This is a genomic window from Sphingomonas trueperi (assembly GCF_011927635.1).
Lineage (GTDB): Bacteria > Pseudomonadota > Alphaproteobacteria > Sphingomonadales > Sphingomonadaceae > Sphingomonas > Sphingomonas trueperi.
The window spans coordinates 1-55,515 of sequence record NZ_JAATJB010000011.1 but is presented as its reverse complement, the minus strand read 5'-3'; the positions used below and the strand labels follow the sequence as shown (position 1 = coordinate 55,515).

At 65.9% G+C, this 55,515-nt stretch carries 57 protein-coding genes and 3 pseudogenes (1 of these 60 only partly in view); 35 read left to right on the top strand and 25 right to left on the bottom strand.

Translation table 11 applies throughout. The features are described 5' to 3' along the window. The 6 genes from GGR89_RS15855 to GGR89_RS15830 all read right to left on the bottom strand — a co-directional run. Window positions 1-51: the beginning of a copper-binding protein gene (locus GGR89_RS15855; RefSeq protein WP_007406376.1), read on the bottom strand. It extends 354 nt beyond the left edge of the window; the window shows 51 of its 405 coding nt (coding positions 1-51); its start codon is at window positions 49-51; its stop codon lies off the left edge, out of view. Then, a complete protein-coding gene (locus tag GGR89_RS15850; RefSeq protein ID WP_007406408.1) occupies window positions 48-3,191 on the bottom strand; it encodes an efflux RND transporter permease subunit in 3,144 nt (1,047 codons plus the stop codon). The genes GGR89_RS15855 and GGR89_RS15850 overlap by 4 nt, the downstream gene beginning before the upstream one ends. After that, window positions 3,188-4,687, bottom strand: coding sequence for an efflux RND transporter periplasmic adaptor subunit (locus GGR89_RS15845; RefSeq protein ID WP_066764835.1), 1,500 nt, complete (start codon window positions 4,685-4,687; stop codon window positions 3,188-3,190). Before GGR89_RS15845 ends, GGR89_RS15850 begins: the two co-directional genes overlap by 4 nt. Then, window positions 4,684-5,946 carry a TolC family protein gene (locus GGR89_RS15840; protein WP_066520056.1) on the bottom strand — a complete coding sequence of 421 codons (1,263 nt, stop codon included), beginning with the start codon at window positions 5,944-5,946 and terminating at the stop codon, window positions 4,684-4,686. The genes GGR89_RS15845 and GGR89_RS15840 overlap by 4 nt, the downstream gene beginning before the upstream one ends. Window positions 5,947-6,009: 63 nt before the next feature. Next, window positions 6,010-6,267 (bottom strand): hypothetical protein, encoded by a 258-nt coding sequence (locus GGR89_RS15835; RefSeq protein WP_007683334.1) that lies wholly within the window; start codon window positions 6,265-6,267, stop codon window positions 6,010-6,012. A 76-nt stretch (window positions 6,268-6,343) separates the two neighbouring features. Then, on the bottom strand, window positions 6,344-6,706 hold the full coding sequence (locus tag GGR89_RS15830; protein WP_066764832.1) for a hypothetical protein: 363 nt from the start codon (window positions 6,704-6,706) through the stop codon (window positions 6,344-6,346). Between the two features lie 260 nt (window positions 6,707-6,966). Between GGR89_RS15830 and GGR89_RS15825 the strand changes: the two genes are divergently transcribed. The 9 genes from GGR89_RS15825 to GGR89_RS15785 all read left to right on the top strand — a co-directional run bounded on the left by GGR89_RS15825 (window position 6,967) and on the right by GGR89_RS15785 (window position 12,794). Next, window positions 6,967-7,305, top strand: coding sequence for a hypothetical protein (locus GGR89_RS15825; RefSeq protein WP_037447968.1), 339 nt, complete (start codon window positions 6,967-6,969; stop codon window positions 7,303-7,305). A 142-nt stretch (window positions 7,306-7,447) separates the two neighbouring features. After that, a complete protein-coding gene (locus GGR89_RS15820; protein WP_007406417.1) occupies window positions 7,448-7,927 on the top strand; it encodes a heavy metal-responsive transcriptional regulator in 480 nt (159 codons plus the stop codon). Next, window positions 7,924-8,145 (top strand): hypothetical protein, encoded by a 222-nt coding sequence (locus tag GGR89_RS15815; protein WP_007406426.1) that lies wholly within the window; start codon window positions 7,924-7,926, stop codon window positions 8,143-8,145. The genes GGR89_RS15820 and GGR89_RS15815 overlap by 4 nt, the downstream gene beginning before the upstream one ends. Before the next feature lie 59 nt (window positions 8,146-8,204). Next, window positions 8,205-8,525 carry a hypothetical protein gene (locus GGR89_RS15810; RefSeq protein ID WP_007406382.1) on the top strand — a complete coding sequence of 107 codons (321 nt, stop codon included), beginning with the start codon at window positions 8,205-8,207 and terminating at the stop codon, window positions 8,523-8,525. Window positions 8,526-8,548: 23 nt separating this feature from the next. Beyond that, on the top strand, window positions 8,549-10,459 hold the full coding sequence (locus GGR89_RS15805; protein ID WP_030089529.1) for a 2Fe-2S iron-sulfur cluster-binding protein: 1,911 nt from the start codon (window positions 8,549-8,551) through the stop codon (window positions 10,457-10,459). Next, entirely contained in the window at window positions 10,459-11,187 is a 729-nt protein-coding gene (locus GGR89_RS15800; RefSeq protein WP_125976814.1) for a hypothetical protein, read from the top strand. Before GGR89_RS15805 ends, GGR89_RS15800 begins: the two co-directional genes overlap by 1 nt. After that, complete coding sequence (locus GGR89_RS15795) at window positions 11,184-11,906, top strand: cytochrome c3 family protein (protein ID WP_044663288.1); 723 nt, start codon at window positions 11,184-11,186, stop codon at window positions 11,904-11,906. The genes GGR89_RS15800 and GGR89_RS15795 overlap by 4 nt, the downstream gene beginning before the upstream one ends. Then, entirely contained in the window at window positions 11,893-12,339 is a 447-nt protein-coding gene (locus GGR89_RS15790) for a DUF1622 domain-containing protein (protein ID WP_044663289.1), read from the top strand. The genes GGR89_RS15795 and GGR89_RS15790 overlap by 14 nt, the downstream gene beginning before the upstream one ends. Window positions 12,340-12,353: 14 nt before the next feature. Continuing rightward, a complete protein-coding gene (locus GGR89_RS15785) occupies window positions 12,354-12,794 on the top strand; it encodes a four-helix bundle copper-binding protein (protein WP_062788721.1) in 441 nt (146 codons plus the stop codon). Between the two features lie 146 nt (window positions 12,795-12,940). On the opposite strand, the pseudogene GGR89_RS15780 reads toward GGR89_RS15785, so the two are convergent. Together GGR89_RS15780 and GGR89_RS22065 are read right to left on the bottom strand one after the other, a co-directional pair. After that, window positions 12,941-13,441, bottom strand: a pseudogene (locus tag GGR89_RS15780) (HAD hydrolase family protein); the annotation flags it as partial. 462 nt (window positions 13,442-13,903) lie between these two features. Continuing rightward, window positions 13,904-14,125: a hypothetical protein gene (locus tag GGR89_RS22065; RefSeq protein WP_062121690.1), complete on the bottom strand. Its 222-nt coding sequence runs from the start codon at window positions 14,123-14,125 to the stop codon at window positions 13,904-13,906. Window positions 14,126-14,522: 397 nt separating this feature from the next. On the opposite strand from GGR89_RS22065, the gene GGR89_RS22060 reads away from it, so the two are divergent. The 7 genes from GGR89_RS22060 to GGR89_RS15740 all read left to right on the top strand — a co-directional run bounded on the left by GGR89_RS22060 (window position 14,523) and on the right by GGR89_RS15740 (window position 22,167). Next, entirely contained in the window at window positions 14,523-14,921 is a 399-nt protein-coding gene (locus GGR89_RS22060; protein WP_066764827.1) for a hypothetical protein, read from the top strand. 149 nt (window positions 14,922-15,070) lie between these two features. Further along, window positions 15,071-15,400 (top strand): hypothetical protein, encoded by a 330-nt coding sequence (locus GGR89_RS15765; RefSeq protein ID WP_066764822.1) that lies wholly within the window; start codon window positions 15,071-15,073, stop codon window positions 15,398-15,400. Between the two features lie 251 nt (window positions 15,401-15,651). Then, the gene (locus tag GGR89_RS15760) at window positions 15,652-17,172 is read left to right on the top strand and encodes an aldehyde dehydrogenase family protein (RefSeq protein ID WP_037486766.1); all 1,521 of its coding nucleotides are present in this window, start codon (window positions 15,652-15,654) and stop codon (window positions 17,170-17,172) included. 25 nt (window positions 17,173-17,197) lie between these two features. Beyond that, complete coding sequence (gene adhP, locus GGR89_RS15755; protein WP_037486763.1) at window positions 17,198-18,223, top strand: alcohol dehydrogenase AdhP; 1,026 nt, start codon at window positions 17,198-17,200, stop codon at window positions 18,221-18,223. Window positions 18,224-18,248: 25 nt separating this feature from the next. Further along, entirely contained in the window at window positions 18,249-19,955 is a 1,707-nt protein-coding gene (locus tag GGR89_RS15750; RefSeq protein ID WP_037486761.1) for a copper resistance system multicopper oxidase, read from the top strand. Continuing rightward, window positions 19,952-20,938, top strand: a complete 987-nt coding sequence (locus GGR89_RS15745) for a copper resistance protein B (protein WP_170172290.1) — start codon at window positions 19,952-19,954, stop codon at window positions 20,936-20,938. The genes GGR89_RS15750 and GGR89_RS15745 overlap by 4 nt, the downstream gene beginning before the upstream one ends. An 83-nt stretch (window positions 20,939-21,021) precedes the next feature. Further along, complete coding sequence (locus GGR89_RS15740; RefSeq protein ID WP_223308211.1) at window positions 21,022-22,167, top strand: MFS transporter; 1,146 nt, start codon at window positions 21,022-21,024, stop codon at window positions 22,165-22,167. A gap of 181 nt (window positions 22,168-22,348) precedes the next feature. On the opposite strand, the gene GGR89_RS15735 is transcribed toward GGR89_RS15740, so the two are convergent. The 9 genes from GGR89_RS15735 to GGR89_RS15695 form a co-directional block, all read right to left on the bottom strand. Further along, window positions 22,349-22,753 (bottom strand): response regulator, encoded by a 405-nt coding sequence (locus GGR89_RS15735; protein WP_037486787.1) that lies wholly within the window; start codon window positions 22,751-22,753, stop codon window positions 22,349-22,351. A gap of 83 nt (window positions 22,754-22,836) precedes the next feature. Next, a complete protein-coding gene (locus GGR89_RS15730) occupies window positions 22,837-23,457 on the bottom strand; it encodes a response regulator transcription factor (protein WP_037486757.1) in 621 nt (206 codons plus the stop codon). Next, window positions 23,447-24,982 (bottom strand): PAS domain-containing sensor histidine kinase, encoded by a 1,536-nt coding sequence (locus GGR89_RS15725; protein ID WP_125976812.1) that lies wholly within the window; start codon window positions 24,980-24,982, stop codon window positions 23,447-23,449. The genes GGR89_RS15730 and GGR89_RS15725 overlap by 11 nt, the downstream gene beginning before the upstream one ends. A 58-nt stretch (window positions 24,983-25,040) precedes the next feature. Then, a complete protein-coding gene (locus tag GGR89_RS15720; RefSeq protein ID WP_030541628.1) occupies window positions 25,041-25,514 on the bottom strand; it encodes a DUF305 domain-containing protein in 474 nt (157 codons plus the stop codon). Window positions 25,515-25,604: 90 nt separating this feature from the next. Beyond that, window positions 25,605-26,723, bottom strand: coding sequence for a copper resistance protein B (locus GGR89_RS15715; protein WP_030541627.1), 1,119 nt, complete (start codon window positions 26,721-26,723; stop codon window positions 25,605-25,607). Continuing rightward, window positions 26,723-28,648, bottom strand: a complete 1,926-nt coding sequence (locus GGR89_RS15710) for a copper resistance system multicopper oxidase (RefSeq protein WP_030541626.1) — start codon at window positions 28,646-28,648, stop codon at window positions 26,723-26,725. Before GGR89_RS15710 ends, GGR89_RS15715 begins: the two co-directional genes overlap by 1 nt. 67 nt (window positions 28,649-28,715) lie before the next feature. Beyond that, on the bottom strand, window positions 28,716-29,282 hold the full coding sequence (locus tag GGR89_RS15705) for an RNA polymerase sigma factor (protein WP_030541625.1): 567 nt from the start codon (window positions 29,280-29,282) through the stop codon (window positions 28,716-28,718). Further along, a complete protein-coding gene (locus GGR89_RS15700) occupies window positions 29,279-29,716 on the bottom strand; it encodes a periplasmic heavy metal sensor (RefSeq protein ID WP_025550099.1) in 438 nt (145 codons plus the stop codon). Before GGR89_RS15700 ends, GGR89_RS15705 begins: the two co-directional genes overlap by 4 nt. Then, complete coding sequence (locus GGR89_RS15695) at window positions 29,716-29,988, bottom strand: hypothetical protein (RefSeq protein WP_030541624.1); 273 nt, start codon at window positions 29,986-29,988, stop codon at window positions 29,716-29,718. Before GGR89_RS15695 ends, GGR89_RS15700 begins: the two co-directional genes overlap by 1 nt. A gap of 133 nt (window positions 29,989-30,121) precedes the next feature. Between GGR89_RS15695 and copC the strand changes: the two genes are divergently transcribed. From copC to fabI, 9 genes and pseudogenes are all read left to right on the top strand, one after another. Beyond that, window positions 30,122-30,499, top strand: a complete 378-nt coding sequence (gene copC, locus GGR89_RS15690) for a copper homeostasis periplasmic binding protein CopC (RefSeq protein ID WP_007406420.1) — start codon at window positions 30,122-30,124, stop codon at window positions 30,497-30,499. A gap of 4 nt (window positions 30,500-30,503) precedes the next feature. Further along, complete coding sequence (gene copD / locus GGR89_RS15685; RefSeq protein WP_007406374.1) at window positions 30,504-31,448, top strand: copper homeostasis membrane protein CopD; 945 nt, start codon at window positions 30,504-30,506, stop codon at window positions 31,446-31,448. 36 nt (window positions 31,449-31,484) lie between these two features. Then, window positions 31,485-32,171 carry a class I SAM-dependent methyltransferase gene (locus GGR89_RS15680; RefSeq protein ID WP_007406390.1) on the top strand — a complete coding sequence of 229 codons (687 nt, stop codon included), beginning with the start codon at window positions 31,485-31,487 and terminating at the stop codon, window positions 32,169-32,171. 107 nt (window positions 32,172-32,278) lie between these two features. Continuing rightward, window positions 32,279-34,636 (top strand): heavy metal translocating P-type ATPase, encoded by a 2,358-nt coding sequence (locus GGR89_RS15675; RefSeq protein ID WP_004206948.1) that lies wholly within the window; start codon window positions 32,279-32,281, stop codon window positions 34,634-34,636. Then, window positions 34,633-35,031: a Cu(I)-responsive transcriptional regulator gene (gene cueR, locus GGR89_RS15670; RefSeq protein ID WP_007406402.1), complete on the top strand. Its 399-nt coding sequence runs from the start codon at window positions 34,633-34,635 to the stop codon at window positions 35,029-35,031. Before GGR89_RS15675 ends, cueR begins: the two co-directional genes overlap by 4 nt. 403 nt (window positions 35,032-35,434) lie before the next feature. After that, window positions 35,435-37,156, top strand: a complete 1,722-nt coding sequence (locus GGR89_RS15665; protein WP_007406387.1) for a PHA/PHB synthase family protein — start codon at window positions 35,435-35,437, stop codon at window positions 37,154-37,156. Window positions 37,157-37,159: 3 nt separating this feature from the next. Beyond that, window positions 37,160-38,587 (top strand): bifunctional enoyl-CoA hydratase/phosphate acetyltransferase, encoded by a 1,428-nt coding sequence (locus tag GGR89_RS15660; protein WP_030541622.1) that lies wholly within the window; start codon window positions 37,160-37,162, stop codon window positions 38,585-38,587. Then, window positions 38,580-39,770: an acetate/propionate family kinase gene (locus GGR89_RS15655; RefSeq protein WP_007406370.1), complete on the top strand. Its 1,191-nt coding sequence runs from the start codon at window positions 38,580-38,582 to the stop codon at window positions 39,768-39,770. The genes GGR89_RS15660 and GGR89_RS15655 overlap by 8 nt, the downstream gene beginning before the upstream one ends. Then, a pseudogene (gene fabI / locus GGR89_RS15650) lies at window positions 39,767-40,540 on the top strand (enoyl-ACP reductase FabI). Before GGR89_RS15655 ends, fabI begins: the two are co-directional and overlap by 4 nt. Window positions 40,541-40,567: 27 nt before the next feature. Here the strand turns inward: fabI and GGR89_RS15645 are convergent. Next, the gene (locus GGR89_RS15645) at window positions 40,568-40,987 is read right to left on the bottom strand and encodes a hypothetical protein (RefSeq protein ID WP_030541621.1); all 420 of its coding nucleotides are present in this window, start codon (window positions 40,985-40,987) and stop codon (window positions 40,568-40,570) included. A 275-nt stretch (window positions 40,988-41,262) separates the two neighbouring features. Here GGR89_RS15645 and atpD point away from each other — a divergent pair, with 275 nt between their 5' ends. The 10 genes from atpD (at window position 41,263) to GGR89_RS15595 (ending at window position 49,500) form a co-directional block, all read left to right on the top strand. Next, window positions 41,263-42,675 carry a F0F1 ATP synthase subunit beta gene (atpD, locus tag GGR89_RS15640; RefSeq protein ID WP_046408695.1) on the top strand — a complete coding sequence of 471 codons (1,413 nt, stop codon included), beginning with the start codon at window positions 41,263-41,265 and terminating at the stop codon, window positions 42,673-42,675. Beyond that, window positions 42,672-43,082, top strand: a complete 411-nt coding sequence (locus GGR89_RS15635) for a F0F1 ATP synthase subunit epsilon (protein ID WP_030541620.1) — start codon at window positions 42,672-42,674, stop codon at window positions 43,080-43,082. Before atpD ends, GGR89_RS15635 begins: the two co-directional genes overlap by 4 nt. Then, window positions 43,079-43,354 (top strand): AtpZ/AtpI family protein, encoded by a 276-nt coding sequence (locus GGR89_RS15630; protein WP_030541619.1) that lies wholly within the window; start codon window positions 43,079-43,081, stop codon window positions 43,352-43,354. Before GGR89_RS15635 ends, GGR89_RS15630 begins: the two co-directional genes overlap by 4 nt. Beyond that, entirely contained in the window at window positions 43,351-43,617 is a 267-nt protein-coding gene (locus GGR89_RS15625) for an ATP synthase subunit I (protein ID WP_017501319.1), read from the top strand. The genes GGR89_RS15630 and GGR89_RS15625 overlap by 4 nt, the downstream gene beginning before the upstream one ends. Beyond that, window positions 43,614-44,315 (top strand): F0F1 ATP synthase subunit A, encoded by a 702-nt coding sequence (locus GGR89_RS15620; protein ID WP_030541618.1) that lies wholly within the window; start codon window positions 43,614-43,616, stop codon window positions 44,313-44,315. Before GGR89_RS15625 ends, GGR89_RS15620 begins: the two co-directional genes overlap by 4 nt. Further along, window positions 44,312-44,554 carry a F0F1 ATP synthase subunit C gene (locus tag GGR89_RS15615; protein WP_046408697.1) on the top strand — a complete coding sequence of 81 codons (243 nt, stop codon included), beginning with the start codon at window positions 44,312-44,314 and terminating at the stop codon, window positions 44,552-44,554. The genes GGR89_RS15620 and GGR89_RS15615 overlap by 4 nt, the downstream gene beginning before the upstream one ends. Window position 44,555: 1 nt before the next feature. Further along, entirely contained in the window at window positions 44,556-45,305 is a 750-nt protein-coding gene (locus GGR89_RS15610) for a F0F1 ATP synthase subunit B family protein (protein ID WP_030541616.1), read from the top strand. Continuing rightward, window positions 45,289-46,809: a F0F1 ATP synthase subunit alpha gene (locus GGR89_RS15605; protein ID WP_030541615.1), complete on the top strand. Its 1,521-nt coding sequence runs from the start codon at window positions 45,289-45,291 to the stop codon at window positions 46,807-46,809. Before GGR89_RS15610 ends, GGR89_RS15605 begins: the two co-directional genes overlap by 17 nt. After that, on the top strand, window positions 46,806-47,654 hold the full coding sequence (locus GGR89_RS15600; RefSeq protein ID WP_046408699.1) for a F0F1 ATP synthase subunit gamma: 849 nt from the start codon (window positions 46,806-46,808) through the stop codon (window positions 47,652-47,654). The genes GGR89_RS15605 and GGR89_RS15600 overlap by 4 nt, the downstream gene beginning before the upstream one ends. A 79-nt stretch (window positions 47,655-47,733) precedes the next feature. Beyond that, complete coding sequence (locus tag GGR89_RS15595) at window positions 47,734-49,500, top strand: oleate hydratase (RefSeq protein ID WP_030541613.1); 1,767 nt, start codon at window positions 47,734-47,736, stop codon at window positions 49,498-49,500. 143 nt (window positions 49,501-49,643) lie between these two features. Here GGR89_RS15595 and GGR89_RS15590 read toward each other — a convergent pair whose 3' ends face one another. From GGR89_RS15590 to GGR89_RS22055, 7 genes and pseudogenes are all read right to left on the bottom strand, one after another. Beyond that, complete coding sequence (locus tag GGR89_RS15590; protein ID WP_030541612.1) at window positions 49,644-50,264, bottom strand: response regulator transcription factor; 621 nt, start codon at window positions 50,262-50,264, stop codon at window positions 49,644-49,646. Between the two features lie 344 nt (window positions 50,265-50,608). Continuing rightward, the gene (locus tag GGR89_RS15585; protein ID WP_140159542.1) at window positions 50,609-50,884 is read right to left on the bottom strand and encodes a hypothetical protein; all 276 of its coding nucleotides are present in this window, start codon (window positions 50,882-50,884) and stop codon (window positions 50,609-50,611) included. After that, window positions 50,858-51,053 (bottom strand): annotated as a pseudogene (locus GGR89_RS22905) (hypothetical protein); the annotation flags it as partial. The pseudogene GGR89_RS22905 and the gene GGR89_RS15585, both read right to left, overlap by 27 nt. Window positions 51,054-51,222: 169 nt before the next feature. After that, window positions 51,223-52,107 (bottom strand): ribose-phosphate pyrophosphokinase, encoded by an 885-nt coding sequence (locus tag GGR89_RS15580; protein WP_030541611.1) that lies wholly within the window; start codon window positions 52,105-52,107, stop codon window positions 51,223-51,225. Beyond that, complete coding sequence (locus tag GGR89_RS15575; protein WP_030541610.1) at window positions 52,104-53,642, bottom strand: thymidine phosphorylase family protein; 1,539 nt, start codon at window positions 53,640-53,642, stop codon at window positions 52,104-52,106. Before GGR89_RS15575 ends, GGR89_RS15580 begins: the two co-directional genes overlap by 4 nt. Next, window positions 53,639-55,099, bottom strand: coding sequence for an MBL fold metallo-hydrolase RNA specificity domain-containing protein (locus tag GGR89_RS15570; RefSeq protein ID WP_021245239.1), 1,461 nt, complete (start codon window positions 55,097-55,099; stop codon window positions 53,639-53,641). Before GGR89_RS15570 ends, GGR89_RS15575 begins: the two co-directional genes overlap by 4 nt. Before the next feature lie 188 nt (window positions 55,100-55,287). Next, window positions 55,288-55,515 (bottom strand): hypothetical protein (locus tag GGR89_RS22055; RefSeq protein WP_209092297.1); only part of this gene is annotated, 228 nt, incomplete at its 5' end.

Below are 55,515 nucleotides of genomic sequence, written 5' to 3'. Positions count from 1 at the left end.
GAGGCCGAGGGCAATGGTCAGTCGTGCATGGTTCATCGTCTTCTCCTTCATGATGAAACGGGTTGAGGGATGGGATCGGTCTTGGGCCGGCGCAACAGCAGGTAGGCGGCGGGCAGGACGAACATTGAGAGCAAGGGCGCGGTCAGCATGCCGCCGATCATCGGCGCGGCAATCCGGCTCATGACCTCCGAACCCGCGCCTGATCCCAGCAGGATCGGCAGCAGGCCGGCCAGGATCACCGCCACCGTCATCGCCTTGGGACGGACGCGCAGCAGCGCGCCTTCGCGCACGGCGGCCTCGACCTCGGCAGCGTCCGGATGTGCGCCGCGCTCGGCCAGCGCGTTCTTGAGATAGATCAGCATCACCACCCCGAACTCGGCGGAGACGCCGGCGAGCGCGATGAACCCGACCCCGGTGGCGATCGACTGGTTGAACCCCAGCAGATAAAGCGTCCAGATGCCGCCGGTCAGCGCAAACGGCAGCGTCCCCATGATCAGCGCCGCCTCGTCGAAGCGGCCGAAGATGAGGTAGAGCAGCACGAAGATGATCAGCAGCGTCGCGGGCACGACCAGCTTCAAGCGGTCGACCGCGCGCTCGAGATATTCGAACTGGCCAGAGTAAGCGATGCTGACCCCAGGCGAGAGCCTGACCTGTTTCGCCACCGCACGCTGCAGATCGCCGACCACCGAGGCAAGATCGCGCCCGCGCACATCGACGTAGACCCAGGTCGAAGGCCGGGCATTCTCGGTCTTGAGCATCGGCGGTCCCTCGGCGATCGAGACGTTTGCCACGGTGCCCAAGGTGATCTGCTGGCCCGCGGGCGTCAGGATCGGTAGCGCCCGCAGCCTTTCGAGGCTGTCGCGCAATTCGCGCGGATAGCGCACGCTGATCGGATAGCGGGCGAGGCCCTCGACCGTCTCGCCGATCGTCTCGCCGCCGATCGCGCCGGAGACGATGGCCTGGACGTCGGCGATGTTGAGCCCGAACCGCGCGGCGGCGGCGCGGTCTATGTCGACATCGACATAGCGTCCGCCGGTCAGCCGCTCGGCGAGCGCCGAGCTGACGCCGGGCACGCTCCTGGCCACGGTCTCGACATCATGCGCGATGCGGTCGAGCTCGGCGAGGTCACTGCCCGACACCTTGACCCCGATCGGGCTCTTGATGCCCGTCGCGAGCATGTCGATGCGGTTGCGGATCGGCGGCACCCAGATATTGGCGAGACCCGGAAGCTTCACCCGGCGATCGAGCTCGTCGACAAGGCGTTCGGGCGTCATGCCCGACCGCCACTGGTCGCGGGGCTTGAATTGGATCGTCGTCTCGAACATTTCGAGCGGCGCGGGATCGGTCGCGGTCTCGGCGCGGCCGGCCTTGCCGAACACGCTTTCGACTTCGGGCACGGTCTTGATCAGGCGGTCGGTCTGCTGGAGCAGCTCACTCGCCTTGGCGGCCGAGAGGCCCGGCAGCGCCGAGGGCATGTAGAGCAGGTCGCCCTCGTCGAGATTGGGCATGAACTCGCCGCCGAGCCGGCTGAGCGGCCAGGCCGTGGTGGCGAACACCAGAGCCGCGATCAGCAGCACTGCCTTGGGCCGCTTCATCGTCCAGTCGATCGCGGGCCGGTAGATATTGGTGAGCCAGCGATTGACCGGATTGGCCTGCTCGGCCGGAATGCGGCCCCGGATCAGCCAGCCCATCAGGATCGGCACCAGGGTCACCGACAGGATCGCGGCCGCGCCCATCGCATAGGTCTTGGTGAAGGCGAGCGGCGCGAACAGCCGGCCTTCCTGCGCCTCCAGGGTGAAGACCGGAATGAACGACAGCGTGATGATCAGCAGGCTGAAGAACAGCGCCGGCCCGACCTCGGCCGCCGCCTCGGTGACGACGATCCAGCGCATCTCGCCATCGAGATGTCTGTCCGGGTGATCCTGCTCCCAGCGTTCGATCCTCTTGTGGGCGTTCTCGATCATGACGACCGCCGCATCCACCATCGCGCCGATGGCGATGGCGATGCCGCCCAGCGACATGATGTTGGCGTTCACCCCCTGGAACCGCATTACGACGAACGCGGCCAGCACACCGAGCGGCAAGGTCAGGATCGCGACCAGCGCCGAGCGGACGTGCCAGAGGAACAGGGCGCAGACCAATGCGACGACGATGAACTCCTCGACCAGCTTGCGGGTGAGGTTCTCGACCGCGCGATCGATCAGCTGCGAGCGGTCATAGACCGTGACCACCTCGACGCCCGGCGGCAGGCTTTTCCTGAGATCGGCGAGCTTGTCCTTGACCGCCGCGATGGTCTCACGGGCGTTCTTGCCTGACCGAAGAATAACGACGCCGCCGGCGACCTCGCCTTCGCCGTTCAGTTCGGCGATGCCGCGCCGCATCTCGGGGCCGACCTGGATCGTGGCGACATCGCCGAGCCGGACGGGCACGCCGCCCGCCGCAGTCTTGAGCGGGATTGCCCGGAAATCGTCGAGCGTTTTCAGATAGCCCGAGGCGCGGACCATATATTCGGCCTCGGCCATTTCCAGCACCGAGCCGCCGGCTTCCTGATTGGCTTGGCTGATCGCCTGCACTGCCTGGGCGTGGGTTACGCCGTAGGCCGCGAGCTTCACCGGATCGAGCAGCACCTGGTACTGCTTGACCATGCCGCCGATGCTGGCGACTTCGGCCACGCCGGTCACGGTCTTCAGCTCGTAGCGCAGGAACCAGTCCTGCAACCCGCGAAGCTGCGAGAGATCGTGCCGGCCGGTGCGGTCGACCAGCGCATATTCATAGACCCAGCCGACCCCGGTCGCGTCCGGCCCGAGCGCGCTGCGGGCGCTGGCCGGCAACCGACCCTGGACCTGGTTGAGATATTCGAGCACGCGGCTGCGCGCCCAGTAGAGATCGGTGCCGTCCTCGAAGATCACATAGACGAAGCTGTCGCCGAAGAAGGAATAGCCGCGCACCGTCTTGGCGCCGGGCACCGACAGCATGGTGGTGGTGAGCGGATAGGTGATCTGGTTCTCGACGATCTGCGGCGCCTGACCCGGATAGGAAGTGCGGATCACGACCTGCACGTCGGAAAGATCGGGCAGCGCGTCGATCGGGGTCGAGCGCACCGCCCACAGGCCCGCGCCGACCAGCGCGAGCATGCCGAGCACGACGAAGAAGCGGTTCCTCACCGACCAGCGGATGAGATGGGCGATCACTGGCCCGCCACCTTCGCCATATGCCGCAGCGTCGGTCCCGCCGGGGGCCGGTCGAACCCGAACCGGACCCGGTCACCCGCCTTGAAGCCGCGCGCGATGCCCGGATTGGCGAGCGCGAAGGTCATCGTCATCGCCGGCCAGTCGAGCGCGGGAACGGGCTCGTGGCTGAGCGTCACCGAATTGGCCGTGATCCGCTCGATCTTGCCCGTCGTCTCGTACAGCGTGGCTTTCGACGCCGGCGCGGCGATGGTCGCCGATGCCGCACCGCCGCCGATCGGCCGCGCCTCGATTCCCGACAGGCTCGCCTCGGAATCGATCAGGAACTGCCCCGAGACGACGACGTTCTCGCCGGGCGACAGGCCGGCAAGGATCTCGGTCTCGCCGCCTGCCTCGCGGCCGATGCGGACCTCGGCGGGATGATAGCGCCCGTCGCCTGCGGCCAGCATGACGAGCGTGCGCCTGCCCGTGCGGATCACCGCTTCGCTCGGCACCAGCAGCGCCGGCTTGGCATCGCCGCCAAGCGCGACGCTGGCGAACATGCCCGGCCGCAACCGGCCGTCCCGGTTGGGCAGCTCGATCCGCACGGTGAGCGTGCGGCTGTCGGCCTGCGTGGTCGGCAGGATCGCGATCACCCGGCCGGCGAAGCGCTCGCCGGGGAAGCCCGCCAGCGTGGTGCTGGCATTCTGGCCGACCCGGACATCGCCCGCGCGCGCTTCGGGCACCGCGGCATTGAGCCAGACGGTGCCGAGCCCGCTTACCTGGGCGAGCGTCTGGCCCATGGCGAGCGTCACGCCGGCACGGGCGTCGAGCGTCTGGATCGTGCCCGAGATCGGCGTCGTGATCGTCACCACGCCGTTCGGGCGTCCGCTCCGCTCGACGCTGGCGATGAGGCCGTCGGACATGCCCATCAGCCGCAGTCGCTGGCGCGCGGCCGCGGTGAGGTCGGGCTTGCCGAGCCGCCTGACGCTCAGATATTCGGTCTGCGCGCCGCCCCATTCGGGCAGGAGCAGGTCCGCGATCGGCGCGCCGGCGCGGACCACGTCCCCGGGCGCTCGCGCATAGACGCGGCTCACGAACCCGCCCGAACGCGCCTGGATGACGGCGACGTCGCGCTGGTTGAAGTCGATCGTGCCGGTGACTTCCAGCGTGCTCGCAAGGCTGCCCATGCGGGCCTCGGCCACGCGCAGGCCGAGGCTCTGGCGCGCGGAGGGATCGACCGTCACCCCGGGCGCCGCGCCGGCACTTTCGCCGTCGGCATATCTGGGCACAAGCTGCATATCCATGAACGGCGACTTGCCGGGCTTGTCGAACTTCTGGTTGGGAAACATCGGGTCGTACCAGTAGAGCACCTTGCCCGAGCCTGTGCCCGCCTCGCCGGACGCGGCGGCCTGCGGTTGCGGCGACCTGTGGCCCGCCCAATAGCCCGCGCCACCGGCGGCCAGCGCGACGACAAGGATCGATGCGCCCCAGCGCACTGTGTCCGACTTGAGCGTCATGGCCGCTCCTCCCCATAAGTGATGTTGATACGGACCGCGTCGCGCGCGACATCGGCCTCGCGGTTGAGCGTTTCGACCTCGGCCTCGGCGAGCGCCAGGGTCGAGAGCAGCGCGGTTCCCAGGTCGAGCTTGCCCGCGGCATAGCTGTCGCGGTCGAGTTCGGCGCGGCGCCTGGCGAGGGGCACCAGCGTCTCGCGGGCATTGCGCAACCGGGAGAGATGCATGGCATGGTCTGCGAGATCGGCGTCGAGTTGCGCCACCAGCTCGCGGCGGATCGCCTCGCGGTCGAACCGACCCCCTTGCACAAGGCTCTCGCTGGCAGCGATCCTGGGATTCTGGCGCTTGCCGGCGAACATTGGCAGGTCGATCGACACGCCGACCGAGGCCATGTCGCCGTACATGGGATCGCGCCGGCCATAGGTGACGCCGACCTTCCAGTCGGAGCGCTTGTCGGCGCGCGCGAGGCGCACGTCCGCTTCGGCGACTGCGATCCGCGCGTCCTGCGCGCGCACGGCGGGAAGCGCATCGATCCCGGCCCGCAGCCGGATCGGATCGACATCGAGTATCGGCGGGTCGCCCGTCGCCTGCGGGTCGGGGTCGCCGGTATAGCGCGCGAGCCGGGCCCGCGCCTGCGCCACCACCGCAGCCATCTCGGCGCGGCGATCGGCGATGGCGGCGCGGAGCTGGTCGGGCTCGAGCGCCTGGCTCGGGCGCGCGCTGCCCGACGCCAGGCGTGCGGTCACGGTCTTCTGCAGGTCGTCGAGGCTGGCATCGAGCAGGTCGAGCTGCCGGAGCCGGCGTTCTCCATAATAGAGATCGACCCAGGCGAGGGCGGTCTCGAGCCGCACGTTGCGGCCTTCGACCAGCTCGCCCGCCTCGGCGATACCGATATCGGCCGCGGCGCGCGCGGCGCGTGCATGGCGCTTGGCGAGATTGGGGAAGGTCTGGCTGAACCCGATCGTCGCCATAGTGAAATCGTCGCGCGTGAAGCTGCCGGCATTGGGGCCGCTCACCGGGAAGTTCTGCAGGCCCAGGTCGAGCGTCGGATCGGGCAGGCGATCGGCCGCGACCGCCGAAGAGCGGGCGCCGGCTGTCGCCGCCGCGCGCGCCTTGAGGCTTGGCGCGTTGGCGGCAGCGAGCCTCACTGCCTGCTCGTAGGTGAGCGGGCCGGCCGACACCGGCACGGCCCAGGCGCTCGCAAGCGTCGCACCGATAGAGAGCAACAGGCGTCGCACAGCGCGCCTCGGCATCATGATCATGGATATCATCCCCTCATGACAGAGGCGGCGCGCCAAGATGTGACGCGCCGCTCCGGAGCGGGTTTAGCCCTTGTCCGACCTGACTGCGCCGCGCATGCAGTCGGCGGCGCTTGCCTGCATCATCGCGCAATCGCAGCTGGCCATGTCCCGGCTGTCGGGCACCCATATGCGGACACGCGCAGGGCCAGTCGCCCGCGGACCATATTGCGGCGCCGACCGCCATTCCCAATGGCCTTGCGGCGTGCGGCTCGCGTCGGTTGCAAGCGCAGGCGCGGCGAGACTGAGGGCCGCCACAAGGGCGGCCGGAAGCAGTTTGATCATCACGAAAACCTTTGACTGAAAAGAAGGAAACCGGGCTGCGCGCATCGATCGATGCGCGCAGCCCGTGCTCGTTCAATCAGGCAAGGCTGGTGGGAGGATCCGGCTCGGGCACAACCGCCTTGCCGGTCAATATCGTATCGGTCGTCCAGAAGCTGGGCGCGTCGTAGAGACGCGCAGGCGCAACGCCGCCTGCCAGGTCCGCTGCGACCAGCGGGATCACGCACCCCATCGCGGCGATGCAATCGAGCGTCAGGCCCTTGCAGGGCTTTTCGCTGGGCGCAGGCTGCTGCTTGGCCATCATTGCCATGCAGTCTGCATCCATGCCCTTGGCCAGCGGCGCGCCTGCCGCCTGCGGCACGCTGTGCGCGGCCGCCATCTGGGCTCCGAAGAGACCGGACAGCGCTCCGATGACGAGCAGAAGGGCGAGCAGGCGTTTCACGAGCCTCGATATCTAGCGGGTTTCGCTGGCGCAGCCAACCAAAGTCTCGCGCCGCGCGGGTTTTGAAGTGCTGACGGCTGATTCCGTCAACTCCGCGTCAATAAAGATCTGGCCCGGGGAAGAAGATCGGCTGCGGCCTCTACGTATATCGAGGCTGGACCCGGGACCGTAGTCCCAAGCCTGAAGAGACGCTCTTCCCCCCGGCAGGTCCGGGCGGTGGCTTACCATCCAAGGAGGTGAATATGGTCAGAAAAACTCTCATGGTCGGGCTTGCCGGCATTTCGATGCTTGCTGCCGTCCCCGCTATGGCCCAGGGCATCGGGCACAGCTTGTTCATGCGCGGCTCGATCGTCGACACGGGCAGCAACGGCACGGTCGTCTGCATCGGCAAGGCCGATGGCGCCGAGGTCGGCCAGAAGCTCGAGGTCTATCGCGTCGTGACCCATCCGGGTCCGCCCAAGGGCGTGGCGCCGACCTATCACCGCCAGCTCGTCGGCCATGTGACGATCGATCATATCTTCGATGATCACTTCGCGCATGTGTCCGTCGCCGACGGTACGCCTGCCAAGCACGACATCGTCGAGCTTCGCAAGAACTGACGCGCCGGTGGCCCGGCGGCACACGCTGCCCTGATGCGAGGCATCGGGGCAGCGGGTTGCCGGCGGCAACGGACCGTTCGGGATCGAGGCGAAACCGCTTGACCCTGGACCATGGTCCTACCGGCATGATCGAGCGGATGACATGGGCAATTTCAAGATCGGCGAACTGGCCGCGGCCGCAGGCGTGGGGCGGGATACGATCCGCTATTATGAGCGGATGGGCCTGCTGCGCGAGCCCGCGCGCACGGCAGCGGGCTACAGGCTCTACGACGCGACCGACCTCGAGCGCGTCAATTTCATCCGCTCGGCGCAGGAGCTTGGTTTCACACTCGAACAGGCCCGGCAGCTGCTGGCGCTCAGGGCGTCGGACACCGCGCATGCCCAGGCCGTGCTCGATATCACGCTTGCCAAGATCGCGGACGCCGAAGCCCGGCTCGAGCGCCTGTCGGATATCCGCGACATGCTGCGGATGCTCGCCGACGAATGCCCGGGCGAAGTGCCGGTCTCCGATTGCCCGATCCTCGCCTTCCTGACGGCGCGGCGGAAAGACCAGCAGCATAACAAGAAACATCAGGCAGCGCAGGACGAACGATCACCACGAGCGAAAGGGGTTTTGTCATGAAGAAAATGCGTTTGATCGCCGTCCTCACGCCGGCGCTGCTTCTAGGCGCCTGTGTGACCACGCGGCCGACCTCGGCGCAGGTCGAGAGTTGCCGGGCGATGGAGGGCAATATGGGTCTCCAGACGCCGCATGATCATGGCGAGATGAAGGGGCAGGGGCGCAACCCGATGAACCTCTCGCACGACCGGTGTCTCCGGATTCTGCGCAGCGCGCAATGAGCCGGTCCGGACGCCAGGGATGGCGCCCGGACACAGTTTTCAAGCCAAGGAGCAAAGCCATGATCGACCATGCGAAGAAAGCCCTTCCACTTGTCGGCGGAAGCCTGTTGCTGGCGCTCGCGCTTTCGGGCTGCGACCGCCAGGCCGACCAGACGGTGCCGCCCGCGGCGAACAGCGTCGCCGCCACCCCGGTCCTGACCGACAGCGGCAACGCTGCAGACGCGGCGCCGATGGACGCGATGAGCAACCAGGCCGAGATGGAGCGGCATCACCGTCAGGCGATGGACCATGACGCGATGCGCGCCGGGGCCGGCAACCAGACCGCGCCGGCACCCGATCCCGCGCCGGGCAATGCGGCGATGCCGATGAAGGATATGTAGGCTCGCACACTAAGGGGATGAGGATGTCCAGGCGGATCAGCCTTCGACGCTTGAGCCTCGGCTGCGCAATCGCTCTCAGCCTGTCCGCGAGCGCGGGCGCGCAGGAGGGCGAGGATCATGCCGCGCATCATGGCGCAGGCATGCCGGCCGGCGGGGGCATGTCCGCACCGGCAGAGCCGGGGTCGTCGGACATGGCGAAGATGATGAACCCCATGATGGATCGCATGATCAATGGGGAAGGGGAGAATGAGCACGGCCACGAATCGCGCCGGACCGGCTTCATCTCGCAGCTGCTCGCCTTTCCCGCGCTTGACGAAGCGGCAAGGCAGCGGGTCGCTGCGCAGGCCGGCGAACGGGTAAGCACGGGTCTGGCGATGATCAACGCCGCCTCGGCCGACGGCGCGCGTGCGACCACGGTCTCGGCCCGGCTCGATGCGGCGCGGCGCCTGCGCGAGGGAACCGACCTGTTCCGCTCCGGCACCGCCGCGCAGGGCGCGATCGGGGGCTTGCAGCCGCCCCGGGAGGTCGGGCTTGCCTGGCTGCGCGATCAGCTCGACATCGACCAGGCCGCGCCCGGCCATGCCGATCACTGGTTCGGCATCTCGCCCTCGCACCTCCTTCTCATGCTGTTCCTGGGGCTGGTGAGCGCCACGCTTATCGCGCTGCAGATCTTCCGCCTGCGGCGGATCGGGGCGATCGCCGGCGGTGTCGCCACCGCCAAGGTTCCAGCAAAGCCGGAGCCGAAGGCTGCCCCTCCCGCTACCAGGGTTGCGCCCGCGCCTGCACCCGTTGCCGACAGCGCCGGGCTCGCGCCGAGCAATGCGGCCGCACCCGCTGGGGCGTCGCTGCGCAAGCCCAAAAGCTGGGCGGGGCAGCTGCGCGTGGTCCAGATCGTGCGAGAGACGCCGAGCGTGCTGACCTTCCGGCTCGCGGACCCGACCGCCGACCGGCTGCCGTTCGACTTCCTGCCGGGCCAGTTCCTGCAGGTCGAGGTAGAGCCCGAAGCGGGCAAGACCGCGCGCCGTTCCTACACGATCGCCTCTTCGCCGACCCAGCGGGCCTATGTCGAACTGACGGTCAAGCGCGAGGAGCAGGGCGTGGTCTCGCGATACCTGCACGACAAGGTCGTCGCCGACGATCTGCTGAAGGTCAGCGGACCGTTCGGCGCCTTCACCTTCACGGGAACGGATGCCCAGAGCATCGTGCTGATCGCGGGCGGGGTCGGCATCACCCCGATGATGTCGGTGCTGCGCTATCTCACCGACACCGCGTGGAAGGGTGATATCTTCTTCTTCTACGGCGCACGGTCGACCGAGGAATTCGTGTTCCGCGACGAGCTCGAGCGGCTCGAACGCCGTTTTCCCAACCTCCATGTCGTCGCCGCGATGCAGCGCGCGCCCGGCACCGTCTGGATGGGCCCCGAAGGGCCGATCACGCGCGAGATGATCCTGGCCGCGGTGCCGGAGATCGCGAGCCGGCGCATCCATATGTGCGGCCCGCCGGCGATGATGGGCGCGATGCGCGGCGTGCTGGCGGAACTCGGCGTCCCCGAAGCGCAGCTGCACACCGAGGCGTTCGGTCCGGCCTCGCTGCCGGCCGACCACGAGGATCTCGAGGTCAAGCCCGCGCCCCCGCCAGCGGATAAGCCGGCCCCGAGCGCCGAGGTGGCGCCGAGCACGGTGACCTTCTCCGTGTCGGGGGTGTCGGCGGCCTTGCCCGCGGACGAGACCGTGCTGGAGGCGGCCGAGGGCGCGGGCGTCGAGATCCCCTATGCATGCCGTGCGGGCACATGCGGCGCCTGCGTGGTCAAGCTGCTGCAGGGCGAAGTGACGATGGAGGTCGAATCCGGCCTTGCGCCCGCCGACAAGGCGCAAGGCTATGTGCTCGCGTGCCAGGCGAAGGGGACGGGCACGCCGCTCGTGGTCGAAGCCTGATGCGCGAACGCAGCGACATTGCCGTGGGCCTGCTGGTCGCGTTCCTGCTGCTGTTCCCGTTCGGCTATCTCGTGCATGTGTCGCCCCGCTTTCCGGGTAGCCTGGCCGGCGGGATCATCGGGATCGCAGCGCTCGTGCTGATGCTGCTGACGCTTCCTTATGTCGCGGCCAAGCACATCGCCTGGGTCGACAAGGCGCTCTCCCGGGTCGTCAGCAAGCCAACCCTGCTCGCCATCCACATCTATGCCGGCGTGCTGGCGCCGATCCTGGGTCTGGTCCACGCCGCGCACAAGCTCGAAAGCCCGGTCGGCCTGCTTCTGACCGTCCTCCTGCTGATGACGGTCATCACCGGCTTCATCGGCCGCTACCTGCTTGCCCAGCTTGGTCGGGCGCTGCGCGGACGCAGGTCAGAACTGGCCTCGCTTCGCGCCGCCTTCCTCGAGGAGCCGGCGGCGCCGACGCAGGCCGATACCGCAGCCCCGCCGCTGTCGGGCTGGAAGCGCTATCTGTTCGTCGCCGGGGATGCGTCCGCGGGCCAGCGCCCCCAGGACAAGACGGGGATCGCCGCAGCGCTGGCCGATACCGAATTCGCGATCCGTGCCGAAGAGGCAACCAACACCCTGTTCGCGCGGTGGCGGTTCCTGCACATCCTGCTGGGCTGTCTCATCTTCGCGCTGCTCGCGCTCCACGTCGGCGCGGCGATCTATTACGGGCTGCGCTGGCTATGAGCTGGCAGCGTCTTTCCTACGCCGTCTTCATCGCAGCCCTGCTGGTGATGGTCGCCGCGGTCGCGATCCGGATGCGATCGGACGCGCCGAGGGATGCCGGCCTGGTGGCGCAGCTCGTCTCGCCCGGCCCGCTCTCGAGCGCGCACCAGTCCTTTGCCGGCCAATGCACGGCCTGCCACACGCCGGGCAAGGGCGTCGAAACCCGGACCTGTCTCACCTGCCATGCGGGCACCGATTTCGGGACGAAGCAGTCGACTCAGTTCCACGCGAAAGCGACGCAGTGCACCTCCTGCCACGTCGAACATGAGGGAGAGCGCGGCATCATCCGCATGGATCACGCCGCCTTGCTCGACATGGCAAAGTGGCGGCAGCCTTCGGCGGGCATGTCGACAAACACTAGAAGCCTGACTCCCGAGACCGCGCTCAATTGCGCGAGCTGCCATGCGTTCCGCGATCCGCACCAGGCCCTGTTCGGCACCGACTGCGCGAGCTGCCACAAGACCGACAGCTGGAAGATCGTCAATTATCGCCATCCATCGGTCAATTCGACGCAGTGCGCCGAGTGCCACAAGGCGCCACCCAGTCACTTCATGGAGCATTTCAGCATGGTCTCGCAGCGCGCAGCCGGATCGAAAGCGCGCGTCGACCAATGCTATGCCTGTCACGCCACCGACAGCTTCAACAATATCCGCAAGCGAGGCTGGTATGATCACCATTGAGGCCGACTGGCTGAGCGCCTTCTTCCGGCTTGCGGTGATCGGCCTGGAACTGGCGGGCACGCTGACCATCCTCGTCGGCGCGGGGCTCGCAACCTTTCTGTTTGCGCGGCGGGCGAGGGCGGGCGACCGGACCGAGGCCTATAGCGCGTTCCGCTCGGCGCTCGGCCGCAGCATCCTGCTCGGTTTGGAATTTCTGGTCGCCGGCGACATCGTCAAGTCGCTGGTGATCAACCCGACGCTCGACGATCTCATCGTGCTGGCCGGGCTTGTGCTGGTGCGGACCTTCCTGAGCATCTCGCTTGGGGTCGAGATCAACGGCCACTGGCCTTGGGAGGAAACCCGGATGGCGCGGGAGAAGGCGCGTGCTGCGGCGTTGGATGGGTCGCCTATGACGGCTGAGGCCGCCGGACGCGGCGCAGCGCTCAAGGGATAGCAGATGGGAGGTGCATGATGATCGAGAGACGCGAATTGCTGATGGCCGGCGCCGGCCTTGCCGCCGCTGGAACGCTGGCTGGGCCGGCGGCGGCGCAGCAGCATCGAATGGAAGGGATGGCGATGTCGATGACGGACTGCATCGACGATTGCGTGGCTTCGCACCGCATGTGCCTGGAGACCGCCGCCTGGCTGACGAAGCAAGGCGGCGCGTCAGCCACGGCGTCGCTGATCGCCATGCTGAACGACTGTGCGGAACTGTGCCAGGCGACCGCCAACTCGATGCTGCGCGAATCCTCCCTCCATACCATCCTGTGTCGCGCCTGCGCTGACGGCTGCGAACGATGTGCGCGGGAATGCCTGAGCCACGTCGTGGGCGAGCGGATCAAGCGTTGCTCGGCTACCTGCAAGGATTGCGCCGCCAGCTGTCGGATGATGGCGGACATGGCCAGCTGAGTGTCCTAGAACGCGCCCAGGCGTAGTGGGGTCAAGCAGCTCCGGCACGATTGAAGCGATCCGTCGGCTCCACAATGTGGGACCGCTGCGAAGCTGGGTCGTACGGGCGCGAAAGCGGGACTGGTTAGGTATCGGCGGTAGCGCTTTTAGACTAGCCAGGCAGCGATCGCGCCAACCACCGACTTGGTTTCGGCAACGTCGCGGACTTGCACGGTATCCAGCCCGAGGTGCTTGGCCGGATAATCATTTCCGCCCGGGAAGATCGCGTCACCGAAGAAGATCATCTTGTCGAGTGCGACGCCGGTCTGCTCGGAAAGGCGCTTGAGGCCATAGGCCTTGTCTATCCCTTCGCGCGTGATGTCGATCGATGTCGCCCCGCCGATATTGATGCCAAAGCCTGGCAGCAACGGCTGGAGCAGGGCCTGCAATCTCTTGCGCTTGGCGTGATCGGGATCCCACGTGTCCTTGGCCTCGAGCGGCGCTTGCTGACCGAGCGCGGAGAATGTGATCTGGCTGCCGCGATCCTCGATCTGCTCGCCCCAGATGTTCTCGTTTGCATAGCCCGCCTGCTCGACCGTCTTGGTTAGTGCTTCGCGGATGCGCTGGCTTTCGTCGCCGGTGAACAGATCGGCATAGATACGCGTCCATACTTAAACCCCGAGGCCTCCGACAAACCCGGGGCGGTTCAAGTTGATCAATAATCAGCCAGGCGAGCGTTCAATCACTGCGGCACCGATCCGAGTGAGCGTCTATTCCGACAATTTAGCCTGGGCCAGTCCGAGTGGCTGGTTCGGCGGTGGGCCTTGCCACGATCGCGCCGAAGCAAAAGCGGCGTGCGATTTACGTTTCGCTGTTCGCCAACTGCAGCAGGCGGCGTCGCTTTGCAGTGCTCGGGCTAGGCGGAGGCTTTGATGGCCGCCGTCTTCGGCCATCCGCGCCCAGCTTTTGCTAGTAGCCGAACTAAAGCGGACATTGCAGGCTGACCGCCAGCTTCGCAAATTACGTATACTGCCACCTCCAGGCCGATACCATCTCAACGGCAAGCTCCCTGGGGAGCGAGAATCGACCGGGCATGTGTCCGGTCGAACTGAAACTCAGACTTGAAGGAATCATATTTGCGCAAGAAAGCAGCGATTATCGCTTCGCTCGCAGCCTTTGGCGTCCTTGCCGTCGGCGCCGGGCCAGTTCTCGCCGATGGGATGCCGCCGGGCATGCCCGACCTTGAACAGACGCTCAAGGCGAAGCCGGCGCCGGCTCGGTCCGACACGGCCCAGATGCAAGGAATGCGACACCGCGAAGTACGGATGCACGGTGAGATGATGCAGGACCATCGGATCGCTATGCGGGAGATGGGAACCCAGGACGGAGCCTCCCGCATGTTGCATAGGTCGCGGGGCGGTTGCTGACCCTGCATTAAGCCAGCTCCGACCACGAGGCTGGGCGGCCAACGACCGTGGCCTAGTTCAACCGCAGCTTTGGCCCGCCGTTCTCCCACGGCGGGCCAATTGGCTTTTGCACTTCGCTGCCGGCCGCCATCAAGCGGGATCATGAATTCGCTTGAACTTGGGCCATGGTCCACCCCGCACGATCCCGCTCATGCTTGTCGCGATCCAAAGCGGATTCGTAAGTTACGTATACAGACTGCGTCTCGCTAGCAGCATTGAAGCTTCGGAATTGCCGGGATCGGAACGTCGACCGGGCAACAGGACGAACACTCGGAGACCCTCAATGCGACAGACGACATTTCGCGCGGCGACCATCAGCCTCTTCGCGACGCTAACCTTCGCCGCCGGCACCGCTCTCGCCCAGTCGACGCCCGCGCCCGCGCAGACTGCGCCGGCCCATGCCCACCAGCAGGGCATGGATCATGGCGGGCAGCAGATGCACGATCAGATGATGAAGGATCATCAGGCCGGCGCGCAGAAGCAGCAGCGGCAACCGGCCCAGCAGGATCAACAGGGCATGTCGGGGATGGCCGGCATGTCCGGCGGGTCGCCTGCATCGAACGGCTCGGGCATGGCCGGTAAGGCGAAGAGTGGCTGCTGCAAGATGCCGATGAAGAAGGCCAAGCCGGCCGCGAAGAAGACCGCCAAGCCCATGGCCGACAAGCCGATGAGCGACATGTGAAGTTTCCAGCCCCGATAAAACACCCCCCGGGGCTGAGGGCCCGCCGCCGCCCCCGCGGCGGGCCAGTTCTTTGACGATGCCCAGCGTCGCCCCGTGCTCCCAACTTTCAAAGCCGGGACCGAGCAACTGACGTGAGAGAGGAAACAGTGATGCGAAAACATCTTGGCGTCGGTGCTGCTGTTGGCTTTCTGCTCTTTGGCAGCACGCCGCTCCTCGCACAGGGTATCGGCCATAGCTTGTTCATGCGCGGCAAGATCGTCCGTACGGATGCGGGCGGCACAGTGGCCTGCCTGGGCAAAGCCGATGGCGCGCACATCGGGCAGATACTCGAAGTCTATCACGCAACGCCGCGCCACCGCCGCCTTGTCGGTCATGTCGAAGTCGACCAGATTTTCGACGACCATTACGCTCATTTCCGCGTGAGGGACGGGACGCTTCAGAAAGGCGATTGGGTGAGCCTAAAGCGCTTCCGGGCGTAACGCCAGAATTGGAATGCCAAGCGCCGCCCTTCCCAAAAGAAGAATCAGCCGAGTAGCGTGTCTCGGCATAATTCCGATCATGCGTGCGCGAATAGGTTCGGGAGTCGATGAATACTCATCGGCTCCGTTGGCGTGTCTGACCCTCAAAGACCGCGACACCGATACCAAACTACCTTCTGCGGAACTTACTTATAGGCCGCCCGGGCAAAGAGATTACTCCGTCAGGCCATCGATAGAGATGGAGTCAGGTAATGTTCGAGAAGGCGATCGGGACCATCAATGCGGCGGCCTCCTTCCGACACCGCTATGATAATTTCATCGGTGGTCGATGGAACGCTCCTGCGAGCGGCGAGTATTTCGCCGACAAGAGCCCGATCAATGGTGCCCAGATCGCAGAGTTCGCGCTGTCGACGCCGGAAGATGTCGAGCGCGCGCTCGATGCGGCGCACGCCGCCAAGGATCAATGGGCAAGAATCGCCCCCGCCGAGCGCGCCAGGATTCTCAATCGCGTCGCCGACCGGCTCGAGGATAATCTGGAGCTGCTGGCGCTTGCCGAGACGATCGACAATGGCAAGCCGATCCGCGAGACGCGTGCTGCCGACGTTCCGCTTGCGATCGACCATTTCCGCTACTTCGCCGGCTGCATCCGGGCGGAGGAAGGCGGCATCTCGACGATCGATGCGGACACCATCGCCTATCATTTCCGCGAGCCGCTCGGCGTCGTCGGCCAGATCATCCCGTGGAACTTCCCGCTGCTGATGGCGGCGTGGAAGATCGCCCCGGCGCTGGCGGCGGGCAACTGCACCGTCATCAAACCCGCATCCCAGACGCCGCTCACCTTGCTGATGTTCGCCGAGCTCACCGCCGACATCCTGCCGCCCGGCGTGCTCAATGTCGTTACCGGCCCGGGACGGACCGTCGGCCAGGCGATCGCCGCCAATCCGCGCATCGCCAAGGTCTCGTTCACCGGCGAGACCGTCACCGGCAAGCAGATCATGCATGCGGCCGCCGACCATCTGATCCCCCAGACTATGGAGCTTGGCGGCAAGTCGCCGAACATCTTCATGGCGGACGTGCTCGACGACGACGATGCCTTCTTCGACAAGGCGCTCGAAGGCTTTACTTTGTTCGCGTTCAACAAGGGCGAGGTCTGCACCTGCCCGTCGCGTGCGCTGATCCATGAGTCGATCTTCGACCGCTTCATCGAGCGCGCCGTGGCGCGCGTCGCCGCGATCCGCCAGGGCGATCCGCTCGACCCCTCGGTCCAGGTCGGCGCGCAGGCGTCGGAGGACCAGCTCCACAAGATCCTGGGCTATATCGATATCGGCAAGGCCGAGGGCGCGCAGTGTCTGGTCGGTGGCGCCAGGGCGCTGCCGGGCGGTGCGCTCGACCAGGGCTATTTCGTGCAGCCGACGGTGTTCGTGGGTCAGAACCACATGCGCATCTTCCAGGAGGAGATCTTCGGTCCCGTCCTGTCGGTCACCACCTTCAAGACGGTCGAGGAGGCGATCGCACTTGCCAACGACACCGCCTACGGTCTTGGCGCGGGCGTCTGGACCCGGAGCGGCAACACCGCCTACCGGCTCGGCCGCGCGATCGAGGCCGGGCGGGTCTGGACCAACTGCTATCATCAGTACCCCGCCCATGCCGCCTTCGGCGGATACAAGGCGTCGGGCTTCGGGCGTGAAAATCACCGGATGATGCTCGACCATTATCAGCAGACCAAGAACCTGCTCGTCTCCTATGACGAGCACGCGCTCGGCCTGTTCTGACCCCTCGCTCAAAGGAGAAACGGACATGGCGAAAACCATGAAGGCGGCGGTCGTCCGCGAATTCGGCAAGCCCCTGGTCATCGAGGAGGCGCCGATCCCGGCGGTCGGCCCCGGGCAGATCCTGGTCAAGATTGCGGCAACCGGCGTGTGCCATACCGACCTGCACGCGGCAGAAGGAGACTGGCCGGTCAAGCCCAACCCGCCCTTCATTCCTGGCCATGAAGGCGTCGGGCATGTCGCCGCCGTCGGTGCAGGCGTCACCCATGTGAAGGAAGGCGACCGGGTCGGTGTGCCCTGGCTCTACACCGCCTGCGGGCACTGCGTGCATTGCCTGGGTGGCTGGGAGACGCTTTGCCACGAACAGCAGAACACCGGCTATTCGGTCAATGGCAGCTTTGCCGAATATGTCCTCGCCGATCCCAACTATGTTGGTCACCTTCCCGACAATGTCGACTTCCTCGACATTGCGCCGATCCTCTGCGCGGGCGTCACCGTCTACAAGGGATTGAAGGCCACCGAGGCCCGACCCGGCGAGTGGGTGGTCGTCTCCGGCATTGGCGGGCTCGGCCACATGGCGGTGCAATATGCCCGAGCCATGGGTCTCAATGTGGCCGCGGTCGACATCGACGATAGCAAGCTCGACCTCGCTACACGCCTTGGCGCCACACTGACGGTCAACGCGCGCAACGAGGACCCTTCGGCAGCGCTCAAGAAAGCCATTGGCGGCGCGCACGGGGCGCTGGTGACCGCCGTTTCGCCCAAGGCGTTCCAGCAGGCGCTCGGCATGGTCCGGCGCGGCGGCACGGTCGCGCTCAACGGCCTGCCGCCGGGCGACTTCCCGTTGTCGATCTTCGACACCGTGCTGAACGGCATTACCGTGCGCGGCTCGATCGTCGGCACGCGGCTCGATCTGCTCGAGGCACTGGCGTTCGCCGGCGAGGGCAAGGTCAAGGCCACGGTCCATGCAGACAAGCTGGAGAACATCAACGACGTCTTCTCCCGCATGCATCATGGCGACATCGAGGGCCGGATCGTCCTCGACCTCGCCTGAACCCGTCTTCGCGAAAGTACAGTTCATGTCTCCCTTACATATCCGGCCGATCGCGCGGCGCCGTTTCGTCCAGGGGCTGGCGATCGGCGGCGCGGTCGCCGGTTTCGCCCCGGCGCTTCTCGCGCGATCCGCCCCAACCTTGCCCGCTGAGCTGAGCGGGACCGAGTTCGACCTCGAGATCGCCGAGCTGCCAGTCAACTTCACCGGCAAGCGCCGTATTGCGACTGCCGTGAACGGCAGCGTGCCCGCGCCGGTCCTGCGCCTGCGCGAAGGCGATACGGTCACGCTCCGTGTGCGCAACGGCCTCAAGGAGATGTCGAGCATCCATTGGCACGGCATCATCGTGCCGGCGGAGATGGACGGCGTGCCCGGCATCAGCTTTGCCGGCATCGCGCCGGGCGAGACCTTCACCTATCGCTTCGAGGTCCGCCAGAGCGGAACCTACTGGTATCACGCTCACACGCTCGCCGAGCAGACGGGACTCTATGGAGCGATCATCGTGGAGCCAAAACAGGTGCCGACGGCGCGGGCGCCCGATCGCGACTATTGCATCGTGCTCAGCGACTGGTCGGACGAGCCGCCGTTGCAGATCTTCCTCAATCTCAAGAAGCAGAGCAGCTACTATAATTTTGCGCAGCCGACCGCCGGCGATTTCCTCAAGGATGTCGGCACCATGGGCTTGGGCAAGGCGCTCGAGCGGCGGCGGATGTGGAACAGCTCGCGGATGAACCCGACCGACTACAGCGATGTCTCTGCCGCGACCTACACCTATCTGATGAACGGCGCGCCGCCCGCCGGCAACTGGACCGGTATCGCCGCGCCCGGCGAGCGCGTGCGCCTGCGCTTCGTCGGCGCGGGGACGGCGACGTTCTTCGACGTGCGGATCCCCGGGGTCGAGCTGACGGTCGTATCGACCGACGGGCAGCCGGTCGAGCCGGTCACGGTCGAGGAATTCCGGATCGGCCCGGGCGAGACCTATGACGTCGAGTTCACCATGCCCGAGGGCGGCGCCCGCACCATCTTCGCGCAGGCGATCGATCGGAGCGGCTATGCCCGTGGTACGATCGCACCAGCCCCGGGCATGGCGGCAGCCGTGCCGCCGCTCGAGGCCCGGACCTGGCTCGAGCCGGTCGACATGATGGGCGCGATGGCGACGATGGGCGCAATGGGAGGCGACGCGCATGCCGGGCACGGCATGACCGAGATGGCGGCCAGGGCACGGCACGCCCGCACCGAATATGGCGCCAATACCGACATGCGCGTCGACTATCCGCGCACCAATCTGGACGATCCCGGCGCCGGGCTGCGCCGGCGCGGCTGGCGCGTGCTGACGCTGGCCGATTTGCGCACGCCGGGCGGCGATCCGGACCCGCGCGAGCCCGAGCGCGACATCGAGCTGCATCTGACGGGCAATATGGAACGGTTCATCTGGTCGCTCGACGGCATCAAGCTCAACGATTCCAGGCCGCTTCATTTCAGGCCGAACGAGCGGCTGCGCGTCACCTTCGTCAACGACACGATGATGGCGCATCCGATGCATCTGCACGGCATGTGGAGCGATGTCGAAGGCCCGGACGGCGCCTTCCAGGTCCGCAAGCATACGGTGGTGGTCCAGCCCGCCCAACGGGTGAGCTTCCGCGTCACCGCCGACGCCATGGGCCGATGGGCCTTCCATTGCCATCTGCTCTATCACATGGCGGCCGGCATGTTCCGGGAGGTGGTGGTCGCATGATCCGGATTTTCCCCTCGCGCGGCATCGCTCTTGGCGCTGCCCTCTTCCTGGCGCCGGCGATCACGGCTCCCGCCCTCGCGCAGGATGCCTCGCCCCCGTCGCCCGCCGCCACCCCTGCCCAAACGGCCACTCCCGCTCAGCACACCCCTTCCGCGCAAGGCTCTCAGGACCATGCGGGCATGGACATGCCGGGCATGGATATGACCGACACGAAGGCGTCCGGTAACGGCGCCACGATGGACATGGGCTCGATGCAGGGTGGCAAGGCCCCGCCGGACGCGCGCAACTCGGACGATTATGCCGACGGCTATCGCAACTCGACGCTGCCGGGCTATGAGATGGCCGACAAGCTCTCGATCCCCAAGATACTTGTCGATGAGCTCGAATTCGCCAGCGGCAACGAGGGTCAGGGCGTGGGTTGGACCGTGCTCGTCACCAAGGGTCAGGACAATGACAAGCTCTGGCTGCGCAGCCAGGGCCTCAAGAACTCCCGCGACCAACGTCTCGATCCGGAGAGCAGCGTCGAGGCGCTGTGGTGGCACAGCAAGAACCCGTTCTGGGGCACGCTGCTCGGGGTCAGGCAGGATCTCGGCAAGGGCGCGACGACATGGCTGGCCGCCGGCGTCGAGGGACTGGCGCCTTATTGGTTCGACGTCCAGCTCACCGGCTATGTAGGGACCGATGGGCGTCTCGCGGCGCGCGCCAAGGCCTCCTATGAGGTCCTGTTCACCAATCGGTTGATCCTCACACCGCAGGTAGAGACCAATATCTATTCGAAGCGGTCGAGAGATCGGCAGCTTGGCAGCGGCTTCAGCAATGTCGAGCTGAGCGGACGGTTGCGCTACGAGGTGTCGCGCAAGTTCGCGCCCTATATCGGCTTCGTCTGGGAGCGTGCGTTCGATGGCACGGCGGGCTTCCGACGCCTGCGGGGCGAGGGGTCATCCGAACACCGGCTGGTGATCGGCTTGCGCGCTTGGTGGTGATACCGGCTCTCCGACGAACCGCTGACCCGCTTGTTCCCCAAGGCGAATCACACGATGGCAAGCGTGGTCAATCCTCCTTCATTGTGTTGCTGCTCGCGGCGGTGTCGGCCTCGGCAGGGCAGACGGCCATTCTCGCTTTCCTTCCGACCCTGGTCGACCCAAATCCCGGCGGGCTTTCCTCAGCGCATGATTTTCATGTCGCGAGCTTGACCGCCGTCCACCCGCTGGCAGCACTGGTGGCGGCACCGCTTTGGGGCTGGATTGCCGACCGGGTCGACTACCGCGTCATGTTGCGCACAGCGCTCATTATCCTCGCGATGGTGACTGCACCAGTTGGCCTCGTAGCTCTGCCGACTCTCTACGTTTTGCGCACGGTCGCGGGGATGGCGGCCGCCGCCATCATACCGCTTGCGCTGCTCAGTGCGAGTTTCGCCGCGGTCAGCCGTGGGGAGCAGGCGCGGCGTTTCACCTGGTTGACGGGGTCTGTATTTTTGGGAGACCTCGGCGGACCGCTTTTGGCGGAAGTCTCCGTTGCGATCATGCCCGGCGCGCCGCTCATGATCGTTGCTGCCAGCATCGGCACCGTCGCGGGGTCGCTTTGCCTTGTAAGCCTGCCAGGCCGCTGTGCGCACTGCCTCGACTCAGGAGATCCGCCGCCGCCGACAGTCTGCGCCACGGGAGTCCTATTACTCATCACGATCGCTGCGGGGGCCGGGCTTGCCGCTATGCACGTCAATCTCCTGATGACGCGCAGTGCGGTCTCGCTGAGCCGCGAGCAGATCGCCTGGATGCTCAGTCTTTGCGGATTCGGCATGCTGGCGGCGCAGATCTTTCATGCAAGGCTCGATTGGTTAGTGAAGGTTCCCGGGCGTCTTGCCGGATTGACGCTCGGTTTGCTGGCAGCGGCGCTCGTTGCCTTTCCACTCGCATCAAGCATAGCCGATATGAGCGTGTTCATCCTGGTCGCCGGTTGGAGCTCGGCGAGCCTGCGATTGGTCACAAGCTTCTGGATCAGCGGTTCTGCGGCGGCCTCAGGGGTGAGGCTTGGCCTCCAGCATTCGGCTGCCAGCATCGGGCAGGCACTGGCGCCCGTGGCGCTCGCTTTCGCCGCACCCGGCGCTCAGCCTCTCGTCCTCTGGAGCATTGCCGGCCTGTCGCTCCTGCTGCTTGTGGTCCTGCCACTAGCTTGGAAACGGCCCTCTTCAGGTGCTAATTCGTCAGGCGGATAAGGGGAGCGCGTAAATCGATATGAATCGTACCGTCCACCACTATCCAAGATGTGTTGCTGTGACAAATGAGCCCAGCCGCGGGCAAGGCCCTTGGGCGCAGCTGGGTTGGTTTCCTCTGGAAAAACGACGTGCTCGTGTCCCCACCTGGCCTCTTTAGCGTTGGCGGTCGGACGCGGTCCATTTACTCATTCGACGAGAGGCGTCTGTGACGGCCGATTGCCTCGAGGAGTAGACGGCTCCTTAGTGGTTTAGTGATCATGTGATCAAAGCCCGCGTCGGCAGCGCGGCGGGCGAGAACCTCGTCATGGAAGCCCGAAATCATGATGGAGCATCCGGACCAGCCCAGCGATCGGAGTTGGCGCAGGATCGAAAAGCCATCAATGTCCGGCATGCGATAATCAACAATCAGGCAATTGGCTCGCTTGGCACGCGAATCGGCCAAAAGCGCGCTACCACTTGTATAGCTACAGACGCAGTAGCCACGGGATCTAAGGAGAAGCTGAAGGGCACGCCGAACACCCGGGTCGTCGTCGGAGACGAGGATGGTGTAGCGCCCATCACCTTGTGTGTCAGAAAACGAAGACATCTCGCGCGACATGAGGACCTGTTGCATCACGGCAATGGCTCGCACGATGCGGCATCCTCGTCGCTACGTAGAGGGCGCAGTTATCACGTCTTGCGACCGAACCCGGCAGCAAAGGCGATCCTCAACGCCTCAGAGAGATTGCGGACCTCGAGCTTGGCCATGAGGCTGGCGCGGTGAACCTCGACCGTCCGGGATGAGCAACCCAGATCATAGGCGATCGTCTTGTTGGGCAAGCCGTTCGCCAATCCTTCCAGCACTTCCTGCTCGCGGGGGGTCAAGGCAGCAACCCGCACCTCGGCTTCCGACGATTCCAGCGCGCGAAGGTCGACATCGTCGAGACGAGCGAAAGCGCGCCTCACGGCCTCGAGCAGGGCAGCCTTCTCGAAGGGCTTTTCGAGAAAGTCAATCGCGCCGCCTTTCATAGCCTGCACAGCTACCGACACATCGCCGTGGCCGGTCAGGACGATGACCGGCATGTTGATCCCACGCGCAGCCATAGTGGTCTGGACTTGGAGACCGTCCATTTCAGGCATCCGCACATCCAAGATAACGCAGCCTACTTCAGCGGACTTCGCTGTCCTGAGAAATTCCACTCCGGAGGTGTAGGCGATGACATCATAGCCCGCGGTTTTGAGCGCGAAGCTTGCCGCCTTGCGGATGCTCTCCTCGTCGTCGACCAGATGAATGATGCGTCTATCCCCCATGTTCCTCCTCCGCCCGCGCGTGGATCAGCGTGAAGTGAAAGCACGTGCCGCCTCGGTCGGAGCGCTCCATCCAGATGCGGCCGCCATGTGCTTCGATGATCGTCCGGCAGATCGAGAGGCCAAGGCCCATGCCGTCGGCCTTCGTCGATGTGAACGCCATGAACAGTTGTTCGCGAATTTCTTCCGCGATCCCGGGGCCGGTATCCTCCACCGTAACCTCGACAAGGCCGTCGGCACGCAAACTCGTCGCGACTTTGAGGTCGCGGATCGATGATTCTGCCATGGCCTCAACGGCGTTGCGCATCAGGTTTACGAGCACCTGCTGGATCTGCACCCTGTCGATGAGGACCGGCGTGGCTGCGGGGTCGATTGCGAAGAAGCTACGGATGCCCCGCTCGCGCGCGCCGACCAGTGCCAGTTGGCTTGCCTCGGTGATGACTTGCGGCAGGTCGTGCAAACTCTTGTCGACCTCACCGCGTGCGACGAAGTCGCGGAGGCGCCGGACGATGTGGCCAGCGCGCAGCGTCTCCTGAGCGGCATCGTCCATTACGGACCGAAGAGAGACGAATGGCTCATCATTCTGGACAGCGAGCATGTCCCGAATGGTTTCGAGATAGAGCGCCACTGCGGCGAGCGGCTGATTGAGTTCATGAGCAAGCGTGGAGGCCATCGTACCCATCGCGCTCAACCGCGAGACATGAACCAACTCCGCTTGCAGTTCCTTGAGCCTGAGCTCATCCTGCTCCTTGGCGGTGAGATCCCGGATGAACCCTGTGAAAAGCCGCTGGCCCTCTTCACCGGCCTCGCCGACCGACAACTGCATCGGGAAGGTCGAGCCGTCGCGGCGCTGACCCACAACGACGCGGCCCAGACCGATGATCCGGCGCTCGCCCGTCTGCAGATAATGCGCGATGTATTCGTCGTGCCGGTCGCGGTCGGGCTGAGGCATAAGACAGGAGACATTTTGCCCGACGAGCTCGGCTTCCGAATAGCCGAACATGCGCTGGGCAGCAGCGCTGAACGAGGTGATGACGCCGGCCTCGTCGATTATTATCATTGCATCAGGTACGGTCGCCAGGATCGATTGCAGATGCTGCTCGCGCGTTTCGTTTGAAGCCCGGACCGCCGCCTCGTCGGTGACATCCCGGCTGATGCAGGCAAAGCCTCGATGGGCGTCGTCTTCGAACAGCGCAGTGATGGTCAATCGCGCAAGGTATTCCGAGCCGTTCTCGCAGACTCGCCAGGCTTCACGCTCCAGAGTGCCTTCGCGCAGAGCGGCGTCCAAGTCGGCGCGGGGCCGTCCTGCCGTTATCTCGTCTGGCGGGTAGAACAGGTGGTGCGGCTGTGCCAGAACACGGTCGAGCGGCCAACATTCGGCACGCTCGCCTTCTTCATTATAGCTCAGCACGATCCCGGAAGGATCGAGCAGCGTCAGGACGTGGCCGCCAGCCTGTCGCAGGAACAGCGGCGCAAGCCGCGCTACGTCGCTTGCAATCTCGTCCGCCCCGCGCCTCGTGTCGACCATCGGCCGGCTCACATACCTGGCCGGGCGCACGTATCCGGGCGTAGCCCGACCGTGCCACTCAGCGCCGCGCGAGTATGGCCTTCATCTCGTCGATTTCCTGCCGCTGCGAGCGCTTGATCGATTCGCAAAGCCGGATGACTTCCGGATCGCTGAGCTTTGCTTCCTGGCACATCAGGATCGCCCCGGAATGGTGCGGGATCATCGAGCGCAGAAAGGCCGTGTCGCCGATCGTGGTCTGGGTGCGGATGAGTGCAAAGCTGCCGAAGAAGGCGACCAGCGACGCGGCGATCAGCGCGATGTTGGCGGCTTTCGATGGGAACATATGTCGCATCGCAAGGATCATCAGCACCACCATGGGCGCGACCATCATCAGCGTCATGTAGAGCATGTTGAGGTTGTTGTAGAAGCTGTCGAGCCCGTCGATCATGACGAACATCACCAGATACATGATGACGCCGCTGATGACGGTCTGAACGGCAAGGCTCCAATAGGCGCCCATCTTCCGGGTGTTCATGTGGGACGAATGGTCCATGGCGTATCTCCTTCGCTCGGCGCCGGCCGACCTGGGTATGAGTGCAACGCCCCGCTCTCTTGTTCGCCCCCGCCATCAGCCGTCCTGATGCTAAAACCAGAAGCGAACGCCGGCGACGAAGCTGGTGGCATGGACGTCCTCGCCCGCAAGCCTCGACAGCCGCGCCGTGTCTCCGGCTTTGCGCAGATAGGAAACGCCGATGTAAGGCGCGAACTGGCGGCTGAATTCGTAGCGCAGGCGCGCGCCGAGCTCTATGTTGACCAGCCCCGAACCGATGTCGTTCTCCGGAATATCCTGTGCGGCGAAATTGACCTCGGCGCGCGGCTGGAGGATCAGGCGCTGGGTGATGCGCTGGTCGTAATAGCCCTCGACCCGGCCCAGAACATCGCCCTTGGTCGAGAGGAACAGCGCGCCTTCGACCTCGAACATGCCAGGAGCCAGGCCCTCGACGCCGATCGTCGCGTAGGTGCGGTCGGGCCCGCGGCCGAAGTCCTGGCGGATACCGCCCTGAAGATTGAAATAGGGGTCGATGGCCCGGCTGTAGAGCACCTGCACCTCGGCGCTGTCGATGCCGCGGCCGAACTCGCCTTCGCCCTCGCTCTTGAGCCAGAGCCGGTTGATGTCGCCGCCGTAAAAGCCTTCGCCATCCCAGCGATAGCCATCGCGGCCGCTATGCGCCTGATACTCGAACAGGTTGAGCAGCATTTGCCCGAAATTGTTGCCGCCGCTATCCTTCATCATGATGTCGCGCGAGCGCGCCATCTCGCCGCCGGGAAAATCACGATCGGCGAAGTGGTCGCTTGGGGGAGGCGGCGGGGGCGCATTGCCGGCCGGAAGCGCCGTGCCGGTCATTTGCATGCCGGGCATGGCGGGCATTCCCGGCATCGTTGTCTGGCCATGCTGCGAATGGTCCATACCCGGCATCTCCGGCATCGCGGGAGACGCGGGTTGCGGCTGACCGGCCGCATCTCCCTGCGGCGCAGGACTGGCCTGGTGCTGCGAATGGTCCATCGCCGAGGTGGCGTCCGGCGCTGGTGTCTGAGCGCGCGGCCTGGCGGCGGCCTTGTCCTTCTTCTTCTCCTGCGCCGGCGCCACTTCGCCCGGCGGCGCCATGCCGGGCATGCCGTGCATCGAATGATCCTGGGCAAAGGCGGGCGCGGCAGCGAAAAGGGCGATCGCGCTCACCAGCGGCGTGAGGATGCGGGTCATTACGCGTCTCCCTTCGGACGGACGCTCACGACCCGCATCATCCCTGCATGCATGTGGTAGAGGAGATGACAGTGGAAGGCCCAGTCGCCGACCGCGTCGGCGGTGAAGTCCCAGGTCACCTTGCCGCCGGGCTGGACGATCACCGTATGCTTGCGCGGCGCATGATCGCCATGCCCCGTCACCAGCTCGAAAAAATGCCCGTGAATATGGATCGGATGCCCCATCATCGTGTCGTTGATGAGATTGACGCGCACCCGCTCGCCTTCGATGAAGGGGATCGGCTCGTGATGGTCCGACATTTTTTCGCCGTCGAACGACCACATGAACCGCTCCATGTTGCCGGTGAGGTGAATGTCGATGCTGCGGCTCGGCGCGCGCACGTCCGGATTGCGATCGAGCGCCATCAGGTCCCTGTAGACAAGCACCTTGTGGCCGACGTCGGCGAGGCCCTGGCCGGGCTCGCCGGTGCGGTCTACGGGCATCGGCGAGATGGTCTGGACGCTCGGGTCGCGCTTCACCTGCGGCGCGTTCGAGAAGTCGCGCATCTTCATCGAGCCCATCGCGTGCCCGCCATGATCCATGCCCGCCATCTGGCCATCGGCGCCCATCGCGCCGTGGTCCATGCCGGCCATCGATCCATGATCCATCCCCGAATGATCCATGCCTGCCATGGCGCTATTGTCCATGGTCGCCATCGCTGCCGCCGCGCCGGTCGCGAGGCGCGCGGACGCGTTCTTCTCGGCCGTCGGATCGACGCCCCGCATAGCGCCGCCCGACATGTCCATGCCTTCCATGCCCGGCATCGAGGACATGTCCATGCCCATGTCCTTCATGTCGGCGAGCGGCCGTTTGCGTAAGGGGGGAACCTCGCCGGCCATGCCGGCGCGCGGCGCGAGCGTGGCACGCGCCATGCCCGAGCGGTCGATCGCCTCGCCGACAAGGGTGTAGGCCTTGTCATCGCCTGGGCTGACAACGACGTCGTAGGTCTCGGCAACACCAATCTGGAACTCGTCGACGGTGACCGGCACCACATTCTGCCCGTCGGCCTGGACGATGGTCAGCGGCAGGCCGGGGATGCGGACGTTGAAGGTGGTCATCGCCGACGCATTGATGACCCGCAGCCGCACCCGTTCGCCCGGGGTGAAGAGCGCGGTCCAGTTGTCCATCGGACCATGGCCGTTGACGAGATAGGTGTAGGTGGATCCGGTCACATCGGAGATGTCGGCCGGGTCCATCCGCATCTGGCCCCAGTCGAGCCGGTCCTTGAGCGGCTGATCCTTGCCCGACAGGAGCCCGGCCAGGGTCTGGCGCTGGAAATTGAAATGGCCGGGGTTGACCTTGAGGCGCCGGAAGATCGCCTGCGGCGAGAGCGCGCTGTGATCGGCGAGCACGATGACATGCTCGCGGTCATAGGCGACCGGATCGGCACCGGCGGGATCGATGATGATCGGGCCGTAATGGCCTTCCTGTTCCTGCAGGCCTGAATGGCTGTGGTACCAGTAGGTGCCGCTTTGCACGACGGAGAACTGGTAGAGGTAGTTCGAGCCCGGCTTGATGCCCGGAAAAGACACGCCCGGCACACCGTCCATATTGGCCGGCAGGATCAGCCCGTGCCAGTGGATCGAGCTGTCCTCCTCCAGCTGATTGATGACGTTGAGCCGCACGCGCTGGCCTTCGCGCAGCCGGATGAGTGGCGCAGGGACCGTGCCGTTGACGCCGATTGCCCGGAACTGGCGACCATCGATGCTCATCGACTGCCGGGCGATCGTCAGCGTGATGTCTTCGCCCGACACGGTCGGCAGCGTCGGCCGCATCCCCGGCGAGATCGTCTGCGCCCAGGCCGGCAGCCAGGCTGACAAGGCGGCGCCGCCACCGGCGAGGGCCGCGCCGCGAAGGAACTGGCGGCGGTCGAGAGCAGAAATCATTCGGTTTGTCTCAGCTTGCGGAAAGAGGGCGGGCCTACTGGAAATACGCAGCCCGCCCGCGTGCCCCTCAAACTTTCTTCAAAATTTCCGCGAGGCGCGCCCGGGCGCGGTAGAGGCGTGTTTCGACCGCCTTCTGGGAGATGCCGAGAATCTCGGCGGTTTCGGCTTCCGATTTCTCATCGATCGTCCGCAAGACGAGCGTGTCCTTGAGCGATGCGGGCAGGGCGGCGATCGCTTTCATGGCCTCTGCCAGCTGCTGCTCGGCGCCGATCGCCTGGTCGGGTAGTGGCGCCTCGTCGACGACATGTTCGGCTTCCCCCAGCGCCAGCGCGTGGGAGAAGAAGTTGCGGACCGCGCGGCGGCGGCGCCAGTCATGGCATTTGTTGATGACGATCCGCGACATCCAGACCGGAAAAGGTCGCGCAGCGTCATAGCGGTTGAGTGCGGCGAAGGCGGCGACGAAGCTTGCCTGGGTCACGTCGAGCGCTTCGTCGCGGTTCCCGACATGGCTGCGCACGAGGCGGTGCACCCAGCCCTGATGCCGGCGGACCAGCTCGCCATAGGCCGCTTGCCGGCCTCCAAGCGCCAGAGCCGCGAGCTCCCCGTCCGAGCAGTCGGGGAGGCACGCGGTCATTTGGACTTGGCCGTCAGCGCTTTCACCACGGCGTCGTCGAACTTGTCCGTCTGATCCGGGCGCAGCACGGCCCGCATCGCGAAGATATGCTCGAGTGTTTCCTTCTGCAGCGCGCCCATCGCCTGGTGCGAGCGATCCACCGCCCCTGCAACCCGAGGACCATAGCCATGCTCCGCCTCGATCGCCTCGGCGAGCCGCGCGTTATCGGCGCGCAGTTCGGCCTCCAGTGCCTGACGCCGGATCGCATAGTTCTTCTCGATCGTCTCGAGACGGCTATGTTGCGCGGTGTCCAGCTTCAGATCGCGATGGAGCAGGTCGTGCAACTCATTTTCGACCGGGCGCACCGGAACCACATAGACGCGGCCGATGACCACACCGGCGATCGCCGCGGCAAAGGTCAGCAGGACGAGGAGCAGGAGCCGGCGGTCGCGCATCATTGTGAACTCAGCAGCGTCGAAGGAGCGAGCGCGAGCCGCGCGTTAAAGGGCGATATCGGCCCGGCTTCGGTCGACCGCACAGGCACGGCCGAGCCGGCAATTCCCAGGAACAAGGCTGCTGCCGCGGCGATACCGAATGTCGTGGCGCTCAGGCGGGGCATGGCCTGGAGCCGGGCGATCTCGGCCATGACGCGGCTGTCCAGCCCGGCAAGCCGGGGATCGAGCGGCGCTTCCCGCAACCGGCTGAGCATGTCGTCGAGGTGGTCCATGATGTTTCTCCGTCTTCTCTTCACAATACGCATTCTGGCCCACGACCCCTTGGCTCGGAACAGAAAAGAAATTTGAGAGGGGTGCAGGCTGCAGCTGCGTATTCTCTCATGTCACTGACAGGAGAATGTCCAAATGCGCTTCTTTTCGCCGCTCGCAGCCATCGCCGCCGTCGGCCTGAGTGTTTCGGCTCCGGCCTACGCCCATCCCAAGCTCGTGTCCTCGACGCCCGCCGCCAACGCCAGCGTCCCGGCGCCGTCGCGTATAACGCTCACCTTCAGTGAAGGTCTGATGCCGAAGCTGTCGGGCGCCGAGATCGTGATGACCGGCATGCCCGGCATGCCCAACCACCGCATGGCGGTAACCGGCTTCAAGACGTCCGTCGAAGGCGACAAGACGCTCGTGCTGACGCTCGCCAAGCCGCTCATGGCGGGCAGCTATCAGGTCGCCTGGCACGTCGTCTCGACCGACACGCACCGCATCCAGGGCAATCTCGCCTTTACCGTCAAGTGACGCCATGAACGACGTGGCACTCGTCGCCGTCCGCTGGGCGCTCTACGTCGATCTCGGCCTGTTGTTCGGCCTGCCGCTGTTCGCGCTCTATGCGCCCGGCGGCGGCCGGATGGTACAGCGGCATCTGCCGATGGTAGCAATGGTGGCCGGTCTCGCCTGTCTCGCCCTCCTGCTGTCGGCGCTGGGGTTCGCGTTGCAGGCAGCGGCCATGACCGGGCTGCCGCTCACCCAGCCTGATCTTTCCATGGTCGCAGAGCTGTTCAACGGCACGTCCATGGGAACGGCGCTGAAGGCGCGCCTCGTCGCGCTCCTCGTTCTTCTGCTCTCCATCCCCTTCTATCGCCGGCAATCCCGTCCTGCCTTCATCGCCTCCACTCTGGCAGGCGCGGTCGCACTCGCGACCCTCGCCTGGAGTGGGCATGGCGCGGCTGGCGAAGGCGAGGCGGGCTGGCTGCAACTGGGGGCCGATCTCATCCATCTGCTCGCCGCCGGCGCCTGGGTCGGCGCGCTTGCCGCATTCCTCGCGCTGGTACTTCCCAGGCTCGCAACCGACGATCTCGCCGCTCAAGACATGGACCGGGTCACGCTCGCCGAGGAAGCGTTGCGGGGCTTCTCCCTCGTCGGCACGATCATCGTCGCCCTGCTGATCCTGACCGGGACGGTGAACGGCTGGTTCCTCGTCGGTCCGGGCAACATCGCCTCGCTCGGGCAGTCGACCTACGGCCTGCTGCTCATCGCCAAGCTGCTGCTGTTCGCCGGCATGCTGGGCCTGGCCGCGCTCAACCGTTATCGCCTGACCCCGGCACTTGCGCAGGCGATCGAGGAAGAGGACGCGCCACGGGCGCAGGCGCTGCTGCGCGCGAGCCTCGTCGTCGAAGGCGGTCTTGCGATCGTCATTCTCGGGCTCGTCGCCTGGCTGGGGACACTATCGCCGCCCATGTCGATGTAGCTTATCGTTTCGGACGCCTCGCGTTGGGAGAAGCCAATGCAATCCTACACCCCGCCGCTCGGGACCGGATCGACGAAAGACTATGATCGCGCGATCCGCCTGTGGACGCGGGAGAAGCGGTGGCGTGCCGCCATGCTCGCCGCCCTGGCGCCCAAAGCCGGTGAGACGGTCGTCGACGTCGGCTGTGGCACCGGCAGCTTCGCGCTGATGCTCAAGCAAGCCGAGCCCAGGACGCAGGTGATCGGTCTCGATCCCGATGCCGAGGCGCTCGACATCGCGCGGCACAAGGCCGCTGTGCGGCGGGCCGATATCGACTGGCGTCAGGGATTTGCCAGGGACGTGGCCCCGGGTACCGCCGACGCTGTCGTGTCGAGTCTCGTGCTGCATCAGATGCCGGTCAGGGAGAAGGCGGCAACCCTGCGCGCCATCCTGCGCGCCATGTTCGCCATGCTGCGCCCGGGTGGGCGCCTGGTGATCGCCGATTATGGCCGCCAGCAGGGTTTCATGCGGCTTGCCTTCCGCCTGACCGTGCAGCGGCTCGATGGCATCGATGATACCCGGCCCAATGCCGACGGCGTGCTCCCCGGCCTGATCGCGGCGGCCGGCTTCAGGCATGTGGCCGAGACGTTTCGGCTTTTGACCATCACCGGCGCGATCGACTTGTTTACGGCGCATCGACCGGCGCAGGACCACGGCCTTACGGTTGCCAATGACCTTGGCTGATGGCGGCCAGGCGAACGGGCCCGCCGATTTGTCCGCTTAGGCGATTACGTATTGACCCTGACACGGTGTCAGACCCTAGATCGTCAGGCGTCGAAAGGAGCAAGGCGATGAACGAGACACATGGAGCGGCGCATGGCGGCGGTTGCTGCGGCGGCCACAGCGCCGCGAAAGCGGCGACCGGCGTCAAGGACCCGGTCTGCGGCATGACCGTCGACCCGGCGACCACGGCGCATCAAGCCGAGCATGGCGGTGAACGCTATCATTTCTGTAGCGCGGGCTGCCGGACCAAATTCATCGCCGATCCCGAGCGCTATCTCGGCCCGCCAGCGCCGCCGGTCGCGGCGCCCGAAGGCACGATCTGGACCTGCCCGATGCATCCAGAGATCCGGCAGGACCATCCCGGATCCTGTCCGATCTGCGGCATGGCGCTCGAGCCCGCGACCGTGACTGCCGACAGCGGCCCCAGCCATGAGCTGGTCGATTTCACACGGCGCTTCCGGGTCGGCCTGATGCTGGCCCTCCCGGTGCTGATCCTCGAGATGGGCGCGCATCTCTTTCCCGCGATCCATCGCCTCGTGCCGATGTCGATCTCGGTATGGATCCAGTTCGTGCTGGCGACACCCGTCGTGCTCTGGGCGGGCTGGCCCTTCTTCGAGCGTGGCTGGGCCTCGCTCAAGACCCGCAACCTCAACATGTTCACCCTGATCGCGATGGGGACCGGGGTCGCCTGGATCTACAGCGTCGTCGCGACGCTCGCGCCCCAGCTGTTCCCGCCCGCCTTCCGCGGAGAGGACGGCATGGTTGCCGTCTATTTCGAGGCGGCCGCGGTGATCACTGTCCTCGTGCTGCTCGGCCAGATGCTCGAACTGCGCGCGCGCGAGCGGACCTCGGGCGCGATCAAGGCGCTGCTTAACCTTGCGCCAAAGACCGCGCGCCGGATCGGTTCCGATGGCAGTGAAGAGGAAATCAGCCTCGATCTCGTTGCGGTCGGCGACCGCCTGCGTGTGCGTCCCGGCGAGAAGGTGCCGGTCGATGGCGTGGTCGAGGACGGCCGTTCCTCGCTCGACGAGTCGATGGTCACCGGTGAGTCCATGCCCGTCACCAAGGCCAAGGCCGACACGGTGATCGGCGGCACGCTCAACCAGACCGGCGCGCTCGTTATCGTCGCCGACAAGGTTGGCCGGGACACCATGCTGGCGCGCATCGTCCAGATGGTCGCCGAGGCGCAGCGCTCGCGCGCGCCGATCCAGCGCATGGCCGATCAGGTGTCGGGCTGGTTCGTGCCCGTGGTCATCGCGGTCGCGGTGGTCGCGTTCATCGCCTGGGGCATCTGGGGCCCCGAGCCGCGCTTCGCCTACGGGCTGGTTGCGGCGGTCGCCGTGCTGATCATCGCCTGTCCCTGCGCACTGGGTCTCGCCACGCCGATGTCGATCATGGTCGGGGTTGGCCGCGGCGCCGGGCTCGGCGTCCTCATCAAGAATGCCGAAGCGCTCGAGCATATGGAAAAAGTCGACACGCTCGTCGTCGACAAGACCGGCACGCTGACCGAAGGCCGGCCTGCCGTCACCCAGATCGTGCCGGCGCCCGGCTTCGACGAAGCCGAACTGCTGCGGCTTGCCGCCTCGGTCGAGCGGGCCTCCGAGCATCCGCTCGCGCTGGCGATCGTCGAGGCCGCCAAGGATCGCGGCATCCCCACGAGCGACGTCACCGACTTCGATTCCCCCACCGGACGCGGCGCGCTCGGCACCGTCGACGGCCGCCGGATCGTGCTCGGTAATGCGCGGTTCCTCTCGGAAGAGGGCATAGCAACCGACGCGCTGGCGGAGCAGGCCGACGCCCTGCGCCGGGATGGCGCCACCGCGATCTTCATCGGCGTCGACGGCACCGTCGGCGGCGCCTTTGCAATCGCCGATCCCGTGAAGCAGACGACGCCGGAGGCCCTGGCCGCACTCAAGGCCGAAGGCATTCGCGTGGTGATGTTGACCGGCGACAACCGCACCACAGCAGAGGCGGTGGCAAGGCGGCTCGGCATTGACGATGTCGAAGCCGAGGTACTGCCCGACCAGAAGAGTGCCGTCGTCGCGCGGTTGAAAAGCGAGGGGCGCGTGGTGGCGATGGCCGGCGACGGGGTCAACGACGCCCCCGCACTGGCTGCCGCCGATGTCGGTATTGCCATGGGCTCGGGCACCGACGTCGCGATCGAGAGCGCGGGCGTGACGCTGCTCAAGGGCGATCTCATGGGCATCGTGCGGGCACGGCGGCTGAGCCAGGCGACCATGTCCAACATCCGCCAGAACCTGGTCTTCGCCTTCATCTACAATGTCGCCGGGGTGCCGGTGGCGGCGGGCGCGCTCTATCCGCTGTTCGGCATCCTGCTCTCGCCGATCATCGCGGCCGCCGCCATGGCGCTCTCCTCGGTCAGCGTGGTCACCAACGCGCTGCGCCTCAACCGGAAAGCGCTGTGAACATCGGGGAGGCGTCGAAGCAAAGCGGGGTCTCGGAGCGGATGATCCGCCATTATGAGAAGATCGGCCTCATCCCGGCGCCGCCGCGCCGGGGAGCGGGTTATCGCGACTATGGCGAGAGTGACCTCCATCGCCTGCGGTTCATCGCCAATGCCCGCGATCTCGGTTTTCCGATCGAGGAGATCCGGACCCTGCTCGGCCTGTGGGCCGACACGGGCCGCAGCAGCGCCGATGTAAAGCGGGTCGCGTTGGCGCGGGCGGAGGAATTGCAGCGCAAGGCCGAAGCGCTGACGACACTGCGCGAGACCCTCGTCGATCTCGCCGAGCGCTGTCATGGCGACGAGCGGCCAGATTGTCCCATCATCGCCGAACTGAGTCTCGACAGAAAATGTTAGCGCCGGCCGCCTCTCGGACCAGACCCGCTCTGGCGGCCGGGGTGCTGATCGCACTTGGCATTCTCACGACGGGCCTCGCGATATATTTCCTCGCAGTCCGCCCGCCACTGCTGGCGGAGGATCTTCGCCATATCGGCGGCAACCCGCAGACCCTTTCGCCGGTATTGCGGGACTGGTTCGGCGGGATAGCTGGCTCGCCCGTGCGACCGCACTGAGCCTCCTGATCGTATTTGGCCGCTTTTCATACAGCAATGTCGTGCTGAGCTCTGACTTCTGGGGCTGGCATATGCGAGGCAATCCCTCCGTAGGACTACGGAGTGCGCAGAGGCTTCCTGCGCTTCAGGGCTTGTTGCACCGCAGCAGGAGCGAAAATGTGCAGAGTCGAAGCAATATCCCTGACCCGTTGGACGGTCTGGCCACGACGCTGGATCGGTCGAGCTTCGCCGCCATCGCGCAGCTGACTTCAGGCCAGTCGCCCGCCACTTTGGCGCAGTCTTTTTCCGACTGGTGGACGCACATTCTCTGCTCGCCAGGCAGGCAGCTGCAGCTCGCCGCCAAGGGCGGGCGCAAGCTGATGCGGCTCGCCGACTATGCCATGCGCAGCGCATCCGGCAGCGATCCCGAGCCGGCGATCGATCCGCTGCCCCAGGATCGGCGCTTCGCCGACGCAGCCTGGAAGCGCCATCCGTTCGACCTGATCGAGCAGGCCTTCCTGCTCCAGCAGCAATGGTGGCATGCCGCGACGACCGGCGTGAGCGGCGTCACCGGGCACCACGAAGCGATCGTCGAGTTCGCGACCCGCCAGATGCTCGACATGGTGTCCCCGACCAATTTCATCCCGACCAACCCCGTGCTCCAGCAGCGCATCCTCGAAACCGGAGGACAATGCCTTGTCGAGGGTGCGCGATTTTTTTGCGACGACCTGGAACGCCTGGTACGCGGGGAGCCCGCAGCGGGCACGGAGGCCTATCGGGTCGGCGAGAAGGTCGCAGCCACGGCTGGCAAGGTCGTGTTTCGCAACAGGGTCATGGAACTGATCCAATATGCGCCCGCAACCGAGACGGTGCGTCCGGAGCCGATACTGATCGTGCCGGCATGGATCATGAAATATTACATCCTCGACCTCTCCCCGGAAAATTCGCTCATCCGCTGGCTGGTAGGGCAGGGCTACACCGTGTTCTGCATCTCCTGGCACAATCCCGACAGCGCCGACCGCGATCTCGACATGGAGGATTATCGCCTGCTTGGGCCGATGGCCGCCGTGGATGTCATCCAGGCGATTACCGGCACCGAGAAGATCCACGCGGCCGGCTATTGTATCGGCGGCACGCTGCTCGCCATCACCGCGGCCGCGATGGCGCGCGATGAAGATAAGCGTCTGGCGAGCGTCACGCTGTTCGCCGCCCAGACCGAGTTTAGCGAGCCGGGCGAACTTGGCCTGTTCATCGACGAGGCGGAAATCAACCTGATCGATGCGATGATGTGGGCGCGCGGCTTTCTCGACAGCAGTCAGATGGGCGGCGCCTTCCAGATGCTGCGATCCAACGATCTGGTCTGGTCGCGCATCCTCTCGACTTATCTCATGGGCGAGCGCGAGCCGATGACCGACCTCATTGCATGGAATGCCGACGGCACCCGCATGCCCTATGCCATGCACGCGCAATATCTGCGGCGCTTGTTCCTCGACAATGACTTGGCCGAAGGGCGCTACGAGGCCGGCGGCCACCCGGTCTCGCTCTCGGGGCTGCGCATGCCGATCTTCATGGTGGGCACGGAAACCGACCACGTCGCGCCGTGGCGCTCGACCCACAAGCTCCACATGCTGACGGGCGCGGAGATCCGCTTCGTGCTGACGAGCGGTGGCCACAATGCCGGGATCGTCTCCGAGCCCGGGCATCCTCATCGCCACTTTCGCGTCGCGACACGGATGCAGGATGGCCCGGCGCCAGGTCCCGATACCTGGCTGGAGCGGGCCGAGCTGCGCGAAGGGTCGTGGTGGCCGGAATGGAGTTCATGGCTTGGATCGCACTCGGGCAAGGCGGCCGCCCCACCGTCGATGGGCGCGCCCGAACGGAACTATCCGCCGCTCGGTGATGCCCCCGGGCGCTACGTGCTGGAGCGCTGAGCCATGGCCACCGCCAACCTCATCGAGAACCGCACGTTCGACGAGATCGCCGTCGGCGACACGGCCAGCCTCACCCGCACGCTGACCGCCGACGACATCCAGCTCTTCGCGGCGGTGTCAGGCGACGTGAATCCGGCGCATCTCGACCCTGTCTATGCCGAAACGGACATGTTCCACAGGGTCATCGCTCATGGCATGTGGGGCGCGGGGCTCATCTCGGCGATCCTGGGAACCGAGCTGCCAGGGCCCGGTGCGATCTATCTCGGCCAATCGCTTCGCTTCACCCGCCCGGTGGGCGTCGGCGACACCATCACGGCCTGCGTCACCGTCGCGCAGAAGCGCGCCGAGCATCATGTCATCGTTCTCGACTGCGCCTGCGTGAACCAAAAGGGCGAGACCGTCATCAGCGGCCAGGCCGAGGTCAAGGCGCCCACCGAGAAAGTCAGCCGGCCCCGCATGCCGCTTCCCGACGTGCGGATCGCCAGCCACGACCGCTTCCGCCAGTTGATGGAGCGCGCCAAGGACGGATCCGCGTGCGTCACGGCCGTGGTCCATCCGTGCAGCGCCGACGCCATGCGCGCGGTGGCTGAGGCCGCCGACGCCGGCATCGTCGTTCCAATTCTCATCGGACCTGCGGCGCGTATGACGAATGCGGCGAAGGACGCCGGTGTCGATATTGCCGCCTTCCGGGTGATCGGGGTCCCGCACAGCCACGCCGCCGCCGCCGAAGCCGTCGCGCGCGTACGGGCCGGCGAAGCCGCGCTGCTGATGAAGGGTTCGCTTCATACCGACGAGCTCATGGGCGCGGTCGTATCGTCCGACATGGGCCTTCGGACCGAACGCAGGATCAGCCACGCCTATGTGATGGATGTGCCCGGCTATCCGCGCCCGCTCATCATCACCGACGCCGCGATTAACATCGAGCCGACGCTTGAGGACAAGGCCGACATCGCGCGCAACGCGATCGACCTTGCCCATGTGATCGGGATCGAACAACCCAGGGTCGCGATCCTCGCCGCCGTCGAGACGGTCAATCCAAGGATGCGCACCACATTGGATGCCGCGGCGCTCTGCAAGATGGCGGACCGGGGCCAGATCGAAGGCGCGCTGCTCGATGGACCGCTCGCCCTCGATAATGCGATCAGCGAGGCGGCCGTGCGCGACAAAAGTATCGTCTCGCCGGTCGCCGGCCGGGCGGACATCCTGCTGGTGCCCAATCTGGAGGCCGGCAACATGCTCGCAAAGCAGCTGACCTTCCTGGGCGGCGCCGATGCCGCAGGCGTGGTGCTCGGCGGGCGCGTTCCGATCATCCTCACCAGCCGGGCAGACAGCGTGCGCACGCGCCTCGCCTCCTGCGCGCTCGCGGTGCTGCTGGCGCGGGCTGCAACCAAGGCGTCTCCCGGCGTTGCGGGACAGCGCCGCGATGGCTGAAATCCTGTGCCTCAACGCCGGTTCGTCGAGCCTTAAGTTCGCGCTCTACGCCGAGCCGGGCACTGATGAGCCCTCTTTGCTGGCGAGCGGCAAGATCGAGAATATCGGCCTTGAGCCGCACCTGATCGCGCGCGATGCGAAGGGGGATGTCCTTGCCGACCGGCGCTGGACGAAAGACGTCACGATCACGCATGAGACGCTGCTCAAGGATTTGCTGCGGGAGATCGAAGCTTCGGTCGGCGAGGATCTGATCGCGGTAGGACATCGGATCGTTCATGGGGGCGCCGACTATTCAGCGCCGGCGCGGGTCGACGCGCCACTCCTCGCCGCACTCGAGGCGCTTTGCCCACTGGCGCCATTGCATCAGCCCCATAATCTCGCCGCGGTCCGCGCCGTCTCCAGGCTGCGCCCCGCTCTGCTGCAAGTCGCCTGCTTCGACACCGGCTTCCATCATGGCCAGCCCCCGGTTGCGACGCGCCTCGCGCTGCCGCGCGCGCTCGGCGAAGAGGGCATGCGGCGCTACGGCTTTCACGGCATCTCCTACGAATATATCGCGCGGCAGCTGCGTTTGATCGATCCCGATACAGGCGGTGGCCGCACGATCGCCGCGCATCTCGGCAACGGGGCCAGCCTCTGTGCGATGGACGGGGGGCGCAGCATCGACACGACGATGGGGTTCACCGCACTCGACGGATTGGTGATGGGCACGCGGTGCGGAGCGCTCGACCCGGGCGCGGTGCTCTATCTTCTCCAGCAGAGGGGCATGACGGCGCGCGAAGTCGAGCATCTCCTCTACAGTGAGTCCGGCCTTTTGGGCGTGTCCGGCACATCGAGCGACATGCGCGCGCTTCTCGGCAGCGAAACGCCCGCCGCTGGGGAAGCGATCGACCTCTTCGTCTGGCAGATCGCGCGCCAGGCTGGCGCCCTCGCATCCTCGCTCGGGGGGCTCGATAGCTTCGTGTTTACCGCCGGGATCGGCGAGAATGCGCCTGAAATCCGCGCCCGCGTCGCCGATCGGCTCCGCTGGCTCGGCGTGGCGCTCGACACGGACGCGAATCTCCGCGGAGCGTCGGTCATCAGCGCGCCGTTCAGCCGTGTCACGGTGCGCATCATCCCGACCGACGAGGAGTGGATGATCGCCATCCACACCGCCGATCTTCTGCGTGAGGAGCCGAAACCATGAAACCTCTCGTCGATCTTACTGGCAAGCGCGGCCTGGTGATCGGCATCGCCAACGCGCAGAGCATCGCGGCGGGCTGCGCCCAGGCCTTCCACGACTGTGGCGCGAGACTGGCGGCGACCTATCTCAACGGAAAGGCCGAGCCGCTCGTGGCGCCCGTCGCGGAGACCCTGGGAGTCGAATGGCTCGCCGCGTGCGATGTCCGGGTGCCGGGCGAACTGGAGGCCCTGTTCGAGCGGGTGAAGTCCGAATAAGGCGGCCTCGATTTCCTGCTTCATTCGATCGCTTTCGCGCCGAACGAGGATTTGCACGGCCGCGTCGTCGACAGCTCGGCCGAAGGCCTCGCGCTGGCGATGGACGTCTCGTGCCACAGCTTCCTGCGCATGGCGCGTCTCGCCGAGCCGCTGATGTCGGATGGCGGCTGCCTGCTGTGCGTCACCTTCTACGGGTCGGAGCGGGTGGTCGAGCACTACAACCTGATGGGGCCGGTCAAAGCGGCCCTCGAAAGCGCGACCCGCTATGTCGCGGCTGAGCTTGGCCCCAAGGGCATTCGCGCCCATGCGATCTCGCCAGGCCCGATCGCGACCCGCGCTGCCAGCGGCATCGACCGCTTCGACGAGCTGCTCGAACGGGCCGCGGCGACGGTCCCGCAGCACCAGCTCGTGACCATCGAGGATGTCGGAGGGCTCGCCGCCTTCCTGGTGAGCGATGCCGGCCGCCATATCACCGGTACGATCATTCCGGTCGATGGCGGTCAGCACCTGCTCGGCTAGGGCGGCTCGCCGCGATCGGGGGCTATCCTATTTGTCGCTGGTGGCCTGCTTCTCGCCGTCGCCCGGGCTTTTCTGCCCGAACCATGGTCCGACAATGGCAGCAAAGGCATCCAGCGCCCCGGGAGCCGTCTGAGCGCTCGCGACGGCCTGCCAGGCCTGCTGCCATTCCTCGAACGCCGATCTTGTGCCGGCAATCATATGCTCGCGGACCGTGGCCATGTCCTCGAACAGTGCCCGCGGTCCGGCCGGGCTGACCGCGCCGGCGTCCGACGTCTTGTCCGTCGCGCCCGCAATCGAGGCACGCGCCTCTTCGGCGAAGCGGCCGGCGGCGCGGTTGCCGACCTCGAGCGACTCTTCGCCACCTTTCCGGGCGACTTCGGCGAGCTTCAGCATCAGGCCGACATTCGCTTTGGCGAGCGCGGCAAGTTGATCGACCGGATAGGGCATGGGACGATGAACCTTTCTCTTCGCGTCTAAGCTCCAGCGTATCGGGCATGCAGCCCTGGCCTGAGGCTCATCGCGTCGCGCCGCCGATATTCGGCGAGGCTGAATCAGAGAGAATCGGTAACTCTACGTATGCCGAATCTGCGGCTTGCCTGCGACGCTCAGCCAATGCACTTTTGGCTTGTCGTCCATGTCGTGCCCGCGGGCAGCGACTTCTACCCGTCCCGTCATGATCGCGGCACGGTCGGGCATGATTATGGTCTGACCCGGCAACCGGCATGGGCGTGATACCGTCCATAGCCAGGCTCGGCCGGATTGCGGCGCTCCGCGGTCCCGTCCTCGATGTCGAGTTCGACGAAGGGCCGCTGCCCGCAGTCAATGAAGCACTGCGCATCGATGCGGCGTCAGGCCCGCTGGTCGCGGAAGTGCAGAGCCATATTGATGATCGGACCGTCCGCGCCGTCGCGCTTCAGCCGACCTCCGGTCTGGCGCGCAATGTCGGCGTGGTGGCCTTAGGCGCACCCATCGCGGTTCCGGTCGGAGACAAGGTTCTTGGGCGGCTCCTTACGCCGACCGGGCAGGTGGGGGACGGCGGCGCGCCGCTCGGACCGGATGTGCCATTGAGGCCGATCCATCGCGCACCCCCACCGCTCGACGAGCAGAGCGCGGCGACGGCGATGTTCGAGACCGGCATCAAGGTCATCGATCTGCTCGCACCGCTTGCCCAGGGCGGCAAGGCCGCCATGTTCGGGGGCGCGGGGGTGGGCAAGACCGTGCTGGTGATGGAACTCATCAACGCGATGGTCGCCCGCTACGAGGGTGTCTCAGTGTTCGCGGGCATCGGCGAGCGATCGCGCGAGGGCCATGAGCTGCTCACCGACATGCGCGGCTCGGGTGTGATCGACAAGACCGTGCTCGTTTTCGGGCAGATGAACGAGCCGCCGGGCGCGCGCTGGCGGGTCGGGCTGACCGCGCTCACCATCGCCGAACATTTCCGCGACGAGCAGAAGCGCAACGTCCTGCTGCTCATGGATAATGTGTTCCGCTTCGTCCAGGCCGGCAGCGAGGTGTCGGGCCTGCTTGGACGCATGCCTTCGCGCGTCGGCTATCAGCCGACGCTGGCCAGCGAGGTGGCCGCGCTGCAGGAGCGCATCGCCTCTGTGCATGGGGCTGCGGTGACCGCGATCGAGGCGGTCTATGTGCCCGCCGACGATTTCACCGACCCGGCAGTCACCGCCATCTCCGCCCATCTCGACAGTTCCATTCTGCTCTCGCGCGCCATGGCGGCCGAAGGCATCTATCCCGCGGTCGATCCCTTGGGGTCCTCGTCGATCCTGCTCGATCCGCAGGTCGTGGGCGATCATCATTACGCGCTCGCCCAGCAGGCCCGCGAGACGATCGCGCATTATCGCGAGCTCCAGGACATCATCTCGCTGCTCGGCATCGAGGAACTGGGCCGCGAAGACCGGCTGATCGTCGGCAGGGCGCGGCGGCTCCAGCGCTTCCTGACCCAGCCTTTCATGGTGACCCAGGCCTTCACCGGACAGGCCGGCCGCTCGGTGGCGCTGGCTGATACCCTGAAGGGCGTCGCGGCCATCCTGTCGGGCGAGACCGACGACTGGCCCGAAAGCGCCTTCTACATGGTGGGCGATATTGAAGAGGCACGCTCTCGCGTGGGGCAGGGCGCATGAAGCTGCGCATCACCGATCCGACCGCGATCCTCGTCGACGCCGATGTCGCGTCGGTTCGCGCCGAGGATGCCAGCGGCAGTTTCGGCATCCTGTCGGGCCATGCCGATTTCCTGACCGCGCTTGGCGTCTCGATCGTCTCCTGGCGCGGCCCCGATGGCGCTCCCGGCTATTGCGCGGTGCGCAACGGCATTCTGACCGTGAGCCACGGCACGGAGGTCGCGGTCGCGACGCGCGAAGGCCATGTCGGCGATGACCTTGGAACGCTCGAGCATGACGTGCTCGCGCGCTACCGCGAGCGCGACGAGGGCGAACGATCCGAACGGACCGCGTCGGCGAAGCTCAGGATGCAGGCGATCCGCCATATGGTCGAGGCCCTGCAGGGTGGTGGCCGGGAGATCGGCCTGTGAGCACGGACAAGCCCGAGCAGCCGATCGTCGAAGCCATCCGGACCCGCGCGGAACGGCGGCGGCTTGCGCAGCGGCTTCCTTCCGTCGCCCGCAATCTCGGCCAGATCGGCGTGCTCGGCTGGCAGATCGTCCTGCCCGCGCTGGTCGGTCTCGCGATCGGCCGCTGGCTCGACCACCGGCTGGATAGCGGCATCTTCTGGACCGCGCCGCTCCTGCTCGTCGGGCTCGCCCTCGGCTGCTGGTCGGGCTGGCGCTGGATGCACCGGCAATGAGCCAGCTCTCCCCCATCCTGTTCCTGGCCCTCGGATTTGCGGTCGGCCTCGCCCATTTCGCGGCCATCGCCAGAGAAGCCGACCTCGTCACCCATGGCGGCCCGGCATCGCGCGCGATCCTGCTCAGGCTCGGGCGCCTCGCCGTCACTATTCTGGTTCTTGTCATCGCCAGCCGGCAAGGGTGGCCGGCGCTTCTTGCCGCAACAACCGGCTTCATGGGCGGGCGCCAGATCATGCTCCACCGGCTCGGAGGCGCCCGATGATATTCGCGTCACCACTTGAAAGCCATGTGCTGTTCGCGATCGGTCCGGTGCCGATCAGCCAGCCGGTCGCCACGACCTGGGGCATCATGGCCGTCCTTACAATCGGAAGCTGGCTGCTGACCCGCCGCCTTGCGTTACGCCCAACCCGAGCCCAAGCGGCGCTCGAGCTGGTCGTCGAGACCGTCGCCGGCCAGATCCGCGAGACGATGGAGGCGGAGCCGCGGCGTTATCTGCCGCTGATCGGCACGCTGTTCCTGTTCCTGCTGGTCGCCAACTGGTCGTCGCTGATCCCCGGCGTCGAGCCGCCGACCGCGACCCTCGAAACCGACGCGGCGCTGGCGCTGATCGTCTTCGGCGCGACGCTCTGGTTCGGCGTCCGCGCGCTCGGGCCCAGGGCCTATCTCGCGACCTTCGCGCGCCCCTCGATCCTGCTCGCCCCGCTCAATATCGTCGAGCTCTTCACCCGCAGCTTCTCGCTGATGGTGCGCCTGTTCGGCAACGTCATGAGCGGTGTCTTCATGATCGGCGTCGTGCTGAGCCTGGCCGGGCTGCTCGTCCCGATCCCGCTGATGGCGCTCGAAATGCTGACCGGCGCGGTCCAGGCCTACATTTTCGGCGCGCTCGCCATGGTCTTTATCGGCAGCGCTATCAGCGAGAACGGCGCCCGCCCGCCATCCAAACAGGAGTCCCCCGCATGAACTGGATCCATCTCGCCAGCATCCTCGGCGCCGCTTTCGCGATCTCGATCGGCGCAATCGCCCCGGCGCTCGGGCAGGGCAGGGCCGTCGCCGCCGCGATGGACGCGATCGCGCGCCAGCCCGAAGCCGCCAACACCATCTCGCGCACGCTGTTCGTGGGCCTCGCGATGATCGAGACGATGGCGATCTACTGCCTCGTGATTGCGCTGCTGCTGCTCTTCGCCAACCCGTTCGCCTGACATGCGGATCGACTGGTGGACGCTCGCGCTGCAGGCGGTCAATGTCCTCATCCTCGTGTGGCTGCTCGGACGCTTCCTGTTCCGTCCGGTGATGGATGCCATCGCTGCCCGCCAGGCATCGGCCCAGGCGCTGCTCGACGAAGCGCGGGAGGCAAAGGACCGGGCACAGGCCGAAGCGCAGGCGCTCAAGACGCAGAATGACGGCTTCGTCGCGGATGCGGCGGCTCGCCGCGCCGAGATCCGGACCGAGGCCGAAGCGGAGCGCCAGCGCCTCCTCGCGCAGGCCAGGCTCGAGGCGGACGCCGTCGTCGAGCAAGGCCATGCGGCGATCGATGCCGAACGCGGGCGGGTGGCGGCGCAGTGGCGGGAAAAGGCAGCGAGCCTCGCCGCCTCGATGGCAGGCACGTTGCTCGCTCGTCTCCCGCCCGAGCAGACGGTGCAGGCCATGGTCGACGCGCTCAAGGCGCGGCTCGGGGACCTTTCCGAGGCGGATCGCCTCAGCCTGGCGGCCGCCGGGCCCGTCACCGTCGCGACGCCCGCGCCGCTGACGGCCGATCTGCAGACGCAGGTAGCGCGCGCGCTTGGCGAAATCCTGCCGGATACCGCGACCCCGATTTTCGCGGTCGATCCAGATCTCATCGCCGGCGCGGAGCTTCGCACGCCCCACGCCGTCGTGCGCAACAGCTGGCGCGCCGATCTCGACGCCATGGTGGAGAGCCTCAATGAGGACAATCATGCCCGGATCGCCTGAAGACTGGCTGACGCAGGCCCAGAGCTGCATCGCGCGCGCCAATCTCGGGCCGCGTGTCGATGCAATTGGCCGGGTGGAATCGATCGGCGACGGCGTTGCCATGGTCTCGGGCCTTCCGGACTCGCGCCTCGACGAATTGCTCTATCTCGCCCGGGGCCAGACCGGATTCGTCCACACGCTCGACCGGGACCGGATTGGCTGCGTGCTGCTCGACGATGCCGCACAGGTGGAGGCAGGAGACACCGTAACCGGCTCGGGCGAGGTGGTGCGCGTGCCGGTTGGCGAGGCATTGCTTGGCCGAGTCGTCGATCCGCTCGGCCGTCCGCTCGATGGGGGCGCGCCGATCCGGGCCAGGCGCTTCGATCCTGTCGAACGGCCGGCGCCGGCGATCATCGAACGCGACCTCGTCGTCCAGCCGGTGCAGACCGGCACGCTCGCAATCGATGCGATGTTCGCCATCGGCCGGGGGCAGCGCGAACTCATTCTCGGTGACCGCGCCACCGGCAAGACGGCGCTCGCGGTCGACACGATCATCAACCAGCGCACCAGCGACATGATCTGCGTCTATGTCGCGATCGGCCAGAAAAGCTCGGCGGTCGCGCGCGTGGTCGATCAGGTGCGGCGGCATGGCGCGCCGGATCGCACCATCTTCGTCGTGGCGAGCCCCGCCGCGGCGCCGGGGCTGCAATGGATCGCGCCGTTCGCGGGCTTCACGATGGCCGAGTATTTTCGGGATGGTGGCGGCCATGCGGTGGTGGTGCTCGACGATCTCACCAAGCATGCCGCGACCCATCGCGAGATCGCCCTGCTGATCGGACAGCCGCCCGGGCGCGAGGCCTATCCAGGCGACGTCTTCTTCCTCCATTCCCGCCTGCTCGAACGTGCGGCGCGTCTCTCGACGGAGAAGGGGGGCGGTTCGCTCACGGCTCTGCCGATCGCGGAGACCGATGCCGGCAACGTCAGCGCCTATATTCCGACCAATCTGATCTCGATCACCGACGGTCAGATCATTCTCGACGCGAAGCTGTTCGCGCAGGGGCACAAGCCCGCCATCGACGTGGGCACGAGCGTGAGCCGGGTCGGCGGCAAGACGCAGCTTCGCGTCCTGCGCGACGCGAGCGGGACCATGCGCCTCGACTATGCGCAGTTCCTCGAGCTCGAGATGTTCACCCGCTTCGGCGAGCAGCCCGAGCCGCGTGTCCGCGCCCAGATCGAACGGGGCAAGCGCTTGCGCGCCTTGCTCGTGCAACCGCTGTCGAGTCCCCTACGGGTCGTCGACCAGGTGGCGCTGGCCGTGGCGCTCGGCGAAGGGTTGCTCGATGGCATGGTGGTCTCGGAGATACCGTCGCTCCGCGCGCGGCTGCCCGCCTGGATCGACGATCACGTCCCCGATCTATGCGCGCAGATCGAGCGGACTGGACAGATCGACACCGCGCAGCGGTCCGCTCTGATAACGACGGTGAAAGCGCTGATCGAAAGCCAGCCGGCCGGTTCTGCATCATGAGCGATCGCCTCGCCGAGATCGGCCACCGGATCGAGACCGTCCGCCAGCTCGGTGCGGTGGTCAACGCCATGCAGGGCATCGCCGCGCAGCGGGCGCAGCAGGCGCGCGCGCTGCTGCCCGCGGTGCGACGCTATGCGGAGACCGCCCGCACCGCCATTGGCCAGGCGCGCCGCCTTGACGAGCCACTGGCGCGTTTTCCGGCGCGGGCGGTCGGTGGTGCGAGAGGCGGCCTTATCCTGTTCGGTGCGGAGCAAGGCTTTGCCGGGGCCTTTCCGGAGCAGCTGCTCGACGGCGCCGCGGCCGACATGCAGGACAGGCATATTCTTCTGATTGGCGCGCGCACGGCCACGCTTGCGACCGAGCGCGGTCTGCGCATCGCATGGAGCGCGAGCATGCCGAGCAAGGCCGATGCGCTGCCCGCACTCGCGACAAGCATCATCGACGCGCTGTACGACTATCTGGACGAGACCGGCGCGGTGCCCATCACCATGGCTTATCCGGTCTGGAGCAGCGGCAAGGGCGTCTCGATCGTGCGCGCGAGCCTCCTGCCGCTCGACCTCGACACTTTCCCCGCGTCCACGGCGGATTTGCCGCCGCTCGTCAATATCAACGCGGCGGACCTTATCGGCGACCTGACCGCGGAATATGTCTTCGCCCAGATCTGCGCGGCTGCGGTCGAGACGTTCGTCGCCGAGAATGAGGCACGGCTGCGCACCATGGCGACCGCCCGCAGCCACATCGATCGCAAGGGCGAGGCCCTGCGCCTCGAGGAGCGCCTCACGCGTCAGGATCAGATCACCAGTGAAGTCGTCGAACTGAGCGGCGGGCGACATCGGCGAGAATGAATGCAGGGCAGGCACTTCTGCTGTTCAGCAAGAAACCGCAGAACCGCCATTGTCGTCGGGATCGAAGAGGGAGTTCGCCATGCACTATAGTAGCGGAAACTACGAAGCTTTCGTGCGCCCCCGCAAACCTGAGGGCGCTGACAGGAAGACGGCCTGGTTCGTCGGCTCGGGTCTTGCGGGACTAGCGGGCGCGGCGTTCCTGATCCGCGACGGCGGCGTCGCCGGCGAGCGTATTACCATCCTTGAGGAGCTGCATGTTCCCGGCGGCGCGCTCGACGGCCTCGACGTCCCCGAAAAGGGGTTCGTCATCCGCGGAGGGCGCGAGATGGAGGAGCATTTCGAATGCCTCTGGGATCTCTATCGCTCGATCCCTTCGCTGGAGATCGAGGATGCGAGTGTGCTCGACGAATTCTACCGGCTCAACAAGGACGATCCGAATTTTTCGCTGCAGCGCGTCACGCAGAACCAGGGCCAGGATGTGCCTGACAAGGCTTTGCTGACACTCAGCGATCGCGCGCGAAGAGATCTGATCTCCGTCTTCCTCGCGACGCGGGAGGAGATGGAGAACAAGCGGATCAACGAAGTCTTCGGCGATGATTTCCTCAGGAGCAACTTCTGGCTCTACTGGCGCACCATGTTCGCCTTCGAGGAATGGCATTCCGCGCTTGAGATGAAGCTCTATCTCCATCGCTTCATCCACCATATCGGCAGTCTGGCGGATTTCTCCTCACTCAAGTTCAACCGCTACAATCAATATGAATCGATGGTCCTGCCGCTGGTCAACTGGCTGCAGGATCGCGGCGTCAGGTTTCGCTACGGCGTCGAGGTCACCGACGTCGATTTCGACATCCGGCCCGGCCGCAAACAGGCGACCCGGATTGCCTGGATCGAAAACGGGGTCGAAGGCGGCGTCGATCTCGGCGCCGACGACCTCGTCTTCATCACCATCGGATCGCTGACCGAGAATTCCGACAATGGCGATCATCATACACCGGCCAGGCTGAATGAGGGGCCGGCGCCGGCCTGGGACCTGTGGCGCCGGATCGCGGCCAAGGACCCGGCCTTTGGTCGTCCCGACGTGTTTGGATCCCATATCCCGGAAACCAAATGGGCGTCGGCGACCATCACCACGCTCGACGCGCGCATTCCGGCGTACATTCGCAAGATCGCCAGGCGCGATCCGTTCAGCGGCACGGTGGTGACCGGCGGCATCATCACGGTCAAGGACTCGAGCTGGCTGCTGAGCTGGACGGTGAGCCGGCAACCCCACTTCAGGAAGCAGCCGAAGGACCAGATCGTCGCCTGGTTCTATGCCTTGTTCGTCGACCGACCCGGCGACTATGTGAAGAAGCCGATGCAGGACTGTACGGGCGAGGAGATCACGCAAGAATGGCTCTATCATCTCGGCGTGCCGGTCGAGGATATTCCTGGGCTCGCCGCGACGGGGGCGACGACCGTGCCGGTGATGATGCCCTACATCACCGCCTTCTTCATGCCGCGCCAGGCCGGCGACCGGCCGGACGTGGTGCCCGAGGGCGCGGTCAACTTCGCCTTTGTCGGCCAGTTTGCCGAGTCGAAGCAGCGTGATTGTATCTTCACGACGGAATATTCGGTGCGCACGCCGATGGAGGCCGTCTACACGCTGATGAAGGTCGAACGCGGCGTGCCGGAAGTGTTCAACTCAACCTATGATATCCGCACGCTTCTGGCCACAATCGGGCCGCTCAGGGATGGCAAAGGGATCGACATTCCCGGCCCGTCCTTCCTGCGCAAGCTGTTGATGAAGAAGCTTGAAGGCACAGAGATCGCCCAGCTGTTGGAAGAGTTTCATCTCCTTTCGCGATAGCAATCAAGCGCGACCCTTCGCCTGGGCTCACGAAAATTCCGCCAAAAGCTGATGAACAACGTCGATGCATCCCGGCAGGCACTATGTCCGCGCCATCAGGTGACACGCAGAGATTCAACCGCAGCAGCCCTGGCCGCCTTTACCTACAGCGGCCTTCCCATTCCAGCCGCAAAGGCGATCCGCAAGGTTTCGGCAAGGGTACGGACTCCAAGCTTGGACATGATGCTCGCGCGATGGACTTCGACCGTCCGTGAAGAAATGCCCAGATCATAGGCGATGGTCTTGTTCGGAAGGCCTTGCGCAAGGCCTTCGAGAACATCCCGTTCGCGCGGTGTCAGTAGATCGACCTGTCGGCATGCCTCGGCTTCTTCGAGAGCGCGCCCCTCGGCCGTGTCGATGCGCGCGAACGCTCGGTCTATCGCATCGAGCAGCAGCGCCCGTTCGATAGGTTTGGCCAGGAAATCGACAGCACCCGCCTTCATCGCTTGGACAGCAAGCGCAATGTCTCCGTTGCCGGTCAGCATCACGACTGGCATGCTTATATCCATCTGCGTCAGCGCTGCCTGAACCTGTAGACCGTTCATGTCCGGCATGTGCATGTCGAGAACGATGCTACCTCTTTCAGCTTCATCTGCAATTTTCAGAAAGTCGACTCCCGAGCCATAGGTCTCGACGGCAAATCCCGCTGTCCTTAATGTGAATCCTACAGCTTTCCTGATTGTTTCTTCGTCATCAATGACATGAACGACGCGCTTGCTCTCCATGGCCCCCCGGACGTGTTGGCATTGCTGCGCACCCCAGCGGGCACAGCTTCAAAGGGGAGACCTTCTACGGGTAGGACCATGGTCCAAGGTCAAGGCCGAAATACCGCCGCATCACAACAGGCAAGGCAGGTGCTCGGCGAGAGGGGGGTAAGCGACCCGGCATCATGTGCCGAACTTTGCGAGATGACCGCTCTTGCGAACGGGGCGGCGCTCCCTCTGGTCTCCCGGCGGCAAGGCGCCGCAAGACGCTGCCGCCGGGAGTGGGCACGCCTCTTGGGGGATGAGCGCGCTGGTTGCTCCTAAGCTCGACGCGTCATGTTGTCATGGCAAGAAGCTGATAATCGCTATTCTGTGTCAGCAGCGCGCCGTAACGCCGATGTCCGGGGCGGATCGCAGCTCCGCTCGCGCGCCGCTACGGCACGGCGAATCCGATTCAGCACGAACCGGTGATCATAGGGTTTTGAGATCGAAGGCTGATCATCGCAGAGATCGCCCGCCTTCCGTGTCGCAGTTTCGATATTCCCGGCGAGGATGGCACCGATACCGGGTTGTTCCTGACGAACCAAGGATGCCAGGCCCGCGCCGCGCTCAGCGCGATCGAGCCAGCGCAGCGCTGCCATCACATCGTCGACCGGCACCGGGATGCTGGCGGGCGACGGAGGGCCGGTTGGCCCTCGACGGCGGAGCGATCGGACGCCCAGGATGCAAGGATGGCGGGCTTCACTTCGGGCTCAAGCTGCGGGTCCGAGCAACGATGAAGGGATCAAGGAAAGAGCGTGTGTGCGACATGACATATCCTCCTTTCCTGCCGCGACTTTCTCCGAAAGCGAAGTTCCCGGAAGATTGGTTCGGGCTCGTGTAGGGTCAATGGATGGGAATGCGCCCGGCGTTTGCCGGGCGTTCGTTTTCATCGTGCATTGAGCATTGAGTACTGAAGAACTGACGCGCAGCGCACCGTTCAAATTCCGTGACGAACGGCCTCCGCAATCGCCGGCATCACGTCGATATCATTAGAGGTATGCGCAACAGCGTTCGTGCTCACGATCCTCTCGACGAGCCCACCCAGGACTTGCGCTGCATCGCCGGCGAAAAGCGGATGCACGACCACGCAATCCGGTCGCGCGAACCCCATGCCGACCAGCTGGCGCGCCGCCTCGGCGAGGGTCCGGCCGGATGAGGCGATATCGTCGACCAGCACCGGCTGGCGATCGAGAAACGCTGGGGCATTCGGAATCGAGATGGTGACGTCACGGTCGCCGGACCGGATTTTCTCGCACACGAGAAACGGAGCATCGGCATCGGCCGCCACCTGCGAGACCCACTGTTCGCTTTCCAGGTCCGGACCGATGATCAGCGGACGAGCGACATTGCGCTTGATCCACGAGGCCAGAAGCCGCGCAGCATGAACAACCTGGGTCGGGATGCGGTAGATTTCCGACAACGCATGATAGCGGTGGAGATGCGGATCGACCGTCACCAGCCAGTCGAGATGGCGGGACAGGATCGCGGCAAAGGTTCGCGACGTCACCGCCTCGCCGGCATGGAAGCGAATGTCCTGGCGCATGTAAGCGAGGTAGGGGGCGACGAGCCCGATCCTGCGAGCGCCCAGATCGCGCGCGGTGTCGGCTGCGAACAGCAGCGGCAACAGCTTGGCGTCCGGATGATCGAGACTGCACAGCAGGATGACGTCGCGGTCGCTGATGTCGCTTACGACCCTGAGATAGGTTTCCCCGTCGGGAAACTGACGATGCTCGATCGTGCCGACCTCTGCATCGAGTGCGGCGGATAGCGGCTGTGCCAGGGCCTCGCTGCCAGACAGCGCGAACAGCACGGGACGGTTCATAGCGCTTCAATCCCGAAGATCGGCCCGTCGCTCACCGCATAGGCCGCCGCATAATCGAGCTCGCCCGGGCTCTCGGCATGAATGGTGCTCAAGGGAGCCCCGGCATCCACCATCTGGTTCAGCCGACACTGCAGCGCGACGCCGGCGGCCTTGGCCATCGGCGCGCCGGCAAGCTTCGCGACCGTCGCGAGCTTGCGATTGTCGATACTCACCAGGCGGCCGCTATAGGGAGCGATCATATCCTGTTGGAACCGGGCGACCGGTGGAGCCCGCATGCCGCCCTGCGCTTCGCAGATACGTTGGAACTTGGCCCAGGCCCGGCCGCTTTCGAGGCACGCCCGCGCACGCGCATAGCCTTCGCCGGCCGGGGCCGCGTCCGCGAGCTCAAGCAGTCCTCCCGCCAGCTCGCAGGCCCGGTGGGCGAGATCCTCGGCGCCAGGCTGCCCCTGGAGCACGGCAAGGATATCCTGCGCCTCGAGCGCCGGACCGATGCCCCGTCCGATCGGCTCCGCGCCGGGGCCGCGCATCACGCGCGTGCGAAGCCCGAAGGCTTGGGCGACCGAGCTCAGCGCGCGCTCGAGGGTGTCGGCGGCAGCGGCTCCGCGGACCTTGGCGGTCGGCCCGACCGGGATGTCGATGACCAGATGGGTCGCACCGGCCGCGACTTTCTTGGACAGCACCGAGGCGACCATCTGCCCGACGGCATCGATATCGAGCACGCGCTCCACGCCGATGATCACGTCGTCGGCAGGGCTGAGATTGACGGCGCCGCCCCAGGCGATGCAGCCGCCTTCGCGCTCGACCACCTTGCGGATTGCGGAAACGTCGAGGTCGACAGGTGCCAGCACCTCCATCGTGTCCGCCGTGCCGGCCGGCGAGGTGATCGCCCGCGACGATGTCTTGGGCATGATCAGGCCCTCCGCGGCCATGATCGAGACGATGATCGGCGTGGTGCGATTGCCCGGCAATCCACCGACGCTATGCTTGTCGACGATGACCGTTCCGGGCCACTGCAATCGCTCGCCGACATCGACCATCGCCCTGGTCAGGCTGATCGTTTCGTCCGTATCGAGCGGGACCGCCGAGCAGGCCGTGACGAATGCCGAGAGATGGACATCGCTATAGCGTCGCTCGGCGATGTCGGTGATGATCGCTGAAAAAGCCCCGTCACTGAGACGATTGCCATAGATACGCCGACGCACTTCGGCGAGCGAGGCGAGAGGCTGGGCGTGCGCGATCTCGACCGGATCGCCCTCGCTGACGCCGAGCCGCTGCCATGCGGATTCCGAGAGGCCGATCTCGCCGGGCGCTGGAGCCTCCGCGGAACTGTGCAGCAGCGAGACGACGATTTCCCGCCCGCCGGCGCGCAGCGCGACCTGCGCGCGGGACGCAAGACCTTCCGAGCGGCAGACGGGACAGTCGTGGCGCATGACCGCAATCAGATCGCTACCGGCACCCGACAGGCCGATGCGGCGTGCCCGCAGCGTCGTCGCGACAGACTCTGCTTCGGCGTTCTCGATGATCCCGGGCTTCACGCGAGCATGCCCCAGCTACCCAGCGCCGGTACGCTGCATGCCCAGCCCAGTTCCTCCGAGACACGCTTCGCCAGGACGTGGGCGCCGGTCGGCTCGCCATGGGTGACATAGACGTGGCGCGGGGCCTCGTGCAGCGAGCCGAGCCAGCGCATGAGCTCGTCGCTGTCGGCATGCGCCGAGAGCATCGTCAGGTTGGCGACCTCGGCTTCGACCGGGATATACTCGCCGTGGATCTTGATCGTCCGGGCGCCGCCGATCATGGCGGCGCCGCGGGTGCCCGCCGCCTGGAAGCCCGAGAAGAGGATGAGGTTCTTCCCATCCGGCGCGAAGCGCTTGAGATGGTGGAGCACGCGGCCGCCCGTTGCCATTCCGCTGGCCGAGATGATGACCTTTGGGGCGGGGTTGGCGGTGAGTTCCTTGGATTCCTCCACTTCGCGCACATAGTGCGCGACGCTGCACGCCGCTTCGCACTCGGCGCGGGCCAGGCGATGCTCGTCCATGAAATCGCACATCAGCCCGCTCGCGTTGATCGCCATCGGGCTGTCGAGGAAGATCGGGATGTCGCGGAGGCGTCCCTGCGCGCGCAGACGCGAGAAATGATAGAGAAGCGACTGGACCCGTCCCACGGCGAAGGCCGGGATCACCACCGTCCCTCCTCTCTCGACGCATCGTTCGACATGATCTCCAAGCGTCTTTGTCGGATCGACCTGCTCGTGGCGCCGATCGCCATAGGTCGATTCCACCAGGACATAGTCGGCGCGCGCGGGCGGCTCGGGATCTTTCATCACCGAATCGCCGTAACGGCCGATGTCGCCTGAGAAGAGGATTGTCCGCCCCTTCCAGTCGATCTCGATCGACGCCGCGCCGAGGATGTGGCCGGCGCGATGATAGCGCACCCTGATGCCGTCCGTGACTGCATGCCACGCTCCGAACTCGATCGGCCGGAAGAGCTGCAATGCCAGACGCGCGTCAGCCTGGGTGTAGAGCGGCAGCGCCGGCTGGTGCCTGGAGAAGCCGTGCCGGTTGGCGAACTCCGCATCCTTTTCCTGCAGATGACCGCTGTCGGGAAGAAGGAGCTCGCACAGGGCCGCGGTCGCCCGGGTGGCAAGGACGGTACCGTCCCAGCCCAGGCGCGCCATGCGCGGTAGCGCGCCCGAGTGATCGAGATGAGCGTGGGTCAGCAGGACTTGGCCGACATCGGCGACTTCGGGTGGAATTGGCGCCCAATTAAGGCGGCGCAGATCCCTGGGTCCTTGAAACAGGCCGGAATCGACAACGATCTGAGTTTCACCATCGTCCACCAGATAACGCGACCCTGTGACCGTTCCCGATGCGCCGAGAAAGGCGACGCCGAGACCATCGGCCGGGCGCTTAGCCAGATCGATCCTTGCTTCGCGCTCGAGGACGGTCACGCCGGACTGGTTGCGGGAATGGTGCCGTTTCTTTCTCTTGTGCATGGACGCGGGCCTGCCTCTCACGATTATGTTCGTGAGCGCAGCTTTGATTCGCGGACGCCGCACGCCTATACGCAAAAGCCGCAGCACGACTGCTGCTCCCGACAGTTGCGTCGCGCGAACACCGGTGGCCGATCCGATCGATCACCTTACCCATGCTTGCGCGATGCCCTTCGGACTTCGCTCTCTACTTATACCTTGCTCCTTGGACTCGAGCCTATGCAGGCTGGAGGTTGACTAGAAGAGAACGGCATATGGGCGAACATGACCATCGCATGCGCAAGCGCGGCAAGATCGTTCTGATCGGCTTCCTGCTCGTCGCCATGGACTGCCTGCGACGACTGGTCCGGTTGCATAGTTAGTTGATGCGCGCCTGTGATGCCAGCCTGGGCGGGAGGCGTAGCGTAGCGGAGCCGATC

Excerpts from the sequence above, each read along its gene's own strand:
- GGR89_RS15845 (WP_066764835.1), bottom strand. The coding sequence starts at position 4,687 with ATGACGCTCAAGTCGGACACAGTGCGCTGGGGCGCATCGATCCTTGTC.
- GGR89_RS15840 (WP_066520056.1), bottom strand. The coding sequence starts at position 5,946 with ATGATCATGATGCCGAGGCGCGCTGTGCGACGCCTGTTGCTCTCTATC.
- GGR89_RS15835 (WP_007683334.1), bottom strand. The coding sequence starts at position 6,267 with ATGATCAAACTGCTTCCGGCCGCCCTTGTGGCGGCCCTCAGTCTCGCC.
- GGR89_RS15825 (WP_037447968.1), top strand. The coding sequence starts at position 6,967 with ATGGTCGGGCTTGCCGGCATTTCGATGCTTGCTGCCGTCCCCGCTATG.
- GGR89_RS15820 (WP_007406417.1), top strand. The coding sequence starts at position 7,448 with ATGGGCAATTTCAAGATCGGCGAACTGGCCGCGGCCGCAGGCGTGGGG.
- GGR89_RS15815 (WP_007406426.1), top strand. The coding sequence starts at position 7,924 with ATGAAGAAAATGCGTTTGATCGCCGTCCTCACGCCGGCGCTGCTTCTA.
- GGR89_RS15810 (WP_007406382.1), top strand. The coding sequence starts at position 8,205 with ATGATCGACCATGCGAAGAAAGCCCTTCCACTTGTCGGCGGAAGCCTG.
- GGR89_RS15805 (WP_030089529.1), top strand. The coding sequence starts at position 8,549 with ATGTCCAGGCGGATCAGCCTTCGACGCTTGAGCCTCGGCTGCGCAATC.
- GGR89_RS15800 (WP_125976814.1), top strand. The coding sequence starts at position 10,459 with ATGCGCGAACGCAGCGACATTGCCGTGGGCCTGCTGGTCGCGTTCCTG.
- GGR89_RS15795 (WP_044663288.1), top strand. The coding sequence starts at position 11,184 with ATGAGCTGGCAGCGTCTTTCCTACGCCGTCTTCATCGCAGCCCTGCTG.
- GGR89_RS15790 (WP_044663289.1), top strand. The coding sequence starts at position 11,893 with ATGATCACCATTGAGGCCGACTGGCTGAGCGCCTTCTTCCGGCTTGCG.
- GGR89_RS15785 (WP_062788721.1), top strand. The coding sequence starts at position 12,354 with ATGATGATCGAGAGACGCGAATTGCTGATGGCCGGCGCCGGCCTTGCC.
- GGR89_RS22065 (WP_062121690.1), bottom strand. The coding sequence starts at position 14,125 with ATGGTCCTGCATCATCTCACCGTGCATCCGTACTTCGCGGTGTCGCAT.
- GGR89_RS22060 (WP_066764827.1), top strand. The coding sequence starts at position 14,523 with ATGCGACAGACGACATTTCGCGCGGCGACCATCAGCCTCTTCGCGACG.
- GGR89_RS15765 (WP_066764822.1), top strand. The coding sequence starts at position 15,071 with ATGCGAAAACATCTTGGCGTCGGTGCTGCTGTTGGCTTTCTGCTCTTT.
- GGR89_RS15760 (WP_037486766.1), top strand. The coding sequence starts at position 15,652 with ATGTTCGAGAAGGCGATCGGGACCATCAATGCGGCGGCCTCCTTCCGA.
- adhP (WP_037486763.1), top strand. The coding sequence starts at position 17,198 with ATGGCGAAAACCATGAAGGCGGCGGTCGTCCGCGAATTCGGCAAGCCC.
- GGR89_RS15750 (WP_037486761.1), top strand. The coding sequence starts at position 18,249 with ATGTCTCCCTTACATATCCGGCCGATCGCGCGGCGCCGTTTCGTCCAG.
- GGR89_RS15745 (WP_170172290.1), top strand. The coding sequence starts at position 19,952 with ATGATCCGGATTTTCCCCTCGCGCGGCATCGCTCTTGGCGCTGCCCTC.
- GGR89_RS15735 (WP_037486787.1), bottom strand. The coding sequence starts at position 22,753 with ATGTCTTCGTTTTCTGACACACAAGGTGATGGGCGCTACACCATCCTC.
- GGR89_RS15730 (WP_037486757.1), bottom strand. The coding sequence starts at position 23,457 with ATGGGGGATAGACGCATCATTCATCTGGTCGACGACGAGGAGAGCATC.
- GGR89_RS15725 (WP_125976812.1), bottom strand. The coding sequence starts at position 24,982 with ATGGTCGACACGAGGCGCGGGGCGGACGAGATTGCAAGCGACGTAGCG.
- GGR89_RS15720 (WP_030541628.1), bottom strand. The coding sequence starts at position 25,514 with ATGGACCATTCGTCCCACATGAACACCCGGAAGATGGGCGCCTATTGG.
- GGR89_RS15715 (WP_030541627.1), bottom strand. The coding sequence starts at position 26,723 with ATGACCCGCATCCTCACGCCGCTGGTGAGCGCGATCGCCCTTTTCGCT.
- GGR89_RS15710 (WP_030541626.1), bottom strand. The coding sequence starts at position 28,648 with ATGATTTCTGCTCTCGACCGCCGCCAGTTCCTTCGCGGCGCGGCCCTC.
- GGR89_RS15705 (WP_030541625.1), bottom strand. The coding sequence starts at position 29,282 with ATGACCGCGTGCCTCCCCGACTGCTCGGACGGGGAGCTCGCGGCTCTG.
- GGR89_RS15700 (WP_025550099.1), bottom strand. The coding sequence starts at position 29,716 with ATGCGCGACCGCCGGCTCCTGCTCCTCGTCCTGCTGACCTTTGCCGCG.
- GGR89_RS15695 (WP_030541624.1), bottom strand. The coding sequence starts at position 29,988 with ATGGACCACCTCGACGACATGCTCAGCCGGTTGCGGGAAGCGCCGCTC.
- copC (WP_007406420.1), top strand. The coding sequence starts at position 30,122 with ATGCGCTTCTTTTCGCCGCTCGCAGCCATCGCCGCCGTCGGCCTGAGT.
- copD (WP_007406374.1), top strand. The coding sequence starts at position 30,504 with ATGAACGACGTGGCACTCGTCGCCGTCCGCTGGGCGCTCTACGTCGAT.
- GGR89_RS15680 (WP_007406390.1), top strand. The coding sequence starts at position 31,485 with ATGCAATCCTACACCCCGCCGCTCGGGACCGGATCGACGAAAGACTAT.
- GGR89_RS15675 (WP_004206948.1), top strand. The coding sequence starts at position 32,279 with ATGAACGAGACACATGGAGCGGCGCATGGCGGCGGTTGCTGCGGCGGC.
- GGR89_RS15660 (WP_030541622.1), top strand. The coding sequence starts at position 37,160 with ATGGCCACCGCCAACCTCATCGAGAACCGCACGTTCGACGAGATCGCC.
- GGR89_RS15655 (WP_007406370.1), top strand. The coding sequence starts at position 38,580 with ATGGCTGAAATCCTGTGCCTCAACGCCGGTTCGTCGAGCCTTAAGTTC.
- GGR89_RS15645 (WP_030541621.1), bottom strand. The coding sequence starts at position 40,987 with ATGCCCTATCCGGTCGATCAACTTGCCGCGCTCGCCAAAGCGAATGTC.
- atpD (WP_046408695.1), top strand. The coding sequence starts at position 41,263 with ATGGGCGTGATACCGTCCATAGCCAGGCTCGGCCGGATTGCGGCGCTC.
- GGR89_RS15635 (WP_030541620.1), top strand. The coding sequence starts at position 42,672 with ATGAAGCTGCGCATCACCGATCCGACCGCGATCCTCGTCGACGCCGAT.
- GGR89_RS15625 (WP_017501319.1), top strand. The coding sequence starts at position 43,351 with ATGAGCCAGCTCTCCCCCATCCTGTTCCTGGCCCTCGGATTTGCGGTC.
- GGR89_RS15620 (WP_030541618.1), top strand. The coding sequence starts at position 43,614 with ATGATATTCGCGTCACCACTTGAAAGCCATGTGCTGTTCGCGATCGGT.
- GGR89_RS15615 (WP_046408697.1), top strand. The coding sequence starts at position 44,312 with ATGAACTGGATCCATCTCGCCAGCATCCTCGGCGCCGCTTTCGCGATC.
- GGR89_RS15610 (WP_030541616.1), top strand. The coding sequence starts at position 44,556 with ATGCGGATCGACTGGTGGACGCTCGCGCTGCAGGCGGTCAATGTCCTC.
- GGR89_RS15605 (WP_030541615.1), top strand. The coding sequence starts at position 45,289 with ATGCCCGGATCGCCTGAAGACTGGCTGACGCAGGCCCAGAGCTGCATC.
- GGR89_RS15600 (WP_046408699.1), top strand. The coding sequence starts at position 46,806 with ATGAGCGATCGCCTCGCCGAGATCGGCCACCGGATCGAGACCGTCCGC.
- GGR89_RS15595 (WP_030541613.1), top strand. The coding sequence starts at position 47,734 with ATGCACTATAGTAGCGGAAACTACGAAGCTTTCGTGCGCCCCCGCAAA.
- GGR89_RS15590 (WP_030541612.1), bottom strand. The coding sequence starts at position 50,264 with ATGGAGAGCAAGCGCGTCGTTCATGTCATTGATGACGAAGAAACAATC.
- GGR89_RS15585 (WP_140159542.1), bottom strand. The coding sequence starts at position 50,884 with ATGGCAGCGCTGCGCTGGCTCGATCGCGCTGAGCGCGGCGCGGGCCTG.
- GGR89_RS15580 (WP_030541611.1), bottom strand. The coding sequence starts at position 52,107 with ATGAACCGTCCCGTGCTGTTCGCGCTGTCTGGCAGCGAGGCCCTGGCA.
- GGR89_RS15570 (WP_021245239.1), bottom strand. The coding sequence starts at position 55,099 with ATGCACAAGAGAAAGAAACGGCACCATTCCCGCAACCAGTCCGGCGTG.